Below are 56345 nucleotides of genomic sequence, written 5' to 3'. Positions count from 1 at the left end.
CGCGCTCGACCAGCGGCCCGACGAACACCCGGTTCATGCCATCGACGGAACGGATGTAGGCGTTGTAGCCCTGGCTGCGCAAGGTCTTCTGCAGGTTGTCGGCGCCAGCGCGGTTGGACAGGCTGGCCAGCTGGATCGACCAGCTCACCGGCAGGCCGTTGGCGTCGATCCTGGAGGGCGTGGCCGGCTTGGGGGCAGTGGCCGTTGCCGCAGGTGCCGGACGGTTCTCGGTCTTCGGCGCCGGGGCTGGCGACTTGGCGACCGGCGCTTGCGCGGACGGGGCCGGCGCGATCGGCTGGCTTGGCGTCGTCATTGGCCCGGTAGACTCGTCGATGACCACCGGCGGTTGCTCCGGCGCCTCCGGCAACGGCTGGGGCTCCGGCACCGCAACCGGCTCGACCTGCACCTGGGGCAGGCTTGGCATGGCCGGCGCCTCGGGCGCCTCGACGCGCACCTGGCGCATCTCATCCTCGCGGGTGAACAGCATCGGCAGGAAGATCACCGCCAGCGCCACCAGCACCAGCGCACCGACCATGCGCTGCTTCATCCCTTTATCCAGCACTGCCATCTACTCCACCCTCCGGGGCCTGCCGCTCGAGCCATTCCAGGGCCTGGCCGACACAGAAAAACGAACCGAACAGCAGGATCTGGTCATCCGCCGCCGCCTGCGCGCACTGCCCTTCCAGGGCAGCATCGACGCTGGCATAAGACTTCACCGAGGCACCCAGGTTCGTCAAGGCTGCCGCCAGCTCCGCAGCCGGCCGGCTGCGCGGGGTATCCAACGGCGCCACCGCCCAGTGGTCGACCAGCCCCTCAAGCGGCGCGACGACGCCTTCGAGATCCTTGTCGGCGAGCAGACCGAACACCGCCAGGCGCCGCCCGCCGACGGGCCGTGCGGCCAAGCGCTGGGCCAGGTACTGCGCGGCATGGGGGTTGTGCCCCACATCCAGCAGCAGCTCCAGGCGCTTGCCCTGCCAGTGCAGCACACGGCGATCCAGGCGACCGGTGACGCGGGTCGACAGCAAGGCCTGGCGAATCTGCCCGGCCTCCCAGGGCAGATCCATCAGCAGGTAGGCCTGCAGGGCCAAGGCTGCATTTTCCATCGGCAGGTCGAGCAGCGGCAGGTCGTGCAGCTCCACGACACGGCCATCGGCCTTGCTGCCGCGCCATTGCCAGTACTGGTCGGTGCTGGCCAGGTCGAAATCACGGCCGCGCAGGAAGAACGGGCAGGCCAGTTCGCGGGCCTTGTCCAGCAGCGGTTGCGGCGGCTCCAGGTCTCCGCACAGGGCCGGCTTGCCCTGGCGGAAGATCCCGGCCTTCTCGAAGGCCACGGATTCGCGGCTGTCGCCCAGGTAGTCGGCGTGATCGACCCCGATGCTGGTGACCAGCGCCAGGTCCGCATCCACCAGGTTCACGGCATCCAGCCGCCCGCCCAGGCCGACCTCGAGCACCACGGCATCCAACGCCGACTGCTGGAACAGCCAGAACGCCGCCAGGGTCCCCATCTCGAAGTACGTGAGGGAGATCTCGCCACGCGCGGCCTCGACCGCGGCGAACGCCTGGCACAGCTGCTCATCGCCGGCCTCGACGCCATCGATGCGCACCCGCTCGTTGTAGCGCAGCAGGTGCGGCGAGGCATAGACGCCGACCTTGAGACCCTGGGCCTGGAGCAACGCGGCGACGAAGGCGCAGGTCGAGCCCTTGCCGTTGGTGCCGGTGACCGTCACCACCCGGGGTGCCAGCCTGCCCAGCCCGAGCCGCGCAGCCACCTGTTGCGAACGCTCCAGGCCCATGTCGATGGCCGAGGGGTGCAACTGCTCGAGGTAGGCGAGCCAGTCGCCCAGAGTACGTGGGCTCATCACGCGACGGCAGCCGCCTCGAGGGCTTCTGCCGGCGTCGGCTGACCGGTCATCTGCGCCAGCAGGCGAGCCAGGCGCGGACGCAGTTCACCGCGCGAGATGATCAGGTCGATGGCACCGTGCTCGAGGAGGAACTCGCTGCGCTGGAAGCCTTCCGGCAGTTTCTCGCGCACGGTCTGCTCGATCACTCGCGGGCCGGCGAAGCCGATCAGCGCCTTGGGCTCGCCGACGATGACGTCGCCGAGCATCGCCAGGCTGGCGGACACACCACCATAGACCGGATCGGTGAGCACCGAGATGAACGGAATGCCTTCTTCGCGCAGGCGTGCCAGCACGGCCGAGGTCTTGGCCATCTGCATCAGCGAGATCAGCGCTTCCTGCATGCGCGCACCGCCAGAGGCGGAGAAGCAGACCATCGGGCAGCGATGCTCCAGGGCATAGTTGGCCGCACGCACGAAGCGCTCGCCGACGATGGCGCCCATGGAGCCCCCCATGAAGGAGAATTCGAAGGCGCTGACCACGATCGGCATGCCCATCAGGGTACCGCTCATCGACACCAGGGCGTCCTTCTCGCCGGTCTGCTTCTGGGCAGCGACCAGGCGGTCCTTGTACTTCTTGCCATCACGGAACTTCAGGCGGTCGACCGGCTCCAGGTCGGCGCCCAGCTCGGCACGGCCTTCGGCATCGAGGAAGATGTCGATGCGCGCGCGTGCGCCGATGCGCATGTGGTGGTTGCACTTGGGGCAGACATCCAGGGTCTTTTCCAGCTCCGGACGATACAGCACGGCCTCGCAGGCCGGGCACTTGTGCCACAGGCCTTCAGGCACCGAGCTCTTCTTCACCTCGGAACGCATGATCGAAGGGATCAGTTTGTCGACTAACCAGTTGCTCATGCTTTCTTTCTCCAGTATCGGCGGGCGGGGACCAGTCTGGCCGGCCATGCCCTGCCCTTGAGCTCATGTTCTTCAATGAAACGATGATGGACCGGCTCCGGGGCCCGCACGGGGCGGGGCCGGCCAGGCAGCCGGGCCATCGTCAATCTGTCATGCCGGCGCCCTGCAAAAGCCCGCCGCAAGGGCGGGCCTGGCAGCACCGGGCTGCGAAAGCTATGGACGATGGCGCGCGCCCCGCCGTCACATCCGTTGTCACGCCTGCTTCACCGCACGCAGGAAGGCCTCGATCTTCGCCGCATCCTTGATGCCCTTGGCCTGCTCGACACCACCGCTGACATCCACCGCGAACGGGCGCACCTGGGCGATGGCCTGGCCGACGTTGTCCGGCGACAACCCGCCGGCGAGGATGATCGGCTTGCTCAGGGAAGCAGGCACCAGCGACCAGTCGAACGCCTCGCCGGTGCCGCCGGGCACGCCGGGCACATAGGTATCCAGGAGGATGCCGCGGGCGCCGGCATACTGCCGGCAAGCGGCCTCGAGATCGCCACCGGGGCGCACCCGCAAGGCCTTGATCCAGGGGCGCTGGTAGCCTTCGCAGTCGGCCGGGGTTTCGTCGCCGTGGAACTGTAGCAGGTCCAGCGACACCGCTTCGAGAATCTCGTTGAGTTCGCAGCGGGTGGCATTGACGAACAGCCCGACCGTGGTCACGAAAGGCGGCAACGCGGCGATGATCGCCCGCGCCTGACGCACGTCCACCGCGCGTGGGCTCTTGGCGTAGAAGACCAGGCCGATGGCGTCGGCGCCGGCCTCGGCCGCGGCCAGGGCGTCCTCGACGCGGGTGATTCCGCAGATCTTGCTGCGAACGTTGCTCATGGAAAGCGAACCCTGAGTGATCGGTGAAAGGCCGGATGTTAGCAAATGACGTTTCGCCCGTCAGTCGGCCAGCGCTTCGAAGCCGGTGAGAAAGTGTGGGCCGATGTAACGTTGCGGCAGGACGAACGTCTCCGGGTACTCCACCTGCACCAGGTACAGGCCGTAGGGATGGGCGGTCACCCCGCCTTCGCGGCGGTTGCGCCCTTCCAGTACCTCGCAGGCCCAGGTGGCCGGGCGCTCGCCGGCGCCGATGGTCATCAGCACGCCGGCGATGTTGCGCACCATGTGGTGCAGGAAAGCGGTGGCGCGCACGTCCAGCACGATCATCCGGCCATGGCGGGTGACGCGCAGGTGATGGATGTGCTTGACCGGCGACTTGGCCTGGCATTGGCTGGCGCGGAACGCGCTGAAATCATGGGTGCCCAGCAGAAAGCTGGCGGCCTCGGCCATGGGCGCGATGTCCAGCGGGCGATGGTTCCAGGTCACCTCCTCGGCCAGGTGCGCGGGGCGAATCGGGTCGTTGTAGATGACATAGCGGTAGCGCCGCGCCGTGGCCTTGAAGCGGGCATGGAAGTCCGCGGGCATGGGCCGTGCCCAGGTGACGCTGATGTCGTGGGGTAGGTTGAAGTTGGTGCCCATGGTCCAGGCGCGCTCGTCGCGCACGGCCCGGGTATCGAAATGCACCACCTGGCCACAGGCATGCACACCTGCATCGGTGCGCCCGGCGCAGACCACAGAGACCGGCGAGTCGGCCACCTTCGACAGCGCCTGCTCCAGGGCCTGCTGGACGCTGGGCACGCCACTGGCCTGGCGCTGCCAGCCGCGGTAGCGCGAGCCTTTGTATTCCACGCCCAGGGCGATGCGGGAGTAGCCTTCGGCCGCCGATTCGGCCGTGTCGTTGTCGTTGATGTCCAAGGAAGCGAAACCTGTGGGTGAAACGGGAAGGCGGGCATTATAGCGGCAACGGCGGTGCCTGGGCGGACATTGCCGGCAAGCCCCACAGGGGCCGACGGTGTTCACACATCAGGTGTTCCGCAGAAGACCCTGTGGGAGATCACCGAGCCCTTCGGGCTGCGCTGTCGCGCAGGGAACAGAGGCCGAAAAGGCAACGCCCCCCTGTGGGAGCGGGCTTGCCCGCGATCGGCTGCGCAGCAGCCACAAGGCCGCTACACGCAACCAGCAGGCGTCACACCAAACGCGAGAGCATCTCCTCGGCTTCCTGACGCTGGTCGTCGCTACCGTCCTTGACCACTTCATCGAGGATGTCGCGGGCACCCTGGTGGTCGCCCATGTCGATGTAGGCGCGGGCCAGGTCGAGCTTGGTGGCGACCTCGTCGGTGCCGGAGAAGAAGTCGAAGTCCAGGTCGTCCAGCGGCTCGGGTTCGCGCGCCGCGTCCTCGGCGGTGAAGTGCGGCTCCAGCGAAGGCGACTCGAGGTTCTGCGACAGCTTGTCCAGCTCGGCGTTGACATCGTCCAGCTCCGAGGCGAAGTGCTTGGCCGCCTGGGAGTCGTCGTCCAGCGACAGGGACAGGTCGAAGTCCTCCGGCAGCTCCAGCTCGGAGATCGGGTCGAACTCGGGGATCTCGTCGAAGGCAGCCAGTTCCGCGGCCACATCCACCGGCTCATCCTCGGTGGGCGCCGCAGCGGCAGGCTCACCGACGTCGAGGTCGAAATCAGCCAGGTCGTCCTGGGTCTGCGGCTCGACCTGGGCCTGGGCCAGCAGCGCCTCGAAATCGGCATCGGCGTCGGCATCGGTCTCGCTGGCCACTGACTCAGGCTCGGGCTCGGCAGCCTCTTGTGCCTGTTGCTCATCGACCTGCGCCTCTGCCGTGTCCAGCATCGGTGGATCCAGCGGATCCTCCACCGGCAGGTCGTCACCCAGGCTCAGGTCGAAGGCGCTGTCCAGGTCGTCCTCTTCGGTCGCCGGCGCTTCATCGACCACCTCTGGCTCCGCCCCGGGCTCAGGGGATGGCGCTGCCTCAGCGACGGGCTCCGGCTCCTCGACAGTCGGCTTCAGGTCGCTGTCCTGCAGCAGTTCCTGGACATACTGCTCATCCATCTCGGCCGCCAGCGCCGCAGCGCCAAGGCCAGCGGCGGCAATGCCGAGCATCGCCGGGAAACGCTCCTTGAGCGAATCGACCACCGCCTTGTTCTGCTCGGAAGACGGCAGTTGGCGTTCCTGCTCGGCGAAGGCGGTCTGGTCGCCTTGGCGAGCGTAGACTTCCATCAGCTTCAGGCGCAGATCACTGCGCTGGGGCTCGGCGGCCACCGCTGGCTCCAGCAGATCGGCGGCATGATTCAAGCGGCCACGGGCCAGGCTCTGCTCGACCTCGGTCAGCAGTTGGCCAGTCAGGTCCTGCTCGGCCGGCGCAACCACTGGCGCAGCGGCCTGCACCGTCTGTGCGGCAGGCTTCTCGGCAGCCGCCGCGGCGGCTGCCGACGCCGCCACCACGGCCGGCGCCAGCTTCACGCTCGGCGCCGACACATCCAGCCCGTCGAAGCTGCCCGCAGGCAGGTCCAGGTCTGGGCTGCGCTCGCTTTCCTCAGCCAGCGCCCGAGCCATGCGCAGGTGCTTCTCGGCCTCCTGCTGGGCCTTGCGCTTGCGTGCCAGGAGCAGCAACAGCAACAACAGGACGAGGAACGCCGAACCGGCCAGCAGCCCCAGCAGCACCGGGTTGCCGAGCAGCTCGTCGAGCACGCCCTGCTGCTGCCCGGCCTCACGCTCGGCAGCCGCCTGCGGCGCAGGTTCGCCTTCTGGCTCGGCTGGGGGCAGTTGGGCCTCGGCGGGCGGCTGCGCGGGTGCAGGTTCGCCAGGCAACGCAGCCGGCGGCGGGGTCTGCCCGGCCCCACCTTGCGCCTCGAGGCGGGCCAGCTGGTCGTTCTTCAGCTCGATCAGGCGCTGCAGCTTGTCCAACTGGCTCTGCAGGTCGGCCATGCGGCTCTTGAGTTCTTCGTTGTCGCGGCGGCTGGTGTCCAGGCTCTCCTGGGCCACGGCCAGCTGGTCGCTGAGGGCCTTGGCATCCTGCGCACCGGCCTGGTTGCCTGGGCTGACCAGGCGCAGGTTATCGCCCTGGGCGATACGCGCCGGCGCCGCCTCGGCCGCGCCGCGCCGGGTCGCGTCCAGCTGGCGGGCGGGTGGGCCCAGGCGCCGGCCCTCGCGCCAGGCGGCATACTGCTCGGCCACCTCGCTGATCGCCTCGCCCTGGGGAATGCCCTGGATCTGCTGCTGGTCGGGCAGGCGCAGGACCTGCCCGACCTTGAGCTGGTTGATGTTGTTGCCGATGAAGGCGTCCGGGTTCAGGGCCTGGATCGCCAGCATGGTCTGCTGGACCGAGCCCCCTTGTGTATGACGCGCGGCGATCTGCCAGAGCGTGTCGCGGCGCTTGGTGGTGTAGCTGCCCGCCCCGCTCAGCGCAGGCGCGATGCTGTCTGCCCCCGCCTGTTCGCCCTGTGCCTGGGCCTGGTCCAGGAGCACGTTGTAGTCGCGCAGCAGACGGCCCTGGGGCCACATCACCTGGACCAGGAACTTGACCACCGGGGCTGGCAGCGGCTGGCTGGAGGTCACCCGTAGCACGCTCTTGCCATTGGGGTTGATCACCGGGGTGAAGGTCAGGTCCTCGAGATAGGACGGATAGGCCACCCCCGCCTTGGCGAATTCTTCAGGTGGCGCCAGGCTCGGTGCGACTTCGGCGGCGGTAAGGTCGCGCACGTCGAGCAGCTCGATCTCGGCATCCAACGGCTGGTTCTGCGCCGACTTGAGGGTCAGCTCACCCAACCCGAGGGCATTCGCCATGCCGGACGACAGCGCCGAGGCTGCCGCCATGGCCAGAACCAGTTTGCGAATTCGAAGCATGACCTCTTCCCTTGTAAGAATCGTCCCGAAACCTGCGAATGGCGCAGGACAAAGTGCTCGCCAGTATCTTTTACGCCATATGTTTTATCAACAATCGGGCCACCTGCACGGCGTTGAGCGCCGCTCCCTTGCGCAGGTTGTCGGTGGTCAGCCAGAGGTTGAGTTGCTGATCTTCGTCGATGCCATGGCGTACACGACCAACATAGACCACGTCCTGCCCCACTGCGTCGCCAACGGGCGTCGGATAATCGTCCGGCTCGACCAGCTCGACGCTCTCGGCCGCCTCCAGGGCCGCGTTGACCGCCGCCAGGTCGACCGCGCGGCGGCTCTGCAACGCCACACTGAAGCTATCGCCGAAAAACACCGGGACTTGAACGCAGCTCACGGAAATCTTCAGCGCCGGCATGCCCAGCAGCACGCGCAGCTCACCGACCAGACGGCGTTCCAGGGCCGTATGGCCCTGCTCATCGGCGCCGCCGACGCGGCCCAGCAGGTTGAACGCCATCTGCCGATCGAAGAAGCGCGGCTCCAGCGGGCGGGCATTGAGCAGCTCGGCGGTCTGCCGGGCCAGTTCACTGACCGCTTCCCGGCCCTGGGACGAAACCGCCAGGCAGGCCATCACCTGGACCCGTTCGATGTCGAGCAGGCCCTTGAGCGGCGCCAGGGCCACGGCCAGGGCCACGGCAGCGGCGCTGGGGCTGGCGAGCAGCACGGGCAGCGGCTGTTGCGCCAGCTGCTCGCCGTTGGCCTCGGGCACCAGCGCCAGGGCCTGGTCCAGGCCGCCGGACAGGTCGATGACCGAGCACCCCGCCTGCCGCGCCTTCTCGGCGAAACTGCGGCTGACGGCCGGACCTGCGGCGAAGAACGCCAGCCTGACCTGGGCGAAGTCGAAGCTGTCGACCTCGCGCACGCGCAGCTTCCTGCCGGCGAACATCACACTGCTGCCCGCCGACTCCATGCTGGCCAGCAGGTGCAGGGTGCCTACCGGGAAATCGAGTTCCTCGAGGATCTGCACGAGGGTTTCGCCGACGCTGCCGGTGGCGCCGACGATGGCGATATCTATGGGCTGGGTCATGGAAGGATCCTTCTGGTGGAACTTCAGGGTGCGGCACTTTACTCGGCTTGGGGGTTTAGATCGAGTGTCCGTACCTAAGCGGCCCCCAAATAGAAAACCCGCGCAAGGCGCGGGCTCTCCGTAAAGCGCAAGGCGCGATCAACGCTCCAGCAGAATCCGCAGCATACGCCGCAGCGGCTCGGCAGCGCCCCACAGCAACTGGTCGCCGACGGTGAAGGCCCCCAGGTACTGGGACCCCATGTTCAGCTTGCGCAAACGGCCTACCGGGATGTTCAGGGTACCGGTGACCTTGGTCGGGCTCAGCTCCTGCATGCTGATCTCGCGCTGGTTCGGCACCAGCTTCACCCAAGGGTTGTGCTGGCTGATCATGCCTTCGATGTCGGCCAGCGGCACGTCCTTGTTCAGCTTGATGGTCAGCGCCTGGCTGTGGCAGCGCATGGCACCGATGCGCACGCAGATGCCATCGACCGGGATCGGGCTCTTGAAACGGCCGAGGATCTTGTTGGTCTCGGCCTGGGCCTTCCACTCCTCGCGGCTCTGGCCGTTGGGCAGCTCCTTGTCGATCCACGGGATCAGGCTGCCGGCCAGCGGCACGCCGAAGTGCTCGGTGGGGAACGCCTCGCCACGCATGGTTTCGGCGACCTTGCGGTCGATGTCGAGGATGGCGCTGGCCGGGTTGGCCAGGTCATCGGCCACCGCCGCGTGGATGCCGCCCATCTGGCGGATCAGCTCGCGCATGTTCTGGGCGCCGGCACCGGAGGCCGCCTGGTAGGTCATGGCGCTCATCCACTCGACCAGGCCAGCCTCGAACAGGCCGCCCAAGCCCATCAGCATCAGGCTGACGGTGCAGTTACCGCCGATGTAGTTCTTGGTCCCGGCATCGAGCTGCTGGTCGATCACCTTACGGTTGACCGGGTCGAGGACGATCACCGCGTCATCCTGCATGCGCAGGGACGAAGCGGCGTCGATCCAGTAGCCTTGCCAGCCGGCTTCGCGCAGCTTGGGGAAGACCTCGTTGGTGTAGTCGCCGCCCTGGCAGGTCAGAATGACGTCGAGGGTCTTGAGCTCTTCGATGCTGTAGGCGTCCTTGAGCGGAGCAATGTCCTTGCCCACGTTCGGCCCTTGGCCACCGACATTGGAGGTGGTGAAGAACACCGGCTCGATGAGGTCGAAATCCTGCTCCTCCAGCATCCGCTGCATGAGCACGGAACCGACCATACCGCGCCAACCGATCAGACCTACACGTTTCATCGCAACTACACCTTTGCTAAAAGTGGGCCGCCATCGCAGGAAAGCGACGGCGGGCCAGAGAGATTACAGATTCCGCAGCGCTGCGACTACTGCGTCGCCCATTTCCTGCGTACCTACCTTGCTGCAGCCGGCCGACCAGATGTCACCGGTACGCAAGCCCTGATCCAGCACCAGGCTGACGGCCTTCTCGATGGCGTCGGCGGCGGCCTGCTGGTTGAAGCTGTAGCGCAGCATCATCGACACCGACAGGATGGTCGCCAGCGGGTTAGCGATGCCCTGCCCGGCGATGTCCGGGGCCGAGCCATGGCACGGCTCGTACATGCCCTTGTTGTCGGCATCCAGGGATGCAGATGGCAGCATGCCGATGGAACCGGTCAACATGGAAGCCTCATCCGACAGGATGTCACCGAACATGTTGTCGGTCACCATCACGTCGAACTGCTTGGGTGCGCGCACCAGTTGCATGGCGGCGTTATCGACGTACATGTGGCTGAGCTCGACGTCCGGGTAGTCCTTGGCCACGTCCTCGACCACTTCGCGCCACAGCTGGCTGGACGCCAGGACGTTGGCCTTGTCCACCGAGCACAGGCGCTTGCCGCGCACGCGGGCCATGTCGAAGCCGACGCGGGCGATGCGGCGGATCTCGCTTTCGCTGTACGGCAGGGTGTCGTAGGCCTGGCGCTCGCCACCGTCCAGCTCGCGCTGGCCACGTGGCGCACCGAAGTAGATGCCGCCGGTCAGCTCGCGGACGATGAGGATGTCCAGGCCGGCGACGACCTCGGGCTTGAGCGAGGACGCATCGGCCAGTTGCGGGTAGAGGATCGCTGGGCGCAGGTTGGCGAACAGGCCCAGTTGCGAACGGATCTTCAGCAGGCCGCGCTCGGGGCGGATGTCACGCTCGATCTTGTCCCACTTCGGCCCGCCGACCGCGCCGAGCAGCACCGCGTCGGCCTGGCGCGCGCGTTCCAGGGTCTCGTCGGCCAGTGGCACGCCGTGCTTGTCGATGGCCGCGCCGCCGATCACGTCGTGCTCCAGGGTGAAGCCGAGCTGGAACTTGTCGTTGGCCAGCTCCAGCACCTTGACCGCCTCGGCCATGATTTCCGGGCCGATGCCATCACCTGGGAGAATCAGAATCTGCTTGCTCATGCTTTCCTCTATCCATTCAGACGGCGCGCCTGCGGCACGCCGGAAAAAACCAATGTTCGGCCCACGATACCAGCACACCCGGGCGTTTGCGTGGTTGCCTCGAGCCCTTTGACGCGCAAGCCCGCTCCCACCGGTACCGCACTGCGGCTATCCCCGTGGGAGCGGGCTTGCCCGCCAAAGGCTCAGCGCGGCCGATCAGGCGTCACGGAACAGCCAGGGCTGGCTCGCCCGGTGCTGCTGTTCGAACGCGCGGATGGCATCGCTGTCCTGCAGGGTCAGGCCGATATCGTCGAGGCCGTTGAGCAGGCAATGCTTGCGGAAGGCGTCGATCTCGAACGGCAGCACCTTGCCGTCGGGGCGGGTCACGGCCTGGGCCTGCAGGTCGATGGTCAGCTGGTAGCCCGGGTTGGCCTCGACCTGCCTGAACAGCTCGTCGACTTCCTCGTCGGCGAGGATGATCGGCAGCAGGCCGTTCTTGAAGCTGTTGTTGAAGAAGATGTCGGCGAAGCTCGGCGCGATGATGCAGCGCAAGCCGTACTCGTCCAGGGCCCACGGTGCATGCTCGCGGCTCGAGCCACAGCCGAAGTTCTCGCGGGCCAGCAGCACGCTGGCACCCTGGTAGCGCTCATGGTTGAGCACGAACTCGGGGTTCAGCGGACGCTTGCTGTTGTCCTGGTAGGGCTGGCCCACGTCCAGGTAGCGCCACTCGTCGAACAGGTTGGGGCCGAAGCCGGTGCGCTTGATCGACTTGAGGAACTGCTTGGGGATGATCTGGTCGGTGTCGACGTTGGCGCGATCCAATGGCGCGACAAGACCGGTGTGCTGGGTGAAGGCTTTCATGCTGCGCTCCCTTGGATCAACTCGCGGACATCGATGAAGTGGCCGGTCACCGCGGCGGCGGCGGCCATGGCCGGGCTGACCAGGTGGGTACGGCCACCGGCGCCCTGACGGCCCTCGAAGTTGCGGTTGGAGGTCGAGGCGCAATGCTCGCCGCTCTCCAGGCGGTCCGGGTTCATCGCCAGGCACATGGAGCAGCCCGGTTCACGCCATTCGAAGCCCGCCTCGAGGAAAATCTTGTCCAGGCCTTCGCGCTCGGCCTGGGCCTTGACCAGGCCCGAGCCCGGCACCACCAGCGCCTGCTTGACGTTGGCGGCGACCTTGCGGCCCTTGGCGATCTCGGCCGCGGCACGCAGGTCCTCGATCCGCGAGTTGGTGCAGGAGCCGATGAACACGCGGTCGAGCTTGATGTCGGTGATCGCCTGGTTGGCGCTCAGGCCCATGTACTTGAGGGCGCGCTCGATGGAGCCACGCTTGATCAGGTCGGGCTCGGCGGCCGGGTCCGGCACACGCTGGTCGACAGCCAGGACCATCTCCGGCGAGGTGCCCCAGCTGACCTGCGGCTTGATCTGCGAGGCGTCCAGCTCGACCACGGTGTCGAACACCGCATCGGCATCGGAAACCAGGCCCTTCCAGGCCTCGACCGCCTGCTTCCACTGCTCGCCCTTGGGCGCGTACGGGCGGCCTTCGACATAGGCGACGGTGGTGTCGTCGACCGCCACCAGGCCCACGCGGGCACCGGCTTCGATGGACATGTTGCAGATGGTCATGCGGCCTTCCATGGACAGCTCGCGGATGGCGCTGCCGGCGAACTCCATGGCATGGCCGTTGCCACCGGCGGTACCGATCTTGCCGATCACGGCGAGGACGATGTCCTTGGCAGTGACACCCGCGGGCAACTGGCCCTCGACGCGCACCAGCATGTTCTTCATTTTCTTGGCCACCAGGCACTGGGTGGCGAGCACGTGCTCCACCTCGGAGGTGCCGATACCGTGGGCCAAGGCGCCGAAGGCACCGTGGGTCGAGGTGTGCGAGTCGCCGCAGACCACGGTCATGCCCGGCAAGGTAGCGCCCTGCTCCGGGCTGATGACATGGACGATGCCCTGGCGCTCGTCGTTCATCTTGAATTCGACGATGCCGTATTCGTCACAGTTCTCGTCGAGGGTCTGCACCTGCAGGCGCGACACCTGGTCGACGATGGCCTCGATGCCGCCCTTGCGCTCTGGCGTGGTCGGTACGTTGTGGTCCGGGGTGGCAATGTTGGCATCGATGCGCCATGGCTTGCGGTTGGCCAGGCGCAGGCCTTCGAAGGCCTGGGGTGAAGTCACTTCGTGGATGATGTGACGGTCGATGTAGATCAAGGACGAACCATCGTCGCGTCGCTTGACTTCATGCGCATCCCAGAGTTTGTCGTAGAGCGTTTTGCCAGCCATCAGACTGTTCCTCATCAGCGTCTTTCTATGCCAATAACCCCTTGGCTTGTACGGACGATGCTATGGCGTTAGATTGAATAACTCAAATTCATATTTTTTATGCTTTGAATAACCAACAGGAATCCGAAAAACCGTGGACCTGGCCAACCTCAGCGCCTTCATCGCCATCGCCGAAACCGGCAGTTTCTCGGGGGCCGGCGAGCGCCTGCACCTGACCCAGCCGGCCGTCAGCAAGCGTATCGCCGGGCTCGAGCAGCAGCTGGACGTGCGCCTGTTCGACCGCCTCGGCCGCGAGGTGACCCTGACCGAGGCCGGCCGCGCGCTGCTGCCACGCGCCTACCAGATCCTCAATGTACTGGACGATACCCGGCGCGCCCTGAGCAACCTGACCGGCGAAGTGAGCGGCCGCCTGACCCTGGCCACCAGCCATCACATCGGCCTGCACCGGTTGCCCCCGCTGCTGCGGGCGTTCACCCGCCAGCACCCGGCGGTGGCGCTGGATATCCAGTTCCTCGACTCGGAAGCGGCCTACGATGAGATCCTTCATGGCCGAGCGGAAATAGCGGTCATTACCCTCGCCCCCGAACCGCATCACCTGGTTCGCGCCGTTGCGGTGTGGGACGATGCGCTGGATTTCGTCGCCGCGCCGGAACACCCCCTGGCCAGCATCGACCCCGTCAGCCTCGCCGACGTGGCCCGCCACCCGGCGGTCTTCCCAGGCGGCAACACCTTCACCCACCATATCGTCCAGCGCCTGTTCGAAAGCCAGGGCCTGACACCGAACATCGCCATGAGCACCAACTACATGGAAACCATCAAGATGATGGTGTCCATCGGCCTGGCGTGGAGCGTACTGCCGCGTACTATGCTCGATGAGCAGGTTGCCCGCATCGCCTTGCCCGGCATTCAGCTGTCGCGCCAGCTAGGCTACATTCTGCATACGGAGCGAACGCTATCGAACGCGGCCAGGGCCTTCATGGCCCTGCTCGACAGCCACGCAGGGCCCGCCTGACCGGTCGTCAGCACGGCACTTCAACTCCAAGGACGCGCCATCCGCCAAAGGTCTGGTATCGATGCCCAAATCAGCAAACCGCTTTCCGCGCCTGCCGCGCATCTTCGCGGCCGATCCCCAGGAATCGGAACAGGCCTGGCAGAGCGCCCCACAGTTGCTGGCCGCCCTCAACGGCGCCCACCTGGGCGCCTGGCTGTGGGATATAGAAAGCGGCCGGATCAGCTGGTCGCGGGCCACCCAGGCACTGTTCGGCTTCGACCCGCAGCGGCCCCTGCCCAACGACATCGACTACCTCGACCTGCTGCCCGAGGAAGACCGTGCCCGCACACGCCAGGCATTCCAGGCCGTGGTCGACGGCGAGCCGGTGGAACAGGCCATGCGCCATCGCATCCGCTGGCCGGACGGCAGCCTGCACTGGCTGGAGATCAACGGCAGCCTGACCCACGATCGCCACGGCCGACCGCAGATGATCGGGGTGATCCGCGAGATCACCCGCCAGCGCGAGCGGGAGACCGCGCTGATCAATTCGGAGAAGCGCTTCGCCACGCTGTTCCACCTGAGCCCCAACGCCATCCTCCTGACCCGCCGCCACGACGGCATGATCTTCGAGGTCAACCGCCATTTCGAAGACATGTTCGGCTGGCCCGGCCCACAGGTGATCGGCAAGACCAGCCTGGAACTGGGGCTATGGGTCAATCCCGAGCAACGTCACCAGGTGCTGGAGTCGACCCGCGCCAACGGTGGCCCGCTGATCATGGAGGTGCAGTTCCGCGCCAGCAGCGGCAAGGTGCATGACGGCATCCTGTGCACCCAGGGCATCGAGATGGAGGGGGTGACCTACCTGATCAGCACCTTCGTCGACACCACCGAGCGCAAGCGCGCCGAACAGGCCCTCAAGGACAGCCAGGAGCGCCTGGACCTGGCCCTGGACTCGGCCCAGCTGGGCACCTGGGACTGGCACATTCCCAGCGGCATGCTCTATGGCTCGGCCCGCGCCGCCCAGTTGCACGGCCTGGATCCGGTGCCCTTCCACGAATCCTTCGAGGCCTTCTTCGAAGGCGTGCCGGAGCAGGAACGCAACGTCATGCGCCAGGCCTACCGCAGCCTGCGCGAAGGCCCGGCGGGCAACTACCAGATCACCTACCGGGTGCAACTGGAGAATGGCACCTCCCGCTACATCGAAAGCCGCGCGCGCCTGTACCGCGACGAGCAGGGCAATCCGCTGCGCATGGCCGGCACCCTGCTCGACATCACCGACCAGGTGGAGCGTGAGCAGCGCCTGAGCGCCTCGGAGGAGAAATTCGCCAGCCTGTTCCAGGTCAGCCCCGACCCGATCTGCGTGACCCGCCAGGACAGCGGCCAGTTCATCGAGATCAACCCGGCCTTCACCCAGACCTTCGGCTGGAGCGCCGAACAGGTGATCGGCCGCACCGCCGAGCAGATCGGCCTGTGGGCCGAATCGGCCAAGCGCGCCCAGCGCATCGAACGGGTGATCCGCGAACAGGCCCTGAGCAACGTGGCGGTGGTGGTCAACCATCGCAATGGCACGGCCTTGACCTGCGTGATCTCCAGCCGCCTGATCACGGTCGACAACCAGCCGTGCAGCGTCACCACCCTGCGCGACATCACCCAGCAACAGCGCGCCGAGGCGGCGCTCAAGGCCAGCGAGGAGAAGTTCGCCAAGGCCTTCCACTCCAGCCCCGACGCCATCACCCTGACCGAGCGCAAGAGCGGCCGCTACCTGGAGGTCAACGACGGCTTCTGCCGGCTGACCGGCTACAGCGCCGCCGAGGTGATCGGCCGCAGCGTCTACGAGATCGGCATCTGGGCCGACGACAAGCAACGCAGCGCCCTGCTCACCGAGCTCAAGGAGCATGGCCGGGTCCATCACCGGGAAATGCTCGGGCGCAACAAGCGTGGCGACATTCTCACCGTGGAGGTCTCGGTCGAGCCGATCAGCCTCAACGAGGCCGACTGCCTGCTGCTCACCGCACGCGATGTCAGCCAGTTGAGGAACGCCCAGGCGCAGATCCGCCACCTGGCCTATCACGACCCGCTGACCAACCTGCCCAACCGCGCCCTGCTGATGGACCGCCTGAGCCAGCAGATCGCCCTGCTCAAACGCCACAACCTGCGCGGCGCCCTGCTGTTCCTCGACCTGGATCACTTCAAGCACATCAACGACTCCCTCGGTCACCCCGTGGGCGACACGGTGCTCAAGATCATCACCGCACGCCTGGAGGCCAGCGTGCGCCTGGAAGACACCGTGGCGCGCCTGGGCGGCGACGAGTTCGTGGTGCTGCTCAGCGGCCTGGAGGGTAGCCGCGAGCAGGTGGAGAACAAGGTTCGCGAACTGGCCGACACCCTGCGCGAGCTGCTGGCCGAGCCCATGTCCCTGGACGGCCAGCGCCTGCAGGTGACGCCGAGCATCGGCGTGGCGCTGATCCCCGACCATGGCGCGACACCGGCCGACTTGCTCAAGCGCGCCGACATCGCCCTGTACCGGGCCAAGGACTCCGGGCGCAACACCACGCAACTGTTCCATACCACCATGCAGAAGGCCGCCAGCGAGCGCCTGCGCATGGAGAACGACCTGCGCCTGGCCCTGGCCCGGGGCGAGCTGGCCCTGCACTTCCAGCCCCAGGTGGATGCCCGCGACAATCGCATCGTCGGCGCCGAGGTGCTGCTGCGTTGGCATCATCCGCAGCTGGGCCAGCAGCCGCCGGCGCAGTTCATCCAGGTGCTGGAGGAAAGCGGGCTGATCCTCGAGGTGGGCAGTTGGATCCTCGACGAAGCCTGCGACGCCTGCGCGCACATGCTGCAGGACGGGCTGATCGACGCCGACGACTTCAGCCTGTGCGTCAACATCAGCCCACGGCAGTTCCGCCAGAACGACTTCGTCGAACGGGTGCTGCGCAGCCTCGACGACTACCGGCTGCCAAGGCGCATGCTCAAGCTGGAGATCACCGAAGGCATCGTCATCCAGAACCTCGAGGACACCATCAGCAAGATGCGCGAGCTCAAGCGCTACGGCGTGAGCTTCGCCATGGACGACTTCGGCACCGGGTATTCGTCGCTAACCTACCTCAAGCGCCTGCCGGTGGATGCCCTGAAGATCGACCAGACCTTCGTCCGCGACGCCCCGGTCGACCCCAACGATGCGGAGATCGTCCGTGCCATCGTGGCCATGGCGCGCAGCCTGGAACTGGCGGTGATTGCCGAGGGGGTCGAGCAGAGCGAGCAGTTGGCGTTCCTCGAACGCCAGGGTTGCCACCTATATCAGGGGTACTTGCATAGCCGGCCGCTGCCGTTGGCGGAGTTTCGTCAGATGCTGATGGAGGCGCCGGCGGATTATTAGCGCTTCTCAAGGACAAACGCTGGGGGCCGCTTTGCAGCCCCAATGGTCTCGAACACCCTGAAAAGGTTGTCAAAAACACAAAAAAGGGGCACTTCTAAGAAGTGCCCCTTTTTGCAGGTTGCCAAACTCAGTTCAGCGCCGGCGTCTCGCCGTTGATCGGGATACGCTTGGGCTTGGCCTCTTCCGGCACGATGCGCAGCAGGTCGATGCTGAGCAGGCCGTTGGCCAGACCGGCGGACTTGACCTCGATATGGTCAGCCAGGCGGAAGGACAGCTTGAACGCCCGCTGGGCAATGCCCTGGTGCAAGTAGGTAACGTCTGCGGCGCTGGTGTCGCGCTTGCCGCCGGTGACGGTCAGGACACCTTTCTCGACCTGCAGGTCGAGGTCCTGCTCCTGGAAACCGGCTGCGGCAACCACGATGCGATAGTGGTCATCGCCATGCTTTTCCACGTTGTAGGGAGGGTAGCTGCTACCCGCCTCGTTACGTGCCGCAGACTCGAACAGATCGTTGAAACGGTCGAAGCCAACGGAATGGCGGAACAGTGGAGCGAGAGAGAATGCAGTGGTCATGGTCATAAACTCCTGAGATTCAGCAAGTAAGTCACTACGCGACCCGACTTCGGCATCGCGTACTCAAGAGATAAGGTCCGGCAAAAGGTTTTCAAGAGGCGGGCAAAAAATTTTTTGCAGGTCACAGAGCAGGGGCAAACCCGCTGCCACAGGTCCGGGTCGACCACAGCTGATGTGGTTTACAGAGCCACCCTGTGGGAGCGGGCTTGCCCGCGAACGGCCCGTTCAGGCAACGCATTCCTCGAAGCTCACGCCGGCTGCCTGCTCAACACCCAGCAACCCGCTGATCCGCTGGCAGTCATCCTCCCGCCGCAACTGCGCGAACAACGCCACGGCCTCGGGGTAACTGCGGGTCAGCATGGCCAGCCACTGCTTCATCCGCCCCGGCGCATAGCGGGGCGACAACTTGGCCTGGGCCTGGCGCCAGAACTCACGCAGCAACGGCAGCAGGGCCTGCCAATCCATGGGCTGGTATTCCCGGCCATCGCGGGCCGCCGCGATCTGCAGGGCCAGGTCTGGCCGCGACACCAGCCCACGACCGAGCATGATGTCCTCGGCGCCGCTGACCTCGCGGCAGCGCCGCCAGTCATCGACCGTCCAGATCTCGCCGTTGGCGAACACCGGCACCTGCACCACCTCCTGCACCCGCGCCACCCACTCCCAATGGGCCGGCGGCTTGTAGCCCTCGACCTTGGTACGGGCATGCACCACCAGGTGCGCGGCGCCACCCTCGGCCAGGGCCGTGGCGCACTCCAGGGCAGCGTCCGGGCTGTCGAAACCCAGGCGCATCTTGGCGGTCACCGGAATCTGCGCCGGCACCGCCCGCCGCACCTCGCTGACGATCGCATGCAGCAACTGCGGCTCCTTGAGCAGCACCGCCCCGCCCCGGGACTTGTTCACCGTCTTGGCCGGGCAGCCGAAGTTCAGGTCGATCACCGGTGCGCCCAACTCACAGGCCAACACCGCGTTGTCGGCCAGGCAGGCCGGATCGGAGCCCAGCAGTTGCACACGCATCGGCACCCCAGCCGCGGTCCGCGCACCGTGGCGCAGCTCTGGGGCCAGCTTGTCGAACGACGACGCCGGCAGCAGGCGGTCGCAGACGCGGATGAACTCGGTGACGCACCAATCGATGCCACCCACCCGGGTCAGGACGTCGCGCAGGATGTTGTCGACCAGCCCCTCCATGGGGGCCAGGGCAATTTGCATGTCAGGCTCTCGGCGGAAAAAGGCGCCAGTCTAGCAAAAACGTCGCCGCTTCAGGCGCCGATCAGCGCCGGACCATACCCTTCGAGAAACTCCGCCGGCATGCGCCTGGGCTTGCCGCTGGACAGCTCGATACAGGCGAAGGTGGTCTGCGCCCGCAACAGGGTGGCGCCATCGCTCGGGCGCTTGAGCTGGAAACGCCGAGTCATGCGCAGGCGCTGGTCCCAGTCGATGATCCAGGTGGCCAACTGCAGCTCGTCGTCCTCATAGGCCGCGGCCAGGTAGTCGATCTCGTGGCGCACCACAGCCATGGCCCGGTCCAGGCGCCGGTACTCGGCCAGGTCCAGGCCCAGGCGTTGGGAGTGGCGCCAGGCGCAGCGCTCCAGCCAGGTCACGTAGACGGCGTTGTTGGCGTGGCCAAGGCCGTCGATGTCCTCGGTGGCGACGCGAAGGTCGATGATGAATGGCGATGCCAGGTCCCAGCTCATGCCCGCTCCCCTTGGTCAGTGATCGGGCAGAGTGTACCGGATGCTCAGGCGCTTTGCCGCGCCGGTCGTGGCGCACGCGCCAGCAGTTCGAGCACCGCGTCGCCCAGGCGTGGGTCGGCCAGTACGCGCTGGTGGCCGCCCTCCTCCAGCACCATCAGGCGGCTGTCGAACCAGGCCTTGTGGATGAGCTGGGCCTCGCTGGCCGGTACCAACCGGTCATCGCTGGCGTGCACCACCAACCCGGGCAGCTCGAGTTGGTAGCCGCTGACGTCCAGGCGCGCGACCTGCACGCCGACATCCTGCTCGACCTGGCGGATGAACGCTGCCCGGGCCCGCGCCGGCAACCCCAGGCGCCGGGCGAAGCCGCGCAGCACCCCAAGCAGCTGCGCGGGTGCGGCGATGCTCACCGCCGCCTCCGTGCGCAAGCCCCACTGCAAGGCCAGCAGCACGCTGGCACCGCCCATGGAATGGCCGATCACTGCGCGCAGCGGTGGCAATTCAGCGGCCGCCTCCAGCAAGGCGCGGGCGAACAGCACCACATGGGCCTGCTGGCCGGGCGAACGGCCATGGGCCGGCCCCTCCAGGGACACCACGGTATGGCCGGCCCGCACCAGGGTATCGATCAGCGCGGCGAACTGGGTCGGCCGCCCTTCCCAACCGTGCATCAGCAGCACCGTCGGCCCCTTGCCCCAGCGCAGCGCCGACAAGCCGAAGCGCAAGGTGATGCGCTCGGCCGTGGCCAGCAGCGGCAGCTCCCACTGCCTGGGCGGCAGGTTGCGCGGGGTCATGAAGGCCCGGCGCATCCGGCCAGCGACGGTTTCAGGGGCCAGGTGGCCCAGGGTGCCGTTGACGCCTCGAATCCAGCTCAGGGTTGTCATCACCTTGCTCCAGGGGTCAGGTTGTTCAGAGCACCGCCGACTTGGCGGCACGCAGGATCCGATCGGACAGCTCGCCATCGCCCAAGGCACGGGCCAGGGTCAGGCCGCCGATCATCAGGGCAAGGTCGGCGAAGGCCTTGTCGATATCTTCGGGACGATCGACCATCTGCGCGGTCATCAACTCGATGTGTTCGGCCAGCACCTCGCGAAACGCCTCCGGCAGGCGCTGCATCTCGCCCAGGGCATTGGGCAGCGGGCAGGCATGTTCCTGGGCATCACGGTGCTTGCGCGACAGGTAGAAGGCCGCCGCCAGGGCCCGTCGCCCCGCGCCATCAAGGCTGGGGTCGACCTGGGCGAGCAAGGCCCGACGCTCGCCGAGCAGATGACGGAACGCCTCCAGCATCAGTTCGTCCTTGCTGTCGAAGTGCGCGTAGAAACCGCCCACCGTCAGCCCAGCGGCGCCCATCACCTGGCTGACGCTCGGTTCGGCCGGGCCATGCTGGATCAAGGCGTTGCAGGCGGCCTCGAGAATGCGCTCACGGGTCTTGCTCTTCCTGTCGTTCATCGCTCACCTCGAAAATATTATGATCGAAATATTATCAGCGTAATATTCTCTGGCAAGCGAAATCCGCGACCATCGATCGAGCAGAAAATAAGGGCGTGGAAAAAACAAAAGGCCCATTCAATATGCGAATGGGCCTTTCAACTCCCGCAAAACGCGGGTAAAAATGGCGTCCCCTAGGGGACTCGAACCCCTGTTACCGCCGTGAAAGGGCGGTGTCCTAGGCCACTAGACGAAGGGGACGTTGACCTTCGTGCAGATCCACATTCACGGACCCTGGCGGAATTGGTGGAGCTAAGCGGGATCGAACCGCTGACCTCCTGCATGCCATGCAGGCGCTCTCCCAGCTGAGCTATAGCCCCGAGGTGAAAACAAAAGGCCCATCCAATATGCGAATGAGCCTTTCAACTCCCGCAAGACGCGGGTAAAAGTGGCGTCCCCTAGGGGACTCGAACCCCTGTTACCGCCGTGAAAGGGCGGTGTCCTAGGCCACTAGACGAAGGGGACAACAACCTTCGTACCGATCCGCTTGCGCGAACCCGGCAAAATTGGTGGAGCTAAGCGGGATCGAACCGCTGACCTCCTGCATGCCATGCAGGCGCTCTCCCAGCTGAGCTATAGCCCCGGATTTCTAGCCTCTCGGCCCAGCGACATCCTGAAACGTCGCTTGTGTAAAACTGGCGTCCCCTAGGGGACTCGAACCCCTGTTACCGCCGTGAAAGGGCGGTGTCCTAGGCCACTAGACGAAGGGGACGAACCTTCTACCTTCAAGACCGGATTGCTGGAATCCGATCTTGCCTCCCGATCAACGAATGTGATCGTGAAGCGGAATTTGGTGGAGCTAAGCGGGATCGAACCGCTGACCTCCTGCATGCCATGCAGGCGCTCTCCCAGCTGAGCTATAGCCCCACAATGTCGCGCTGAACGGAATCGCTGGCTGGTTGCCTGGCGTTTCGTAGTCGCTCATCGCTGTGGACGGGGCGCATATTAAGATCGGATTGCAGGGCTGTCAAACAAATTTTTGAAAAAAACCAAAAGTTTTTTTCGAGATAACAATCACTTACCGCCCTGCCGAGAAAAACCACCCGAAATGCGGCGGGGTATTCACCCGCGCCTTCGCGGACAGGCCCACTCCCACAAGGCTGGCGCCGCCCTGGCAGCGGCGCCGTATGGGTGGGGCGATGGGCTGCGAAGCAGCCCTACAGGCCATGCTCGAAGCGATCAGGCGATGTTCGCCAGCAGCTTCTCCCACTCCTTGTTTTCCTTCTTCGACACGCCACCGAGCAGGTCCAGGGCCTGGCGCAGGCGATAGCGGGTCAGGTCCGGGCCGAGGATTTCCATGGCGTCGAGCACCGAGACCGAACTGGCCTGGCCAGTGATGGCGGCGAACATCAGCGGCATGGCATCGCGCAGCTTCAGCTCCAGGGCCTCGACCACGGCCTGGATACAGCCGGTGATGCGCTCCTTCTCCCACTGGCGCAGGCTTTCCAGCTTCCACAGGATCAGTTGCATGACCTGGCGCACCTGGTCGGGCGACAGCTTCTTGTGTTCGAACAGCTTGGCGTCGAGCTTCAACGCGCCCTCGAAGAAGAACCCGCCCAGCGGCGCGATCTGGCTGAAGGTCTCGACCCGGCTCTGCACGTGCGGGGCGATCTTCATCAGGTAGTCGCTGTTGAAGGCCCATTTCTGCACCCGCGTAGCGAACTCCTCCAGCGGCAGGTCACGCAGCCACTGGCCGTTGAGCCAGGACAGCTTCTCGATGTCGAAGATCGGGCCGCCCAGCGAGACGCGCGACAGGTCGAAATGCTCGACCATCTCGGCCAGGGAGAACTTCTCGCGCTCGTCCGGCATGGACCAGCCCATGCGGCCCAGGTAGTTGAGCATGGCCTCGGGGAGGAAGCCCATGCGCTCGTAGAAGGTCACCGAGGTCGGGTTCTTGCGCTTGGACAGCTTGCTCTTGTCAGGATTGCGCAGCAGCGGCATGTAGCACAGCTTCGGCTGCTCCCAACCGAAGTATTCGTATAGCTTGATCAGCTTGGGCGCCGACGGCAGCCACTCCTCGCCCCGCAGGACGTGGGTGATGCCCATCAGGTGGTCGTCGACCACGTTGGCCAGGAAGTAGGTCGGCAGGCCGTCGTTCTTCATCAGCACCTGCATGTCCATGCGGTCCCATGGAATCTCGACGTCACCACGGAGCATGTCCGGCACCACGCAGACGCCCTCGCTGGGCACCTTCATGCGGATCACGTGGGGCTCGCCGGCATCCAGGCGGCGCTGCACTTCTTCGGCGCTCAGCTTCAGGGCGCGGCCGTCGTAGCGCGGGGTTTCACCGCGGGCCATCTGCTCGGCACGCATCTGCTCCAACTCCTCGGCGGTGCAGAAGCAATAGAAGGCGTGGCCGGCATCCACCAGTTGCTTGGCGTACTTGGCGTAGATTTCACCCCGCTCGCTCTGCCGGTACGGACCATGGGGGCCGCCGACGTCCGGGCCTTCGTTCCACTCGATGCCGAGCCAGCGCAGGGCGTCGAAGATCTGCTGCTCCGACTCGCGGGTCGAGCGCAGTTGGTCGGTATCTTCGATACGCAGGATGAACTCACCGCCGTGCTGCTTGGCGAAGCAGTAGTTGAACAGGGCGATGTAGGCGGTGCCGACATGGGGATCGCCGGTGGGCGATGGCGCGATACGCGTGCGAACGGTGGTCATGGACAGTCTCGGACGAAAGATGAAACAAAGGCCGGATGTTAGCAGGGAGCGGGTATCGGGCTCCAGCAGTGAACATCCGGCAGGGGAAGAGCTGAGCGCATTGGGGCCGCGTCAAAACACCTCGAGGCCGCAACCGCCCTCCCCGGTCAACTGGCGATCAACCGCTCGCGCAATTGGGCGATCTCGTCGCGCAGTTGCGCCGCGGCCTCGAACTCCAGGTCGCGGGCGAGCTGGAACATCTTCTCTTCCAGTTGCTTGATGCGCCGGGTGATCTCGGCCGGGGTCTGCAGTTCGGCCTCGTAGCGGGCGCTTTCTTGCGCCGCCTTGGCCATGCCCTTGCGCTTCTTGCTGCGGCCACCCGGGACGCTGGCGCCCTCCATGATGTCGGTGATGTCCTTGACCACACCCTTGGGCACGATGCCATGGGCCTCGTTGAAGGCGATCTGCTTGGCCCGGCGCCGCTCGGTCTCGTCGATGGCCCGACGCATGGAGCCGGTGACCTGGTCGGCGTAGAGGATCGCCTTGCCATTGAGGTTGCGCGCAGCTCGGCCGATGGTCTGGATCAGCGAGCGCTCGGAGCGCAGGAAGCCCTCCTTGTCGGCATCGAGGATGGCCACCAGGGACACCTCTGGCATGTCCAGGCCTTCACGCAACAGGTTGATGCCCACCAGCACGTCGAAGGTACCCAGGCGCAGGTCGCGGATGATCTCGACCCGCTCGACGGTGTCGATGTCCGAGTGCAGGTAGCGCACCCGCACCTCGTGGTCGGCCAGGTAGTCGGTAAGGTCCTCGGCCATGCGCTTGGTCAGGGTCGTGGCCAGCACCCGCTCGCCGACCGCCACGCGCTTGCCGATCTCCGAGAGCAGGTCGTCGACCTGGGTCAGCGCCGGGCGCACTTCCACCTGCGGGTCGACCAGGCCAGTGGGGCGTACCACCTGCTCGATCACCCGCCCCGCATGCTCGTCCTCGTAGGGGCCCGGGGTCGCCGAGACGAAGATGGTCTGCGGGCTGACCGCCTCCCACTCGTCGAAGCGCATGGGCCGGTTGTCCAGCGCCGAGGGCAGGCGGAAGCCATACTCCACCAGCGTCTCCTTGCGCGAGCGGTCGCCCTTGTACATGGCGCCGACCTGGGGAACGCTGACGTGGGACTCGTCGATCACCAGCAGCGCGTCGGGCGGCAGGTAGTCGTACAGGGTCGGTGGCGGCGCGCCGGCCGGGCGTCCGGAGAGGTAGCGCGAGTAGTTCTCGATGCCGTTGCAGTAGCCGAGCTCGAGGATCATCTCCAGGTCGAAGCGGGTGCGCTGCTCCAGACGCTGGGCCTCCACCAGCTTGTTGGCCTTGTGCAGGTACGCCAGGCGATCCTTGAGCTCCTCCTTGATCCCCTCCACCGCCTCGAGCAGGGTCTCGCGCGGGGTGACGTAGTGGCTCTTGGGGTAGAAGGTGAAACGTGGCAGCTTGCGGATCACCTCGCCGGTGAGCGGGTCGAAGGCGGCGATGTTCTCCACCTCGTCGTCGAACAACTCGATGCGAATGGCCTCCAGGTCCGATTCGGCCGGGAAGATATCGACCACGTCGCCGCGCACGCGGAAAGTGGCGCGGGCGAAGTCCATCTCGTTGCGGGTGTACTGCAGGTCTGCCAGGCGGCGCAGCAAGGCGCGCTGGTCGAGCTTGTCGCCACGGTCGACGTGCAGGACCATCTTCAGGTAGGTCTCGGGGCTGCCCAGGCCGTAGATGCAGGACACCGTGGTGACGATGATGGCGTCGCGCCGCTCCAGCAGCGCCTTGGTCGCCGACAGGCGCATCTGCTCGATGTGGTCGTTGATCGAGGCGTCCTTCTCGATGAAGGTGTCCGACGACGGCACGTAGGCTTCCGGCTGGTAGTAGTCGTAGTAGGAAACGAAATACTCCACCGCGTTGTTGGGGAAGAACGCCTTGAACTCGCCGTAGAGCTGGGCGGCCAGGGTCTTGTTGGGCGCCAGCACCAGGGTCGGGCGCTGGACCTGCTGGATGACGTTGGCGATGCTGAAGGTCTTGCCCGAGCCGGTCACCCCGAGCAGGGTCTGGTGCGAAAGCCCGGCCTCGATGCCCTCGACCATCTGGCGGATGGCCTCGGGCTGGTCGCCGGCCGGCTGGAAACGGGTGACGAGCTGGAACTCGGACATGACGGACCTCGATGGTGTCGCGGCAACTGTAAATTTAGCCAGTAGTCTATACCCAAATGAGCGTGCCAGGCGCCCCTTTCAAGGCAAGCGGACGGGCATTTTCTCCAATGGACCTGGCAATACGACCAATGGTTGAAAAATATTCGCGCAAAACCCCGGAAAAGCCGCGCCAGGCTGTCGCCGTGACCGGCCGGTATCACTATACTGACTCCCCGTTTGCGCACCGCTTCAGTGCACTCGGCCGGAGCGTGCGCGTCCTATCACACTCCATTCAGAGCCAAGGTAACAATGAGCCTGTTTTCCGCTGTCGAGCTGGCACCCCGCGACCCCATCCTGGGCCTCAACGAAGCATTCAACGCCGATACCCGTACCGACAAGGTCAACCTGGGCGTGGGCGTGTACTGCAATGAGGAAGGCCGTATCCCGCTGCTGCGCGCGGTCATCGAGGCCGAGACCCAGCGTGCCGCCCAGCACGCCTCCCGCGGCTACCTGCCGATCGACGGCATCGCCACCTACGACCAGGCCGTGCAGAAGCTGCTGTTCGGCGCCGAGTCGCCGCTGCTGGCCGAAGGCCGCGTGGTGACCGTGCAGGCGGTCGGTGGCACCGGCGCCCTGAAGATCGGCGCCGACTTCCTCAAGCGCCTGTCGCCCAACGCCGTGGTGGCGATCAGCGACCCGAGCTGGGAGAACCACCGTGCCCTGTTCGAGAGTGCCGGCTTCCCGGTGCAGAACTACCGTTACTACGACGCACCGAGCAACGACGTGAACCGCGCCGGCATGCTCGAAGACCTGAACGCCCTGCCCGCCGGCTCGATCATCGTTCTGCACGCCTGCTGCCATAACCCGACCGGCGTCGACCTGGGTCTGGACGACTGGAAGAACGTCCTGGACGTGGTCAAGGCCAAGGGCCATGTGCCGTTCCTCGACATGGCCTACCAGGGCTTTGGCGATGGCATCGCCGAAGACGCCTTCGCCGTGCGCCTGTTCGCCGAGTCGGGCCTGGATTTCTTCGTCTCCAGCTCGTTCTCCAAGTCGTTCTCGCTGTATGGCGAGCGTGTCGGCGCCCTGTCGATCGTCACCGGCTCCCGCGACGAGAGCACCCGCGTGCTGTCGCAGGTCAAGCGCGTCATCCGCACCACCTACTCCAACCCGCCGACCCACGGCGCCAGCATCGTCTGCGCCGTGCTCAACAACGCCGAGCTGCGCCAGATGTGGGAAGCCGAGCTGGGCGAGATGCGTGGCCGCATCCACGGCATGCGCAAGCAGATGGTCGAGCTGCTGGCCGAATACGGCGCCTCGCGTGACTTCAGCTTCGTCGGCCGCCAGCGCGGCATGTTCTCCTACTCGGGCCTGAGCGCCGCGCAGGTCGCCCGCCTGAAGGACGAGTTCGGCATCTATGCCCTGGACACCGGCCGCATCTGCGTCGCCGCGCTGAACCAGGGCAACATCCACGTGGTCACCAAGGCCATCGTCGAGGTGCTGTAACGCGCCGATTGCCAAGGAGGAGCTTGACTTCTCCTTGGCAATCAGTAAGATACGCCCAGATTCCGCGATAGCTCAGTCGGTAGAGCAAATGACTGTTAATCATTGGGTCCCTGGTTCGAGTCCAGGTCGCGGAGCCAGACATTGAAAACCTCCAGATGCGCAAGCACTGGAGGTTTTTTCATTCCAGCGGTTCGGTGACCGCCCTGCCCTCGTCCATCAGGCTCCAGACCAGCAAACTGGCCGGCTCGGCCTCGCTGGCATTGCGCGACACGCTGTGCACGGTGCCTGGCGCCTCGTACCAGTATTCGCCGGCCTTGTAGGTCTTCTCCTGGCCATCGCCGAGCTTCGACACCACCGCCCCTTCCAGCACGTAGGCCATCACGGCGCCCGGATGCCGATGGGCGGGCGATGCCTGCCCGGGTGCATAGCTGACGGTGAGCATCACCGCTTGCTGGCCGGGGGCATTGCTGGGGCGCTGCTGCTGCAGGACCTTGACCTGGCCGCGCTCCTCGCCGTGGGCCCAGGCGGATGCCTGGGCGGCGAGTAGACCTGCGGCAGTGAGCAAGGCCAGGGATAGAGGGATGGGTCTCATGGGGCATCTCCTGATGGGTGGCTGCCAGCAGGTTAGGCCCTACGCCGTGGGAGAAAAACAGCCAATCTGAAGGAAAAGCAGGGGGCCGCTTCGCGCAATGCCGGTCAGTTAAGCGACACTGGGGCTGCGTTGCAGCCCATCGCCGGCAAGCCGGCTCCCACAGGGTTAGCGCCGAACTTCAGGATTGCGCCATACCTGTGCAGGCTGTGTGAAAACCTCCAATGCTTTTTCAGGATCGCGCTTCTACGCGAAATCTGGAAAAGCTTGGCTGCTCAACTCACCCAGAATACGCGTAGAAGCGCGATTTTTAGGTTGTTTTTTGAACAGCCCGATTGCTCGGAGGATTTTCACACAGCCTGTGTGGGAGCCGGCTTGCCGGCGATGGGGCGCGAAGCGGCCCCAAAAAACCTAGGGCCGCCCGATCGGATAGAACTCGCCATGGCTCCAGACCCCGAGCCACTCCTCCCCCGCGATCTCGCGCGGCACCGCCAGCTCGACCAGTTGGTAGAACACATTGCGATGGATCAGCGCCTCGAGGTTGCTGCGCATGAGAATGTAGGGCGAAGGCTCCTGGGTGCCGGGGTCGATCTCGACCCGCAGCGGATGGTCGGGACCCGCCTCGGCCTGGTCGTCGACATTGCTGGTCAAGCGCAGCACCTGTTGCTCGCCACTGCCCTCCACCTCCAGCAACACCGCGACGAAGGGCGCGTCATCGACGCGGATCCCCACCTTCTCCACCGGCGTGACCAGGAAATAGTCGTCGCCGTCGCGGCGGATGATGGTGGAGAACAAGCGCACCATCGGCTTGCGCCCGATCGGCGTCCCCAGGTAGTACCAGGTGCCATCGCGGGCGATGCGCATGTCGATGTCGCCGCAAAAATCCGGGTTCCACAGGTGCACCGGCGGCAGGCCCTTCTCCTTGGGGATCTGCGCCAGAAGATCATTGGCCTTGCCGGTAGCTGTCATCACCCTCTCCTCAACGACTCATGCCCAACAAGCTACGAGCGTAATCGCGCATGGGCGGCCCAAGCAAATCTTCCGGCGCCTTGTCGTGGAACGTCAACAAACCGCCACGGCTCTTGATGCGTGCCGTGTCGATCAAGTAGCGGGTACTGGTTTCGATCAGCATCATCTGTACCACGCCGGTGTCCACACCCAGGCGATCGACCGCCTGCTCGTCGTACCATTCATCGCCATTGCCGATCCGGTCGTCGGTCCGTGCGAAACGCGTGTACAACACATAGTGAGCCCCCACCGAGCGGGCCTCGGCAATCGCCTCCTCCAGCCCCAGTGGCCCCTGGGCACGACGTACCAAGGGGAAATACTCGACGAAACTCTTGAATGCTTGCTCGGCCACCACGTTCGGCCGGGGCGCAGGCCCCTTGCCCGGCGGCACGAAGGCCCCCTGGCCGATGAAGATGAACGAATCGGGTTGCAGGCGCACCGACAGGCTGCGGCGCGTATCGCTGTGATCCAGCAATCCGGCATCGCTCATGTGGTAGCGAACACCTTCGCCCATATCGCTGACATTCATGCAGCCGCCCAGCGCCATCAGCGCCAGCAGCAAGACCAGGCTACGCATCTTTCCTCCAGAACCGGTGACGAAAAACCGGCGAACAGCCGCCAGATGCAGCTTTTGCGCCAGAGTCAGCCGCCGATCACCTTCATGATCGTCGCGCCCCCGGAAAACGCCAGGTCCTGCTTGTCCGCCAGGGCTTTGACCAGCAGCCGCTGCAAGGCGGGAAGCGCCTGGTGGCGAGGTTTGTCGAGCAAATCACCGATGAAATGACGGTTGCCCGACGACAGGCAGCCATGCAGCCAGCCGGTGGACGACAAGCGCAGGCGCGAACAGCTCCGGCAGAACGGCATGCTTTCGTTGGCGATCACACCAAAATGGCCCTTGCCGGGAATCCGGTAGCGCAGCGCCGTCGCGTCCGGTGCCGCGCTGGCCGGCTGGTAGTCGTGGGCCTGGCCGATCATCTCCAGCAAGTGCTGCAGGCCCACGAACTGCTGCAGGAAGGCATTGGTATCACGCGCCAGGTGGCCCATGCGCATGAGCTCGATGAAGCGTAGCTCGTAGCCCCGCGCCAGGCAGTAGTCGAGCATCGGCAAGACCTGGTCGAGGTTCTGCCCACGCATCGGCACCATGTTCACCTTGATGCGCATACCGGCGGCACTGGCCTGCTCCATGCCGGCCAGCACGCAGGCCAAGTCGCCGCCACGGGCGATGCGGCGAAAGGCCTGGGCATCGAGGGTATCGAGGGAAACGTTGAGACGGCGGATGCCAGCGGCGCGCAGCAGCGGCAGCTTGCGCGACAGCAACTGGCCATTGGTGGTCAGGCCGATATCCACCAGGCCCAGCCCTGCCACGGTCTGCAGAAACGCCTCGAGGCGGGGGCTGACCAGTGGCTCGCCACCGGTGATGCGCAGCCGCTCGATGCCCGCCGCTTCGATCAGGTACGCCACGCCGCGGGCCAGGGCATCGGCCGGCAGCTCATCCTGCGCCGCCACCAGGCGCTTGCCGTCGGGCACGCAATAGCTGCAGGCATAGTTGCAAGCAGCCGTCAGGCTGACACGCAGGTTGCGAAAGCGCCTGCCTTGACGATCGACGATCATGGATGACTCCGGCATGGAAGAATCGGGCCTGCAAAACCTGACTCAAAAATCAGGTTTTTGCAAGCCTGCATGTCGGACAGTACCGGGAAAAACCCGGTGGCGTGCTTCAGTTCGCGGGTTCCGGGTCGCGCTTGCGCTTGTTGCCCATGCGTACCCCGATGTCCATGAGGAACTGGAAAAAGCCCTCCTGGTCTTCCAGCACGTTGCTCCAGAATGGCGAGTGGTACAGTGCCACGGCACCGTGCACCAGGGCCCAGGCCGCGCAGTAGTGGAAGTACGGTGGCACGTCCTCGAGCTTGCCCTCGCTGATGCGCCCCTTGATCAGCAGGGTCAGGCGATCGAAGTTGGAGGCGCGGATACGGTGCAGCTCCTCGACCATCTCCGGCACCTGGTTGCCCTTGACCACTTTCTCTTCCAGGCGGTCGAACAGCCGGTAGCGCTGCGGGTCACGCATGCGAAACTCGAAGTAGGCGCGCGACAGGGCTTCCTTGTCGCGGTCGACGTCGTCCGAGTGCAACAGGGCGTTCAGGTCGCGCTCGTAGTCGAGCATCAGGCGCAGGTAGATCTCCGCCTTGGACTTGAAGTGCTTGTAGATCGTACCTTTGCCGATACCCACGGCGTCGGCGATCATCTCGACGGTGACGCTGTCTTCACCCTGTTCGAGGAACAGCTTGAGCGCGGTGTCGAGGATCTCTTGTTCGCGGCGGCGAAACTCACGGACCTTACGAGGTTCTTTCTGCATAGGAAGGACTGGATGACAATCGAAGCGGTTTATTATGCCTAACTTGCAGCAAATTGCACGGATCATCCAAGCATGTCTATGTTTCACGATGAGTTCGACCTGGCGCCGGGCCTGCGCTACCTGAATCACGCCGCCGTCGCCCCCTGGCCACGGCGGGCCGGCGAGGCGGTGGCCCGTTTCGCCCGCGACAGCGTGCAGCTGGGCGCCAGCCAGTACCCACGCTGGCTGGATACCGAGCGGCGCCTGCGCGAACGCCTGGCCCGCCTGGTCAATGCGCCGTCGCGCGCGGACATCGCCCTGGTCAAGAGCACGTCCGAGGCGCTCTCCCTGGTGGCCTTCGGCCTCGACTGGCAGGTGGGCGACCAGGTGGTGATCAGCGACGAGGAGTTCCCCTCCAACCGAGTGGTCTGGGAAGCCTTGGCCGACCGCGGCGTACAGGTGATCCCGGTGAGCCTCGCCGGCACCGACCCGGAGGCCGCCCTGCTTGCCGCCTGCGGCGAGCGGGCCCGGCTGCTGGCGGTCAGCGCCGTGCAGTTCGCCAGCGGCCTGCGCCTGGACCTGGCCCGGCTCGGCCAGGCCTGTCGGGCAAGGGGTGTGCTGTTCTGCGTCGATGCCATCCAGCAGGTCGGCGCCCTGCCCTTCGACGTGCAGCGCTACCAGTGCGACTTCGCCATGGCCGATGGCCACAAGTGGATGCTCGGCCCCGAGGGCCTGGGGATGTTCTACTGCCGCGCCGAACCGCGCCCGCGCCTGAAGCTCAACGCCTATGGCTGGCACATGCTCGAGCACCTGGGCGATTTCGAGCGCCGTCAGTGGCAACCGGCGCGCAGCGCCCGGCGGTTCGAGTGCGGCAGCCCGAACATGCTGGGCGCCTGTGCGCTGGAGGCGAGCCTGTCGCTGCTGGAAGACGTCGGCATGGACGTGGTGGCGCGCCACCTGGAGCAACGCATCGAGCAATTGCACCAAGGGTTGGCGGCGATTCCTGGCGTGCGCCTGCACAGCCCGGCAAACCCGGCGCGACGGGCCGGTATCGTGACCTTCAGCCTGGATGGGCACGACAGTGAGGATATCTACCGGGCACTCACCGCCGAGCGGACGATCTGTGCGCTGCGCGGGTCGGGTGTGCGTTTTTCGCCGCATTTCCATACAGAAGAGCGCTCGATCGACGAAGCGATCCAGCAAGTCCGCGCGCTGGCCATGCGTTGATGGCCGGATGCATCCCAGGCGTATTCCAAATCTGTTTAAAAAACGACCAGTTGTCGCTGGCACTGTGCCAAAGCTGACCAATACTTGGAGTGTTGGCGTGGCGCATCCCCCCAAGTGGCACGCCAATAAAGGTGCCCAGGGACCGCGGTACCTTTGTTTTACTCCTAATGGTCTTAACCCGGATTCCCCCCCCAGAACCCGGGTTTTTTTTGCCTGCGATCAGGCCACTGCGTCGGGTTACACCGTTGGGGCGCGAAGCGGCCCGAGTAATGGCTATACCGCTCACACAGAGCGGCCTGCAAACTCAGCCGGCAACCCGCGCCAGCGGAAACAGCCGCTTGAAGTTGGCGGTGGTCTGCTGCGCCAACTGCTCATAGCTGACGCCGCGCAGCGAGGCCACGTACTCGGCCACTTCGCGCACGTACTGCGGCAGGTTCGGCTTGCCACGGTACGGGATGGGCGCCAGGTAGGGCGAATCGGTTTCCACCAGCAGGCGGTCGGCCGGCACCTGGCGGGCGACATCGCGCAGGGCATCGGCGTTGCGGAAGGTGACGATGCCCGACAGCGAGATGTAGTAGCCCAGGTCCAGCGCCGCGCGGGCCATGTCCCAGTCCTCGGTGAAGCAGTGCAGCACCCCGGCCTGGGGCAGGCTGGCCTCGCGCAGCAGCGCCAAGGTGTCGGCCCGCGCTGCGCGAGTATGGACGATCACCGGCTTGCCGGTCTGCCGCGACGCCTCCAGGTGCAGGCGGAAGGAGGCCTGCTGCAACTCGGCGGCCTCCGGCTCGTAGTGATAGTCCAGCCCGGTCTCGCCGATCGCCACCACGTGAGGATGGGCGAGCTCGCCCAGCAGCCACGCCAGCGCCGGTGTCTCGCCCGGCGCCAGGTCCAGCGGATGCACGCCCACCGAGCAGTCGACATCGGCATAGCGCTCGCTCAGCGCCTTGACCGCATCGGCGTTATCGGCGCTCACGCCGATGCACAGGAAATGCCCGACGCCCCGCTCACGGGCGGCCTGCAGGGCGGCATCGAGGGAGCCCTGGTGGGCACTCAGGTCAAGACGGTCGAGGTGGCAATGGGAATCTACGAGCATGGGATGACGACACACGTGAAGGAAACGAAAGGAAAGATCAACGGGAGCCCGGCAACTGCAGCCAATGGGCCAGCAAGGCTTCCAGCAACAGCACGCGATTGAGGTTGGCCTTGGCCAGCACCTTCTGGCGCTGCTCGAGGATCCACGCCTGGACCTCCAGCACCCGGCCCTGCCGGCTCTTCTGCGCCAGGTATTGCAGGACCTTGCGCATATCGGCCAAGCCTAGCCCCTGTTCATCCTGGGTCAATTGATAACGCAGGATCAGGTGCGACCAGTCGCAGAACCAGTCGAACAGCAGCAACAACGGGACGCTGCTCCAGGCTTCGGCCAACTGGCTGGGCGATTGCTGCTGCTTGAGCAACTTCTTGACGCCCTCGGTGACCAGCGCCCGCTGCTCGCGTATGCCCTGGGCCTGCAAGCTCACGGCCATCAGCGGCGAGCCTGCGGCCAAGGTCAGCAACTCGTCACGCTCGGCCTCGTCGCTCTCGGGCAAGGCATCCGCCAGCCAGGCCTTGCTCTGGGCCAGGCTGGGCTGCGGGCAGGCAACCTGCTGGCAGCGGCTCTTGATAGTCGGCAACAAGCGGCTAGGCTGGTGGCTGACCAGCAGCAGCACGGTATCGCCGGAGGGCTCCTCCAGGCTCTTGAGCAGGGCGTTGGAGGCATTGACGTTCATGGCCTCGACCGGCTCGATCAGGACCACCTTGCGCCCGCCCAACTGGGCCGTCTGCACCACGAAGGACACCAGCTCACGGACCTGGTCGATCTTGATCGGCTTGTCGGTGTCTTCCGGCTCCAGCACGAAGTTGTCCGGATGGCTGCCCGCCTTGAGCAACAGGCAGGACTTGCACTGCCCGCAGGCATCCACCCCCTGGGGTTGCTGGCACAGCAGCCGGGCCATCAGGCGCTCGGCCAGGGCACGCTTGCCGATCCCCTGGGGCCCGTGCAGCAGGTAGGCATGGGCGTGCCGGGCACGGCCGGCCAACTGTTGCCAGAGCGCCTGCTGCCAGGGATAGGCGTCAGCCACGGCAGCGCTCCAGGATCCCCGGCAGCAGGCCATCGACGGCGCGCTGCACGGCCTCCAACGGCTGCGCGGCGTCCAGCAGGCTGTAGCGCTGGGGTTCACGGCGGGCACGCGCGAGGTAGGCCTGGCGCACCGCCTCGAAGAAGGCCTGGCCTTCCTGCTCGAACCGGTCCAGGCGCCCCCGCGCGGCGGCACGGGCCAGGCCGACTTCGACCGGCAGGTCGAAGACCAGGGTCAGGTCGGGGCGCAGTGCGCCCTGGACGAAGTGCTCCAGGGTGGCGATACGCGCCTGCGGCAGGCCGCGGCCACCGCCCTGGTAGGCGTAGGTGGCATCGGTGAAACGATCGCACAGCACCACGGCACCACGGGCCAGCGCCGGGCGAATGACCTCGGCCAGGTGCTGGGCGCGGGCAGCGAAGACCAGCAGCAGCTCGGTGTCGGCAGCCATGCATTCGTCGCTCGGCGCCAGCAGCAGCTCGCGGATTCGCTCGGCCAGCGGCGTGCCGCCGGGCTCACGGGTCAGCACCACGTCCACGCCCTGCTCGCGCAGGCGCTCGGCCAGGTACTCGCGATTGGTGCTCTTGCCCGCGCCTTCGGGGCCTTCCAGGGTAATAAACAAACCGCTCACGGGCAGTCCTTACTGTTGTTCGTCAGGTGCCGGCGACTCGGCCGGCGCGGATTCGGTGGCAGGCTCGTCGCCCGCGTCCGCCGGGCCGGTGGCCGGGGGCTCGCCGGTCTCGGCCGGCGGCTCGGAGGGCGCGACCTGCCCGCCCTCCTCCGGCTGCGCCTGGGGCGCCGGGCTGGAACGGTAGTCCGCACGACGCTTGAGCTGGTATTCACGTACCGCCGTATTGTGGTCGTCCAGGTCGTCGGAGAACACATGGCTGCCGTCACCACGGGCGACGAAGTACAGGCTGCTGCCATCGGCCGGGTTCAGCGCGGCATGGATGGCCTCGCGACCGACCATGGCGATCGGCGTCGGCGGCAGGCCGGTCATGGTGTAGGTGTTGTAGGGCGTCGGCTCGCGCAGGTCGGCACGGGTGATCCTGCCGTTGTAGCGCTCGCCCATGCCGTAGATCACCGTCGGGTCGGTCTGCAGCATCATGCCAAGGCGCAGGCGGCGCACGAACACGCCGGCGATCTGCCCACGCTCCTGGGGAATACCGGTTTCCTTCTCCACCAGCGAGGCCATGATCAGCGCCTGGTACGGATCGCGATACGGCAAGCCGCTGGCCCGTGCGGCCCACTCCTTGGCCAGCACCTCTTCCAGGCGCATGTAGGCTTGCTGCAACAGCTCGACGTCGCTCATGCCCCGCACGAAACGGTAGGTGTCGGGGAAGAAGCGGCCCTCGGGAAACACGCCGGTGTGGCCGAGCCGATCCATCACTTCCGAGTCGGACAAGCCGCCGAGGGTATGCTTGATCTTTTCATGCTTGGCGACGGCCGCGCGCACCTGGCGGAAGGTCCAGCCCTCGACCAGGGTCAGGTTGTACTGCACCACGTCGCCCCGGCGCCAGGCCTCGAACAGGTCGTGCACGGTCATGCCCGGCGTGAGGCGGTACTCGCCGGTGTGCAATGGGGTACCGGCCATGTTGAAGCGCCAGTACAGGCGCAGCCAGAGGGCATCCTCGAGCAGGCCTTCGCCCTGCATGCGATAGAACATGCGATTGGGGGTGGTGCCACTGGGCACGTCGAGCAGGCGCTCCTGCGTCACGTGCAGGGGCTGCTCCAGGACGGTGTAGACCTTCCAGGCCCCCCAGCCCAAGGCCAGACCGGCGAGGATCAGGCCCATTTCCAGCAGCAGCAGGAATTTGCGTCTCACGAATTCAGATATCCAGTAACGTACGGGCAACGGCCTGCAGTTTACGGGTGAGCGGGCCTGGCGACCAGCCGAGCTTCAGCGCGGCGAACTCGCGCACCGGCCACACGCCATAGACGCTGTTGCACAGAAACACTTCGTCGGCTCGCGCAAGCTCCGCCAGCTCGAGGTCGCGCACCTGCACCGGGATGCCGAGCGCCGTCGCCTGCTCCAGCAACGCCGCGCGCATGACGCCCGCCACGCCGCAGCGGCTCAGGTCGGCCGTCAGCAACACGCCGTCGTGCACCAGGAACAGGTTGCTGTACACCCCTTCGATCAGCCGCCCGCGCATGTCGCGCATCAACCCTTCGGCATGCTCGCCATCCTGCCATTCGCCACGGGCCAGCACCTGTTCCAGGCGGTTCAGGTGTTTGAGCCCAGCCAGCAACGGTTGTTCCGCCAGACGAGTCTGGCAGGCGAACAGGCGCACGCCGTGTTCGGCATGCTCACGGGGATAGGCCGGCAGAGGGCTGCCCTGGAGGATACGCCGGGGCATGGCGCCCACGGCAGGTGCGTAGCCACGCAGGCTATCGCCACGGGTGAGGATCAGCTTGGCCACGCCGTCGCCGAGCAGGCTGGCATAGCGCACGACTTCGTCACGCACCAGCGCCAGGTCGAGCTCGATCGCCAGGCGCTGGCAACCCAGCGCCAGGCGATCGAGATGCTGGGTGAGCAGGCTCGGCCTGCCGCCACGCACGGCGATGGTCTCGAACAGGCCATCGCCATAGGCCAGGCCGCGGTTCTGCAGGTTGACCGCAGTCGCCTCCTGGCCGTCGATCCAGCTGTGCATCAGCCAACGAACCGGCGGAATACCAGCGAACCGTTGGTCCCACCGAAGCCGAAGGAGTTGGACAGCACCACGTCGATCGGCATGCTGCGTGCCTCGTGCGGTACGAAGTCCAGGTCACAGCCTTCGTCCGGCTCGTCCAGGTTGATGGTCGGTGGCGCCATCTGGCTGTTGATCGCCAGCACGCTGAAGATCGCCTCCACCGCGCCGGCTGCGCCCAGCAGGTGGCCGGTCATCGACTTGGTGGAGCTGACCGCCAGCTTGTAGGCATGTTCGCCGAACACCTGCTTGATCGCCGCCACTTCGGCCAAATCGCCCGCAGGCGTCGAGGTGCCGTGGGCATTGATGTAGCTGACCGCTTCCGGCGCAAGGCCAGCATCGCGCAAGGCGTTGGCCATGCAACGGGCAGCGCCGGCACCGTCCTCGGGCGGCGAGGTCATGTGGAAGGCATCGCCGCTCATGCCGAAACCGACCAGCTCGGCATAGATGGTCGCGCCACGGGCCTTGGCATGCTCGAGTTCCTCGAGCACCAGGGCACCGGCGCCATCGGACAGCACGAAGCCATCACGGCCCTTGTCCCACGGACGGCTGGCGCGGGCCGGCTCGTCATTGCGGGTCGACAGCGCACGGGAAGCGCCGAAGCCCCCCATGCCCAGGCCACAGGCGGCCATCTCGGCGCCACCGGCGATCATCACATCGGCCTCGCCATGGGCGATATTGCGCGCGGCCATGCCGATGCAGTGGGTGCCAGTGGTGCAAGCGGTGGAAATGGCGTAGTTGGGCCCCTGCAGACCCAGGTGGATCGACAGGAAGCCGGAGATCATGTTGATGATCGAACCCGGTACGAAGAACGGCGAGATCCGCCGCGGGCCCTGCTCGTGCAAGGTCCGGCTGGTGTCCTCGATGTTGGTCAGGCCGCCGATGCCCGAGCCCATGGCGACGCCGATGCGCTCACGGTTGGCGTCGGAGATTTCCAGGCCGGCGTTGCGCACCGCCTGGAAACCGGCCGCCAGGCCGTACTGGATGAACAGGTCGAGCTTGCGGGCTTCCTTGGCCGACAGGTATTGCTCGACATCGAAGCCCTTCACCGAGCCGCCAAAACGGGTGGAGTAGGCAGACAGGTCCGTATGCTCGATCGGACCGATGCCACTGCGGCCAGCCAGAATGCCTTGCCAAGTGCTCGGTACATCGGTACCCAGTGGCGACAACATACCCATACCGGTGACCACGACGCGTCTACGCGACACAGTACTCTCCTCTTCTAATAACTAGAGTCTCTTGCCATTGCATTCACGTTGAGGGAATGAAATGGCAACAGGCCCTCGGCGCTCGCAAAGAAAAAACCGCACGCCGGCAAAGGCAGTGCGGTTTTTCCCGACAAGAAGCGTCGACTACTGCGTCTTAGGCCTGGTGGCTTTTGACGTAGTCGATAGCAGCTTGAACGGTAGTGATCTTCTCGGCTTCTTCGTCAGGGATTTCGGTCTCGAATTCCTCTTCCAGAGCCATCACCAGCTCAACGGTGTCAAGCGAATCGGCACCCAGGTCATCGACGAAGGACTTCTCGGCAGTCACTTCCTCTTCCTTGACGCCCAGTTGCTCGGCGACGATTTTCTTGACGCGTTCTTCGATGGTGCTCATACCTAGTTTTCACTCCTAATGGACATATGTCAGGCAGCTGGCCGGTGACCAAGTTTATAGGAAGACGCCTGCTTTTCAAGCGGAACGCGCCTTCCACCAAGTCACCCGACCCTCTGCCCGGAATCTGGTTGCAGCTTTATAACGGATTTTAGGCTCCGTGTATGACTCTTTTTTGAAGCAATCCGTCACATTGAGTTGCAGTTTTACATGTACATCCCGCCGTTCACCGGCACGGTGGCGCCGGTGACGTAGGCTGCACCGTCGGATGCCAGGAAGGAAACCACCTTGGCGATCTCCTCGGCCTGGCCCAGGCGGCCCAGCGGAATCTGGCTCAACAGGCCCTCGCGGTGCGCTTCTGGCAGCTCGCGGGTCATGTCGGTGTCGATGAAGCCCGGGGCCACCGAGTTGACGGTGATGCCACGCGAGCCGACTTCACGCGCCAGGGCGCGGCTGAAGCCTTCCAGGCCGGCCTTGGCGGCGGCGTAGTTGACCTGGCCGACGTTGCCCATGGCACCGACCACGGAGCCGATGCTGATGATACGGCCCCAACGCGCCTTGGTCATGCCACGCAGCACGCCCTTGGACAGACGGTAGAGGCTGTTGAGGTTGGTGTCGACCACGTCGAACCACTCGTCATCCTTCATGCGCAGCATCAGGTTGTCGCGGGTGATACCGGCGTTGTTGACCAGGATGGCCGGCGCGCCGAACTGTTCCTGGATCGCATTGAGGACCGCGGTGACCGACTCGTCGCTGGTCACGTTCAGCGCCATACCGGTACCGGCGATGCCGTGCTCCTTGAGGGTGGCAGCGATGCGCTCGGCACCCGAGGCCGAGGTGGCGGTGCCGATCACGGTCGCGCCCTGGCGGCCCAGTTCGAGGGCGATGGCCTGGCCGATGCCACGGCTCGCGCCAGTGACCAATGCAACTTTACCTTGCAGGCTCATGCAAGCTTCTCCTAGTTCAGGCCAGCGCCGCACGGGTGGCGGCGACAGCGTCAGGGGTATTGAGGTTGTAGGTGGTCACGCCGTCGGCGCAACGCTTGTTCAGGCCAGCCAGGACCTTGCCCGGGCCGCACTCGACCAGGTTGAGCGCACCGTTGGCGGCCAGGGTCTGCACGCATTCCACCCAACGCACCGGCTGGTACAGCTGCGCCAGCAGGTCTTGCTTGAGGGCGTCGAGGCTGGCGGCGACCGCGGCGGTGACGTTCTGCACCACCGGGATCTGCGGAGCCTTCCACTCGATGGCGTTGACCGCCTCGGCGAAGCGCTCGGCGGCCGGCTTCATCAAGGCACAGTGCGACGGCACGCTGACCGCCAGCGGCAGCGCGCGCTTGGCGCCCTTGGCCTTGCACAGCTCGATGGCACGGTCCACCGCAGCTTTGTTGCCGGCGATGACCACCTGGCCAGGGGAGTTGAAATTGACCGCGCTGACCACTTCGTCCTCGGCCGCTTCGGCACAGATGGCCACCACGTCGGCGTCGTCCAGGCCCAGGATCGCCGCCATGGCGCCATGGCCTGCCGGTACGGCTTCCTGCATCAGCTGACCACGGCGCTCGACCAGGCGAACGGCGTCCTTCAGGCTCAGGCTGCCAGCGGCAACCAGCGCACTGTATTCACCCAGGCTGTGGCCGGAGACGAATGCCGGGCGTGCGCCGCCCTCCTCCAGCCACAGGCGCCACAGGGCGATGGAGGCGGTGAGGATCGCCGGCTGGGTCTTGTCGGTTTGGTTGAGTTGTTCTTCCGGACCTTGCTGGACCAGCTTCCACAGGTCGTAGCCCAGGGCCTCGGAGGCTTCCTTGAAGGTCTCGACGATTACCGGCTTCTCTGCGCCGAGTTCGGCGAGCATGCCCAGCGACTGGGAACCTTGACCGGGAAAGACGAATGCGAGGGATGCAGACATTGAACAAGCCCTTATGATCTTGTCGTCGGATAGGGTGCGTCGAGCCCGGGGCTGGACGCGGAAACTGAACACTTGGATGGGAAAAGGGACCAAGCGGTCACATTTAACCACTTCACGGCGGGAATTAAAGCAAGAGATCTTCCAGGCGACCATGCAGCCGTTGCGGCAGGTTCTCCTGGATCTCGATCAGCGCCCGCTGGATGGCGCTCTGGAAACCCTGCACCCCCGCCGAGCCATGGCTCTTGATGACGATACCCTGCAGGCCGAGAAAACTCGCGCCATTGTGTCGCGCCGGCGCCAGGTCGGCCTGCAAGCGCTTGAGCAGCGGCATGGCCAGCGCACCGGCGGCACGGGCGAGCAGCCCGCTCCTGAACAGCGCCTCGATACGCACACCGATCATGGTCGCCAGGCCTTCGCTGGACTTGAGCAGGATATTGCCGACGAACCCATCGCAGACCACCACGTCCGCCTCGCCGCGATACAGGCCGTCGCCCTCGACGAAGCCTATATAGTTGAGGCCACGGGCATTCTGCAGGAGGCTGGCGGCCAGCTTGACCTGCTGGTTGCCCTTGATGTCCTCGGTACCGACATTGAGCAGCGCCACGCGCGGACGATGGATACCCAGGGCCTGCGCGGCCACCGAGCCCATCACGGCGAACTGGTAGAGGTTCTCGGCACTGCAATCGACGTTGGCACCCAGGTCGAGCAGTTGGCAGTAGCCTGCCTGGGTCGGGATCGCGGCCACCATGGCCGGCCGGTCGATGCCCGGCAGGGTCTTGAGCACGAAGCGCGACAGGGCCATCAGTGCACCGGTATTGCCGGCGCTCACGCAGGCCTGCGCCTTGCCGTCACGCACCAACTCCAGGGCGACGCGCATCGACGAGTCAGGCTTGCCGCGCAACGCCTGGGACGGCCGCTCGTCCATACCCACCACCTCGCTCGCCCCAACGATTTGCAGGCGCGCACGATCCGCAGCCGGTAGGCCGCTGACGAGCTCTTCGAGAAAGGAAGGTTGACCGACGAGGGTCAGGTGCAGCGAGGGGGTAGCCGAAAGGCAGGCAATGCTTGCCTGGACAATGCTGCGGGGACCGAAGTCCCCGCCCATTGCGTCGATCGCGATGATCTGAGCGGACAAGGATTACTCGTCGGCGCCCTTGTCGATCACTTTGCGACCACGGTATACGCCTTCTGGCGAAACGTGGTGGCGCAGGTGTACTTCACCGGTGCTCTTCTCTACCGACAGCGCGTTTTCCGACAGGGCGTCGTGGGAACGGCGCATGTCGCGGGCAGAGCGGGATTTTTTGTTCTGCTGAACAGCCATAATTGATTAACTCCTAAACGTTTGGGTCACGCTTTAACTGCGCCAAGACACTGAACGGGTTGGACCGCGATACCTCGTCCTTGCTCGGTTCGGGCTCGTCGGCGCCCGCCGGCTGCTGGCATTCTTCCGGATGATGAGCAGGCACGATGGGCAAGGCGAGCAAGAGCTCCTCCTCGATCAGTGCCTGCAGATCCAAAGGATCTTCGCCCAGTTCCAGCACGTCATAGCCTTTCGGCAACGACTGGGTATTCGCACCCTCCTTCACCACAGCGTAGGTACACTCGCTGTGAATCGGCAGGGTGACCAGCTCAAGACAACGCTGGCAAACCATCTTGACTTCGACATCGAGTTCGCTGTGGAACACCACAACGCCTTGCTCGTCTCGCTCAAAATCGAACTTCGCCTGCACCGTACCGACATCGTCGGACAGCGGGTCGCAGAGTCTTTCCAAATCAGCGAGTTGCAGCGAACCCTGGAGGGTTACGCCACGATCGGCCAATTTGCGCGGGTCAACGTGAGGTGGAATCGGGTCATTCAACATAGGCGCAGCATTCTAGGGATGCCCCCCGCCCCTGTCAAAGGAAATTCGGCGGCATCTGCCATGTTAGAATCGGCTCATCTGACCAGGAGTCTACCATGCTTCCCCTGTTACTGGCTTCCAGCTCCCCTTACCGGCGCGAACTGCTCGAGCGCCTGCGCCTGCCTTTTACCTGGGCAACCCCCGACATAGACGAGCGCCGCCTGGATGACGAGCCCGCCGTGGAACTGGTGCGCCGGCTGGCCAGGCAAAAAGCCGAGGCGCTGGCGGGCAGTCACCCCGGGCACCTGATCATCGGCTCCGACCAGGTGGCGGTGCTCGGCGAGCAGATCCTCGGCAAGCCTCATACCTTCGAGCGCGCCTGCGAGCAATTGTTGGAATGCAGCGGGCAGCAGGTGAGCTTTTTGACCGGACTGGCACTGCTGAACAGCGCCACCGGGGAATGCCAGGTCGACTGCGTGCCGTTTACCGTGACACTGCGTGAACTGGACCGGGAGCGGGTGGAGCGCTATGTGACGGCGGAGCAGCCGCTGGACTGCGCTGGCAGTTTCAAGGCGGAGGGTCTGGGGGTGAGCTTGTTCCGGAGCACCCATGGGTGTGATGCGACCAGCCTGATTGGCCTGCCACTGATCAGGTTGGTGGATATGCTGACCAAGGAAGGCGTGGTGATTCCCTAGCCTGGCTCAGGATCTCTGGCGCCTGTGAGATCGAGCACAGCGCGGGCAGCACTCGATCTCACAGGCACCGCAAGGCCAGCGACGCGCCCTCAGCGCAACGAAGGCCCCTGGAACCCCATCCACATGGCCAGGCGTTCAGCCACGCTGGCGCCCAGGCGCTTGGAGAAGCGGTCGAACGGCGACTCCTGGACGGTGAAGTCCACCAGCTCCTTCTCGCCCACCACTTCACGCGCCACATAACCGACACTGCCCAGGCCATCCACCAACCCCAGCGCCTTGGCCTGCTCGCCCGACCAGATCAGCCCACTGAACAGCTCTGGGTGCTCCTTGTCCTTGAGCCGCTCGCCCCGCCCCTGCTTGACCATGGCGATGAACTGGCGATGGGTGGTGTCGAGCACCCCTTGCCAGAACTCGGTCTCTTCCGACTTCTGCGGCGAGAAGGGGTCGAGGAAGGCCTTGTGCTCGCCAGCGGTATAGGTACGCCGCTCCACACCGAGCTTTTCCATGGCACCGACGAAACCGTACCCGGCCGCGGTGACGCCGATGGAGCCGACCAGGCTGGCCTTGTCGGCATAGATGTCGTCCGCCGCACTGGCGATGTAGTAGGCGCCCGAAGCCCCCAGGTCGGCGATCACCGCGTAGAGCTTGATCGCCGGATACTCGGCCCGCAGGCGCCGGATCTCGTCATAGACATAGCCCGCCTGCACCGGGCTGCCACCCGGGCTGTTGACACGCATGACCACGGCCTTGGTCTTGGGATCCTTGAACGCTGCGCGCAGGCTCTTGATGATGTTGTCCGCGCTGGCAGGCTCCTGGTCGGCGATCATCCCGCGCACCTCGACCAGCGCCGTATGGCTGGCACTGCGCGAAGTAGCCTTGTCCATGTCCATCAGCGGCGTGAACAGCACCAGCACACCGAACAGGTAGACGAAGGTCAGCAGTTTGAAGAAGATGCCCCAGCGCCGCGCCCGACGCTGTTCCTGGACGCCCGCCAGCAGGGTCTTCTCCAGCAGTTTCCAGCTCTTGCGCTCCTCGCCGTCATCGGGCTCGGGCGCTTTCCACTCGTCAGCCATGCTCACCTACCTTGGAAGTGGCGCTGCGCGTAGCGGCCAGCCACTCGCGCAACTGTGAAAAATGATCGATGCACACCTGCGGCCCGAACTCGCTCAGGGCCTGCAGCGACATCGCGCCATAGCCCACCGCGACCGAGTGCATGCCAGCATTGCTGGCCATCTGCAGGTCGAATGCCGAATCTCCGACCATCAGCGCCTGCCGCGGTTCGACCCGACAGTGGGCGAGGATCTCCTCCAACATCAGTGGATGGGGCTTGCCACGGGTCTCGTCGGCGGCGCGAGTGATGTCGAAGTAGCCTTCCCAGCCGTTGGCCTTGAGCACACGATCCAGGCCGCGGCGCGCCTTGCCGGTGGCCACCGCCAGGCGATAGCCCTCGGCACGGAAGGCCTCCAGCGACTCGACCACGCCGTCGAACAGCGGCGACGGCTGCTGGTCCAGGGCCATGTAGATGTCAGCGTAGTGCTGGCGAAACACCTCGACCTGGACAGCATCGAGGTGCGGATAGAGGGTGGCGATGGCCTCGCCCAGAGCCAGGCCGATGATGCCCTTGATCGCCCGCTCGTCGCTCGGCGCCTCCCCGGCGCGCTCGGCCGCGGCGTTCATGGCCAGGACGATGCGCCCAATGGAGTCGGCCAGGGTTCCGTCCCAGTCGAAAATCAACAGCTCGTAGCTCTTTTTCATGAAAAGTCAGGTCGCACTCAGGCGCTCCACGGTCCTGGCCCACATGTCGTCCACCGGGGCCTCGAGCTTGAGCTCGCCGCCGTCAGGCAGCGGCACGGTCAGCGCATAAGCATGCAGGAACAAGCGCTTGCCGCCCAGATCGCGCAGTTCCCGGGTGAAATCCTCGTCGCCGTACTTGCTGTCACCGGCGATGCTGTGCCCGGCATGCAGGGTATGCACGCGGATCTGGTGGGTACGCCCGGTCACCGGACGCGCCTCGACCAGGGTGGCGAAATCACCGAAGCGGCGCAGCACCCGGAACAGGGTCAACGCCTCCTTGCCCTCGTCGTTGACCTCGACCATGCGCTCGCCCGAGCGCAGGTTGCTCTTCTGCAACGGCGCGCTGACCTGTTTCTTCGACGTGGGCCAATGGCCGCGCACCAGGGCCATGTAGCGCTTGTCGACGCCGTCGCCACGCAAGGCCGCGTGCAGGTGGCGCAGCATGCTGCGTTTCTTGGCGATCATCAGCAGGCCGGAGGTGTCGCGATCCAGGCGATGGACCAGCTCCAGCTCCTTGGCGTCCGGGCGCAGCTGGCGCAGCGCCTCGATCACCCCGAAGCTCAGGCCGCTGCCGCCGTGCACGGCGATGCCGGCAGGCTTGTTGAGCACGATCAGCGCCTTGTCCTCGTAGACGATGGCCGCCTCCAGGCGCTGCAGCAGCCCCTGGGCCACCGGCACCGGCTCGTCGCGCTCGGGCAAGCGGACGGGCGGTACCCGCACGATATCGCCGGCCTGGAGCTTGTACTCGGGCTTGATCCGGCCCTTGTTCACCCGCACTTCGCCCTTGCGCAGGATGCGGTACACCAGGGTCTTGGGCACGCCCTTGAGGGCCGTGATGAGGAAATTGTCGATGCGCTGGCCGGCAAGCTCCGGCGCGACTTCGATCAGCTGAACGCCGGAAGTCGGGGGGGTATTGGTCGTCATGGATGGATCATAACAATTTTTTATGGAATTGAAGCACTTAATCATTACTGCTATAGTCGCGAACGCCGCCAAAAGCGGCAGGCCAGCGGCACATGGCTCCACGCCGGCCCCTGACCAACGCAATTCTCGAGGACGCGAGGCCGTCCGACGGGGTTTTCGCCAGTTTACCGAAATGCCTGGAATCGCCACCAGCGCCGAGTAGAGAAGACCGAAAAAAAACGACGAGTGCGGTGTTTCACCTCCTTCCCTGTTCTTTTTCGCCGCGCCTCTGCCCGCCACCGTCGCTTCCGCGCAACCTGGCGAATGCTTCGGAAACATCTGCCTTGGACATGAATGCGCCAGCTCCCGACGTGGAGCTCGCGAAAAATGCAACCCGTTGCGGATTCAGCGCGCGGCAGCACCCGAATTATCAGGGATACGTGCAGGGTGGAGATGCACAGACCTCGGACCGTGTAGCACGGCATCCGGCCACCGGCCTTCTGACAACGGCCTGGCGAGCGGACCCGCTGTTTTCCAGATGCCCACGGGCGTCCACGGCCCCCTGGCTGATTCCTCCTCCTGAACTGAGTGCACATGCAGCAAATCAGGACGCGTCGTCGCGACCACGGCAGGCTGGGCAACCGGCTGGTGCCGAACGTCGCTGGACACGGGGGTGGCCCGCCACCCTTTGCGCACCTTGGCACCGACCATGAGAAGTCGTGTGTGCCGAACGCCGTTTCCGGCAGCCCGGAAACCGACGGTACAACATGAAAAGAATGCTGATTAACGCGACTCAACCCGAAGAGTTGCGTGTAGCCCTGGTGGACGGCCAACGTCTCTACGACCTGGACATCGAGTCCGGCGCGCGTGAGCAGAAAAAGGCCAACATCTACAAAGGCAAGATCACCCGGATCGAACCCAGCCTCGAAGCGGCTTTCGTCGACTTCGGTTCCGAACGCCACGGCTTCCTGCCGCTGAAGGAAATCTCCCGCGAGTACTTCAAGAAGGCCCCCGAAGGCCGCGTCAACATCAAGGAAGTGCTGAGCGAGGGCCAGGAAGTCATCGTCCAGGTCGAGAAGGAAGAGCGCGGCAACAAAGGCGCCGCCCTGACCACCTTCATCAGCCTGGCTGGCCGCTACCTGGTGCTGATGCCCAACAACCCCCGCGCCGGCGGTATCTCCCGCCGCATCGAAGGCGAGGAGCGCAACGAACTGCGCGAGGCCCTCAACGGCCTGACCGTCCCCGCCGACATGGGCCTGATCGTGCGCACCGCCGGCCTTGGCCGCAGCAGCGAAGAAATGCAGTGGGACCTCGACTACCTCCTGCAGCTGTGGACCGCCATCAAGGAAGCCTCCCAGGACCGCGCCGCGCCTTTCCTGATCTACCAGGAAAGCAACGTCATCATCCGCGCCATCCGCGACTACCTGCGCCAGGACATCGGCGAGGTGCTGATCGACAGCATCGACGCCCAGGAAGAAGCCCTGACCTTCATCCGCCAGGTGATGCCGCAGTACGCCAGCAAGGTCAAGCTGTACGAGGACAGCGTCCCGCTGTTCAACCGTTTCCAGATCGAAAGCCAGATCGAGACCGCCTTCCAGCGCGTGGTCGACCTGCCATCGGGCGGCTCGATCGTCATCGACCCGACCGAGGCCCTGGTGTCCATCGACATCAACTCGGCGCGCGCCACCAAGGGTAGCGACATCGAGGAAACCGCCCTGCAGACCAACCTGGAAGCGGCCGAGGAAATCGCCCGCCAGCTGCGCCTGCGCGACATCGGCGGCCTGATCGTCATCGACTTCATCGACATGACCCCGGCGAAGAACCAGCGCGCCGTGGAAGAGCGCGTGCGCGAATGCCTCGAGGCCGACCGTGCCCGCGTGCAGGTCGGCCGCATCTCGCGCTTCGGCCTGCTGGAGATGTCCCGCCAGCGCCTGCGCCCATCGCTCGGCGAAAGCAGCGGCATCGTCTGCCCGCGCTGCTCGGGCACCGGCATCATCCGTGACGTCGAGTCGCTGTCCCTGGCGATCCTGCGTCTGATCGAGGAAGAGGCCCTGAAGGACCGCACCGCCGAGGTTCGCGCCCAGGTGCCGATCCCGGTCGCCGCCTTCCTGCTGAACGAAAAGCGCAACTCGATCACCAAGATCGAACTGCGCACCCGTGCGCGCATCATCATCCTGCCGAACGATCACCTGGAAACCCCGCACTTCGAAGTCCAGCGCCTGCGCGACGACAACCCGGACGTGCTGAACAGCCAGTCCAGCTACGAGATCGCCGCCGCCGAAACGGAAGAAGCGCCCCAGCCGACCGCGACCCGCACCCTGGTTCGCCAGGAAGCTGCGGTCAAGACCGCGCCGGCCCGCGCCAATGCACCGCTGCCGAGCACGCCCGAGCAACAGCCCGCCGCGCCGGTCGCAGCCGCGCCCAGCGTTCCCGAGCCGAGCCTGTTCAAGGGCCTGGTGAAATCCCTGGTCAGCCTGTTCGCCGGCAAGGAAGAGCCTGCCGCCGCACCGGCCGCCACCCCCGCCAAGCCCACCACCGAGCGCACGCAGCGCAACGAGGAGCGCCGCAACGGCCGCCAGCAGAGCCGCAACCGCGGTGGTCGCCGCGAGGAAGACCGCAAGCCACGCGAAGAGCGCAGCGAGCGCGCCCCGCGCGAGGAGCGCCAGGCGCGTGAAGAGCGTGCCCCGCGTGAAGAACGTGCACCACGCGAGGAGCGCCAGCCGCGCCAGCCACGCGAAGACCGTCGCGGCAACCGCGAGGAACGCGTTCGCGAACTGCGCGAGCCGCTGGATGCAGCCCCTGCCGCCCGCGAGGAGCGCCAGCCCCGTGAAGAGCGCGCCCCACGTGAGGAACGCGCACCGCGCGAAGAGCGCGTAACCCGCGAGGAGCGTGCGCCACGTGAAGAACGCGCACCACGCGAGGAGCGTGCGCCCCGTGAAGAGCGCGCCCCACGCGAGGAACGCGCACCGCGCGAAGAACGTGCTCCACGCGAAGAACGTGCTCCACGTGAGGAACGTGCACCGCGTGAAGAGCGTGCGCCACGCGAAGAACGTGTCGAGCGCGAAGAGCGCCAGCCACGTCCGCCACGTGAAGAACGTCAGCCACGCGCTGCCGAGCAGGCTGCCGAAGCGGCCGAGGAGCAACTGCCGAACGAGGAACTGCTGCAGGACGAACAACAGGAAGGCACCGATGGCGAACGCCCACGCCGCCGCTCCCGTGGCCAGCGTCGTCGCAGCAACCGCCGCGAACGCCAGCGCAACGCCAATGGCGAGCTGATCGAAGGTGGCGAGGAAGAAGCCAGCGGCGAGCAGCAGCCACAGCCACACAAGGCCACCGAGCTGGGTGCCGAACTGGCTGCCGGCCTGGCCGTGACCGCTGCCGTCGCCAGCAGCAACATCAGCGCCGAAGCCGAGGCCCAGGCCAACCAGCAGGCAGAGCTCGCCACTGCCGTTACCCGCGAGGCCGAAACCGTCAGCCAGCCAGCCGAACAGGCTGCCCAGGCCGAGGAAACCGCCGCCGCCCCAGTGGTCGAGCAGCCGGTCAGCGAACCTGTCGCCGTGGTCGAGCCAAGCGCCGAGCCAGTGGTCGAAGTCGTGCCGCAGCCCGTTACCGAAGCTGAAGCTGTCGAGCAGGCGCCTGCGGTCGAAGGCGGTGAAGCCGAGCCAGCAGTGGTCGCCGAGCAGGCGCCGGTCGAGACGCCAGTCGTCGAGCAACCAGCCGCTGTCGTCGAGGCCACGCCGGAAGTGACCGAGGCCTCCCCGGCCGCCGCCGAGCCAACCCCAGCCGAAGCCCCAGCCCCGGCCGAGCCCGCCACCGTGATGCTGCCCAACGGCCGCGCCCCGAACGACCCGCGTGAAGTGCGTCGTCGCAAGCGCGAGGCCGAAGCTGCAGCAGCGGCCGCCGCCGCTGCCGCCGCTGCCCAGGCGGCGGCCCAGCAGGAGGCCCAGCCCGAAGCTATCGAGCAGCAAGCGCCTGCGGCCGAGCAACCGGAAGTGGCCGAGCAACAGCCCCTGGAAACCACCGAGGAGCACAAGCCTCACCACGGTTGATGCCATCGGCTGAATGAAAAAGCCCCGCCAGTGCGAACTGGCGGGGCTTTTTCATCGGGGAAACCAAAGACCGAAAGCACAACAAGGACCCCGTGGGAGCCGGCTTGCCGGCGATCGGCTGCGCAGCAGCCGCCTCGGTCAATACAGGTTCGGCTCCATCTCCAACTCGACACCGAACCGTTCCAGGATATCGGCCTGGATCCTGCGCGCCAGGTCATGCAACTGCGCCCCGCTCGCCTGGCCATAGTTGACCAGCACCAGCGACTGCAAGCGATGCACCCCCGCATCCCCTTCCCGGTACCCCTTCCACCCCGCCTGCTCGATCAACCAACCCGCCGCCAGCTTCACCTGGCCGTCGGCCTGTGGATAGGCCACCAGGTTCGGATAGCGCGAGCGGATCCGTTCGGCCAGCGCCGCCGGCACCACCGGGTTCTTGAAGAAGCTCCCGGCATTGCCCAGCTCGGCAGGGTCCGGCAGCTTCTCCCGGCGAATGCTGCAGATGGCTTCGCTGATGGCCTGTGCGGTCGGCTGCTCGACACCCTGCTCAGCCAGGCGCTGACGCACCGGCCCGTAGTCCAGGTGTGCCTGCAATGTACGCGTCAGGGCGAAGCGTACCCGCAGGATCAACCAACGCCCCGGGTTGCGCTTGAACAAACTATCCCGGTAGGCAAAGGCGCACGCCTCCAGGCCGAAGTCCCGCAACTCGCCGGTTTCCCGGTCCAGCGCGGTCAGCCCGGCGAACACATCCTTGATCTCGACCCCATAGGCGCCGACATTCTGCATCGGCGCGGCGCCCACGGTGCCCGGGATCAGGCTGAGGTTCTCCAAACCGCAGAAACCCTGCGCCAGGCTCCACTGCACGAAGGGGTGCCAGGGTTCGCCGGCCTCGGCCTCCACCACCACCCGCTCGCCATCGTCGTGCAACACTCGCCGGCCATGGCTGGCCATGTGCAGCACCAGCGCGTCGACGTCACGCGTGAGCAGCAGGTTGCTGCCACCGCCGAGCACCAGCACCGGCACCTGCCGCTCGCCTGCCTCGGCCAGGGCCTGGCGTATCGCCTCGTCGCTGCACGCCTGGGTGAAGTAACGCGCCGTTACATCGATGCCGAAGGTGTTGTAGGGCTTGAGCGACACCCGCTCCTGCCAGCACGCCGTCATAGCCGCCCCTTGATTTCCACGACCAGCTCTCGGCAGGCGGCCTCGATCAGGTCCAGCACCTGCTCGAAGCCTTCGGCGCCACCGTAGTAAGGGTCCGGCACCTCATCCAGGGCGGCGCCGTAGCGCCGTAGGAACAGGTCGAGCTCGCCGCTCGCGGTGTGCGGGCGCATGGCCTGCAGATGACCGAGATTGTGCTTGTCCATGGCCAGGATCAGGTCGTACTCACCGAAGTGGGCCACCTGGACCTGCTGGGCACGCTGGCGCGACAGGTCGTAGCCACGCGCTAGGGCGGCGCGGCAGGTACGGCCGTCGGGCGCCTTGCCGACATGCCAGTCACCGGTGCCGGCCGAGGCCACATGGACCTGCGCGGCGAGCCCCGCCGCTTCGAGCTGGTGACGCAGCACGCCTTCGGCGGTCGGCGAGCGGCAGATGTTGCCCAGGCAGACGAACAAAACGCGCATCAGGCCTCCAGCAAGCGCCGCACGCGCTCCAGGTCTTCGGGGGTATCGACACCCACGGCCGGGGCCTCGAGCGCATCGGCGACATGGATACGCACGCCGTGCCACAGGGCACGCAACTGCTCCAGCGACTCGGCCTGCTCCAGCCAGCAGGGGCCCCAGGCGACGAAGTCCTGGAGAAAGCCCACACGGTAGGCGTACATGCCGATATGCCGGCGGTAAGGCACCGCCTCAGGCAGGCTGTCGCGATCCTTGGCGAAGGCATCCCGCGCCCACGGCAGCGGCGCGCGACTGAAGGTCAGGGCCAGGCCGTTCTTGTCGCTGACGACCTTGACCGCATTGGGGTTGAACACGGCTTGCGGCGCGTGGATCGGCTCGGCCAGGGTGGCGATGCCCGCTTCCGGGTGCGAGGCCAGGTTCACCGCCACCTGGTCGATGATCGACGGCGGGATCAGCGGCTCGTCGCCCTGGACGTTGACCACGATAGCGTCGGCAGGCAGCTCCAGGCGCGCGGCGACTTCGGCCAGGCGATCGGTACCCGACTCATGATCGGCGCGGGTCAGCAGCACTTCGGCGCCGAAAGCCTCGCAGGCCTGGACGATGCTCGTATCGTCGGTGGCGATGACCACACGGCTGGCGCCGCTCTTGCGCGCCTGCTCCCACACGTGCTGGACCATCGGCTTGCCGGCGATCGGCAGCAGCGGCTTGCCCGGCAGGCGCGTGGAACGCAGGCGGGCGGGAATCACCACGGTGAAGTTCAGGCTCATTTGTCCAGGCGCTCTTCGTCGGTCAGGGTGCGCGCTTCGCTTTCCAGCATCACCGGGATGCCGTCGCGGATCGGGTAGGCCAGGCCCGCGCCCTTGCTGATCAGCTCGGTCTTGTCGGCGCTGAGCTTGAGCGGGCCCTTGGTGATCGGGCAGGCCAGGATGTCGAGCAGTTTGGTGTCCATGGAAGCTTCCTTGAGGCCAATGGCCGGAAATTGACGATGATTCAGGGCTGCCGGTGCGTGGGCAGCAGGCGCGCGAGCTGGCTGTCGAACCAGGCGACGAAGGCTGGCGATGGCACGGCGTCGACCGCCAGGTACCACCAGTCGTCGCTGGCGAACCCACGGCATTTCACCGCATCCTTTTCGGTCATCACCAGCGGCAGCGGCGGGCTGAAGGCCAGGCTTTCGGCGCTGAACTGCGCATGGTCGGCGAAAGGGTGCGGCACCGGCTGCCAGTTTAGCCCCTGCAGGGTGTCGAAGAAACGCCGCGGGTTGCCGATGCCGGCCACGGCATGCACGGCCTGGCCGGCGGCGAAATGATCGAGGGCGCAGCGCTCGCCGCTGCGCAGGTTGACCAGGGCGCTGGGCTGCAAGCGGAAGGCGAAGCCGTTGTCGCGGTCGGCTTCGGCGCCGTTGTACAGCACGGCGTCGGCCTCCAGCAGGCGCTCGGCCGGCTCACGCAGCGGGCCGGCCGGCAGGCAGCGGCCATTGCCCAGGCCGCGGGCGGCATCGATCAGCACCAGTTCCAGGTCACGGGCCAGGCGATAGTGCTGCATGCCATCGTCGCAGAGGATCAGGTCCAGCGGCTCGCTGGCCAGCAGCGCCTGCACGGCGTGGGAGCGGTCGGGGTCGATCATCAGCGGCACGCCGGTGCGCTGGACGATGAGCAGCGGCTCGTCGCCAGCCTGTTCGGCGCCTTGGCCGGCCTCGACGCGCCAAGGCAAGCGGGGTGGCTTGGCGCCATAGCCACGGCTGACCACCCCCACCCTGAGCCCTTGCCGGCGGCAGTGCTCGACCAGCCAGAGGATCATCGGCGTCTTGCCAGTGCCGCCGACGGTGATGTTGCCCACCACGATCACCGGCACCGGTGCGCGGTAGCTGGCGCTGCCACCCTCGAGAAAACGTGCGCGCTTGCGCATCACCACACGCCGGTACAGGGCCTCGAGCGGCCGCAGCAAGGCCAGGGCCGGGTGCCCGGTGTACCAGGCGGCGAGCAAGCGGTCGGCGAAGGCCATCAGGGGGTCCCCTGGGCCGCCTCGACGGTGGTCATGCGCAAGTGGCTGAAGCCGAGTTTGCCGGCAGCATCCATCGCGGTGACCACGGCCTGGTGCGGGGTACGGCCGTCGGCGCTGATCGCCAGGGGCAATTCGGTGTCGCCGCCAGACTCCCGTTGCAGCGCCTCGACCAGGGTGGTCAGGTCGCTCTTGGGCAGCAGGTGGTTGTTGACCGAGTACACGCCATCGGCGCTGATGGTGACCTCCAGGCGCTTGCCCTCCTCCGGCGGCGCCTGCTCGGCACTGGCGGCTTCGGGCAGCTCGACGCGCAGTTGGGTCTCGCGGGTGAAGGTGGTGGTGACCACGAAGAACAGCAACAGCACGAACACCACGTCGATCAACGACGCCAGGTTGATGTCGACGTTCTCCCGCTGCCGATTGCGCCGGAATTTCACGCCTTGCCTCCGGCCACTTCGACTTCGCGATCGCCCTGCAGCACCTCGACCAGCTTGATCGCCTCCTGCTCCATGCCCACCACCAGCTCATCGATGCGCCGCTGCAGGAAGCGGTGGAAGAACACTGCCGGGATACCGACCATCAGGCCAGCGGCGGTGGTGACCAGGGCCTTGGAGATACCACCGGCGAGCACCGCGGGATTGGCGGTCATCTGCGTGCCCATGAAGGCGCTGAAGATGTCGATCATGCCCAGCACCGTGCCCAGCAGGCCCAGCAGCGGCGCCATGGCGGCGATGGTGCCGAGGGTGCTGATGTAGCGCTCCAGCTCGTGGATGACCCGCGAGGCGGCCTCCTCGATGCATTCCTTCATGATCTCGCGGCCATGCCGGGAGTTGGCCAGGCCCGCGGCGAGGATCTCGCCCAGCGGCGAATCGGCACGCAGGGCCTTGAGCTTGTCACTGGTCAGTTGCTTGTCCTTGATCCACATCCACACCTGGCCCAGCAGGTGCGGCGGGGTCACGCGACTGGCGCGCAGGGTCCACAGGCGTTCGGCGACGATAGCCATGGCGGCGATGGAGCTCAGAATGATCGGCAGCATCATCCAACCGCCGGACTTGACCAATTCCCACACGTTGAACATCCCCTTGGAAAAAGGTCGCCACTCTACCATAGGCGCGAGGGGGGCTCATCTGCCGGAGGTCGCTTCGGGCTGCAAGCCCGAAAGGTTCTCGCCAGAAGCGCCGCTGCGCCCGCAGCCCTTCGACCTCGCCGTGGCGCCCCAGTACCAGCCGCAGAGCCCCGTCCACCGCCGTATCGTGAATCGCCAGCCCATGCCGCCGGTACCGCTCGATGACCTGCGGGTGCGGATGCCCGAAGCCATTGCTCCGCCCCCGCGAGATCAGCACACCACGCGGCGCAGTGGCACGGATGAAAGCCTCGGTGGAAGAGCTGCGACTGCCATGGTGCGGTGACTGCAACCAGTCGATACGCGGCCCACCGGTGGCATCCAGCCAGGCCCGTTCGGCACCCGCCTCGATATCCCCGGCCAACAGCAGGCGCTCGCCCTGGGCTTCGACCAGCAAGGTGCAGGAGCGATCGTTGCTCCCCTGCCCTTCGGGCCAGCGCCAGAGCGAGAAACGCACGCCGTCCCATTCCCAGCGCTGGTCGTTGCTGCACGCTTGTGCCTGCAACGCCTGTGGCAACGCCATCGCCTCGCCAGCGAGCACGCGGCCAACCGGCAAGCCGCGATGAATGGCCTGCGCGCCACCGGCATGGTCGGCATGGGCGTGGCTGATCAGCAGCAGGTCAAGGTGACTCACCCCCAGCTTGCGCAGGGTCGGTAACACCACGTGCTCGCCCAGGTCGGTGTCGCCCCAGGCGGGGCCGGCATCGTAGAGCAGGCTGTGGTTGCGGGTGCGCAGCAGCACCGCCAGGCCTTGGCCGACATCCAACTGCCAGACCTCCACCTGGCCCTGCGGTACTTGTTCCCTAGGCGCCCACAGGGCCAGCAGCATGACCAGCCCCAGGCCACGCAGAGGCACGCCCCGAGGCAACAACACCAGCACCGCCCCGGCGAGTACCAACAGCCAGGCCCAAAGCGGCAGGGATGGAGGCGTCCAGGCCGGGCGCCAGCCCGCCACCACGGCCAGCAGGCGAAACAGCAGATCGACCAAGCCACCGGCCAGCCACAGCAGCGCCTCGCCCAGCCCTGCCAGCGGCAGCAGCGCCGTCCCCAGCAGGGCCAGGGGTAGCACGGCCAGGCTTATCCAGGGTACCGCCAGCAGATTGACCAGCGGGGCGGTGAGGCTGACCGGCAACCCCAAGGCCAACAAGGCCGGCAACAGGCCCACGGCGATCACCCACTGGGCGCGGCTCCAGGCCTGCCAGGGCCGCCAGCCACCGAGACGGCCGCCAAAACAG

At 66.0% G+C, this 56345-nt stretch carries 51 protein-coding genes, 7 tRNA genes and 1 pseudogene (2 of these 59 cut by a window edge); 7 read left to right on the top strand and 52 right to left on the bottom strand.

Features of this window, described 5'->3' with window-relative positions; all coding sequences use genetic code 11:
- The 11 genes from NJF35_RS06890 to leuC all read right to left on the bottom strand — a co-directional run.
- Positions 1–568, bottom strand: the 5' portion of a protein-coding gene (locus NJF35_RS06890; protein WP_225787020.1) for an SPOR domain-containing protein. Its footprint begins 86 nt before the window's first position; the window shows 568 of its 654 coding nt (coding positions 1–568); its start codon is at positions 566–568; its stop codon lies beyond the left edge, outside the window.
- Entirely contained in the window at positions 552–1859 is a 1308-nt protein-coding gene (gene folC / locus NJF35_RS06885) for a bifunctional tetrahydrofolate synthase/dihydrofolate synthase (protein ID WP_253080969.1), read from the bottom strand. The genes NJF35_RS06890 and folC overlap by 17 nt, the downstream gene beginning before the upstream one ends.
- Positions 1859–2752: an acetyl-CoA carboxylase, carboxyltransferase subunit beta gene (gene accD, locus NJF35_RS06880; RefSeq protein WP_225787022.1), complete on the bottom strand. Its 894-nt coding sequence runs from the start codon at positions 2750–2752 to the stop codon at positions 1859–1861. The genes folC and accD overlap by 1 nt, the downstream gene beginning before the upstream one ends.
- Positions 2753–3004: 252 nt before the next feature.
- On the bottom strand, positions 3005–3625 hold the full coding sequence (locus NJF35_RS06875; protein WP_253090871.1) for a phosphoribosylanthranilate isomerase: 621 nt from the start codon (positions 3623–3625) through the stop codon (positions 3005–3007).
- Positions 3626–3685: 60 nt separating this feature from the next.
- Positions 3686–4540, bottom strand: coding sequence for a tRNA pseudouridine(38-40) synthase TruA (truA, locus tag NJF35_RS06870; RefSeq protein ID WP_253090870.1), 855 nt, complete (start codon positions 4538–4540; stop codon positions 3686–3688).
- A 271-nt stretch (positions 4541–4811) separates the two neighbouring features.
- Positions 4812–7478, bottom strand: a complete 2667-nt coding sequence (locus NJF35_RS06865) for a FimV/HubP family polar landmark protein (protein ID WP_225787025.1) — start codon at positions 7476–7478, stop codon at positions 4812–4814.
- Positions 7479–7548: 70 nt separating this feature from the next.
- Positions 7549–8553: an aspartate-semialdehyde dehydrogenase gene (locus NJF35_RS06860; RefSeq protein ID WP_225787026.1), complete on the bottom strand. Its 1005-nt coding sequence runs from the start codon at positions 8551–8553 to the stop codon at positions 7549–7551.
- Between the two features lie 138 nt (positions 8554–8691).
- Positions 8692–9804: an aspartate-semialdehyde dehydrogenase gene (gene asd, locus NJF35_RS06855; protein WP_225787027.1), complete on the bottom strand. Its 1113-nt coding sequence runs from the start codon at positions 9802–9804 to the stop codon at positions 8692–8694.
- Positions 9805–9867: 63 nt separating this feature from the next.
- The gene (gene leuB / locus NJF35_RS06850) at positions 9868–10950 is read right to left on the bottom strand and encodes a 3-isopropylmalate dehydrogenase (protein ID WP_225787028.1); all 1083 of its coding nucleotides are present in this window, start codon (positions 10948–10950) and stop codon (positions 9868–9870) included.
- Positions 10951–11145: 195 nt separating this feature from the next.
- Positions 11146–11790 carry a 3-isopropylmalate dehydratase small subunit gene (gene leuD, locus NJF35_RS06845; RefSeq protein WP_253090869.1) on the bottom strand — a complete coding sequence of 215 codons (645 nt, stop codon included), beginning with the start codon at positions 11788–11790 and terminating at the stop codon, positions 11146–11148.
- A complete protein-coding gene (gene leuC / locus NJF35_RS06840; protein ID WP_225787030.1) occupies positions 11787–13220 on the bottom strand; it encodes a 3-isopropylmalate dehydratase large subunit in 1434 nt (477 codons plus the stop codon). The genes leuD and leuC overlap by 4 nt, the downstream gene beginning before the upstream one ends.
- Before the next feature lie 133 nt (positions 13221–13353).
- Between leuC and NJF35_RS06835 the strand changes: the two genes are divergently transcribed.
- Together NJF35_RS06835 and NJF35_RS06830 are read left to right on the top strand one after the other, a co-directional pair.
- A complete protein-coding gene (locus NJF35_RS06835; RefSeq protein ID WP_225787031.1) occupies positions 13354–14232 on the top strand; it encodes a LysR family transcriptional regulator in 879 nt (292 codons plus the stop codon).
- A 61-nt stretch (positions 14233–14293) separates the two neighbouring features.
- Positions 14294–17590, top strand: coding sequence for a PAS domain S-box protein (locus NJF35_RS06830; protein ID WP_225787032.1), 3297 nt, complete (start codon positions 14294–14296; stop codon positions 17588–17590).
- Positions 17591–17717: 127 nt separating this feature from the next.
- Here the strand turns inward: NJF35_RS06830 and NJF35_RS06825 are convergent, their stop codons facing one another.
- The 13 genes from NJF35_RS06825 to uvrB all read right to left on the bottom strand — a co-directional run bounded on the left by NJF35_RS06825 (position 17718) and on the right by uvrB (position 26157).
- Complete coding sequence (locus NJF35_RS06825; protein WP_225787033.1) at positions 17718–18161, bottom strand: Hsp20 family protein; 444 nt, start codon at positions 18159–18161, stop codon at positions 17718–17720.
- Between the two features lie 225 nt (positions 18162–18386).
- Entirely contained in the window at positions 18387–19367 is a 981-nt protein-coding gene (locus NJF35_RS06820) for a tRNA dihydrouridine synthase (RefSeq protein WP_225787034.1), read from the bottom strand.
- 50 nt (positions 19368–19417) lie between these two features.
- Positions 19418–19852: an acyl-CoA thioesterase gene (locus NJF35_RS06815; RefSeq protein WP_225787035.1), complete on the bottom strand. Its 435-nt coding sequence runs from the start codon at positions 19850–19852 to the stop codon at positions 19418–19420.
- A 44-nt stretch (positions 19853–19896) separates the two neighbouring features.
- A complete protein-coding gene (locus NJF35_RS06810) occupies positions 19897–20730 on the bottom strand; it encodes an alpha/beta fold hydrolase (protein ID WP_225787036.1) in 834 nt (277 codons plus the stop codon).
- Between the two features lie 25 nt (positions 20731–20755).
- On the bottom strand, positions 20756–21295 hold the full coding sequence (locus NJF35_RS06805; protein WP_225787037.1) for a TetR/AcrR family transcriptional regulator: 540 nt from the start codon (positions 21293–21295) through the stop codon (positions 20756–20758).
- Positions 21296–21459: 164 nt separating this feature from the next.
- A tRNA-Glu gene (locus tag NJF35_RS06800) sits at positions 21460–21535 on the bottom strand.
- Between the two features lie 43 nt (positions 21536–21578).
- Positions 21579–21654 (bottom strand) — tRNA-Ala (locus tag NJF35_RS06795).
- A 69-nt stretch (positions 21655–21723) separates the two neighbouring features.
- Positions 21724–21799, bottom strand: a tRNA-Glu gene (locus NJF35_RS06790).
- A 42-nt stretch (positions 21800–21841) separates the two neighbouring features.
- A tRNA-Ala gene (locus NJF35_RS06785) sits at positions 21842–21917 on the bottom strand.
- Between the two features lie 53 nt (positions 21918–21970).
- Positions 21971–22046 (bottom strand) — tRNA-Glu (locus tag NJF35_RS06780).
- A 79-nt stretch (positions 22047–22125) separates the two neighbouring features.
- Positions 22126–22201: transfer RNA gene (locus NJF35_RS06775), tRNA-Ala, on the bottom strand.
- Positions 22202–22513: 312 nt separating this feature from the next.
- Positions 22514–23995: a glutamate--tRNA ligase gene (gene gltX, locus NJF35_RS06770; RefSeq protein ID WP_225787038.1), complete on the bottom strand. Its 1482-nt coding sequence runs from the start codon at positions 23993–23995 to the stop codon at positions 22514–22516.
- Between the two features lie 146 nt (positions 23996–24141).
- Entirely contained in the window at positions 24142–26157 is a 2016-nt protein-coding gene (gene uvrB, locus NJF35_RS06765) for an excinuclease ABC subunit UvrB (protein ID WP_225787039.1), read from the bottom strand.
- A 288-nt stretch (positions 26158–26445) separates the two neighbouring features.
- Here uvrB and NJF35_RS06760 point away from each other — a divergent pair, with 288 nt between their 5' ends.
- Both NJF35_RS06760 and NJF35_RS06755 read left to right on the top strand, forming a co-directional pair.
- A complete protein-coding gene (locus NJF35_RS06760) occupies positions 26446–27642 on the top strand; it encodes an amino acid aminotransferase (RefSeq protein ID WP_225787040.1) in 1197 nt (398 codons plus the stop codon).
- A 61-nt stretch (positions 27643–27703) separates the two neighbouring features.
- A tRNA-Asn gene (locus NJF35_RS06755) sits at positions 27704–27779 on the top strand.
- A 41-nt stretch (positions 27780–27820) separates the two neighbouring features.
- Here NJF35_RS06755 and NJF35_RS06750 read toward each other — a convergent pair.
- The 5 genes from NJF35_RS06750 to NJF35_RS06730 all read right to left on the bottom strand — a co-directional run bounded on the left by NJF35_RS06750 (position 27821) and on the right by NJF35_RS06730 (position 31592).
- On the bottom strand, positions 27821–28234 hold the full coding sequence (locus NJF35_RS06750; RefSeq protein ID WP_253090868.1) for a cupin domain-containing protein: 414 nt from the start codon (positions 28232–28234) through the stop codon (positions 27821–27823).
- A gap of 408 nt (positions 28235–28642) precedes the next feature.
- Positions 28643–29200, bottom strand: a complete 558-nt coding sequence (locus NJF35_RS06745) for a DUF1285 domain-containing protein (RefSeq protein WP_225787042.1) — start codon at positions 29198–29200, stop codon at positions 28643–28645.
- Between the two features lie 10 nt (positions 29201–29210).
- Entirely contained in the window at positions 29211–29816 is a 606-nt protein-coding gene (locus tag NJF35_RS06740) for a DUF4823 domain-containing protein (RefSeq protein ID WP_225787043.1), read from the bottom strand.
- A 65-nt stretch (positions 29817–29881) separates the two neighbouring features.
- Complete coding sequence (locus NJF35_RS06735; RefSeq protein WP_225787044.1) at positions 29882–30850, bottom strand: GTP 3',8-cyclase MoaA; 969 nt, start codon at positions 30848–30850, stop codon at positions 29882–29884.
- Between the two features lie 106 nt (positions 30851–30956).
- Positions 30957–31592: a TetR/AcrR family transcriptional regulator gene (locus NJF35_RS06730; RefSeq protein ID WP_225787045.1), complete on the bottom strand. Its 636-nt coding sequence runs from the start codon at positions 31590–31592 to the stop codon at positions 30957–30959.
- Between the two features lie 72 nt (positions 31593–31664).
- On the opposite strand from NJF35_RS06730, the gene NJF35_RS06725 reads away from it, so the two are divergent.
- A complete protein-coding gene (locus tag NJF35_RS06725) occupies positions 31665–32798 on the top strand; it encodes an aminotransferase class V-fold PLP-dependent enzyme (RefSeq protein ID WP_253090867.1) in 1134 nt (377 codons plus the stop codon).
- Positions 32799–33102: 304 nt separating this feature from the next.
- On the opposite strand, the gene NJF35_RS06720 is transcribed toward NJF35_RS06725, so the two are convergent.
- From NJF35_RS06720 to NJF35_RS06665, 12 genes are all read right to left on the bottom strand, one after another.
- Complete coding sequence (locus NJF35_RS06720) at positions 33103–33888, bottom strand: TatD family hydrolase (RefSeq protein ID WP_225787047.1); 786 nt, start codon at positions 33886–33888, stop codon at positions 33103–33105.
- Between the two features lie 37 nt (positions 33889–33925).
- The gene (locus tag NJF35_RS06715; RefSeq protein WP_253080437.1) at positions 33926–34912 is read right to left on the bottom strand and encodes a DNA polymerase III subunit delta'; all 987 of its coding nucleotides are present in this window, start codon (positions 34910–34912) and stop codon (positions 33926–33928) included.
- Positions 34905–35537, bottom strand: coding sequence for a dTMP kinase (tmk, locus tag NJF35_RS06710; RefSeq protein ID WP_253090866.1), 633 nt, complete (start codon positions 35535–35537; stop codon positions 34905–34907). Before tmk ends, NJF35_RS06715 begins: the two co-directional genes overlap by 8 nt.
- A 9-nt stretch (positions 35538–35546) precedes the next feature.
- Positions 35547–36731 (bottom strand): endolytic transglycosylase MltG, encoded by a 1185-nt coding sequence (gene mltG / locus NJF35_RS06705; RefSeq protein WP_253090865.1) that lies wholly within the window; start codon positions 36729–36731, stop codon positions 35547–35549.
- Positions 36732–36735: 4 nt separating this feature from the next.
- Entirely contained in the window at positions 36736–37557 is an 822-nt protein-coding gene (pabC, locus tag NJF35_RS06700) for an aminodeoxychorismate lyase (RefSeq protein WP_225787051.1), read from the bottom strand.
- Positions 37557–38801, bottom strand: a complete 1245-nt coding sequence (gene fabF, locus NJF35_RS06695; RefSeq protein WP_225787052.1) for a beta-ketoacyl-ACP synthase II — start codon at positions 38799–38801, stop codon at positions 37557–37559. The genes pabC and fabF overlap by 1 nt, the downstream gene beginning before the upstream one ends.
- A gap of 154 nt (positions 38802–38955) precedes the next feature.
- Positions 38956–39192, bottom strand: coding sequence for an acyl carrier protein (gene acpP, locus NJF35_RS06690; protein WP_043214413.1), 237 nt, complete (start codon positions 39190–39192; stop codon positions 38956–38958).
- A gap of 203 nt (positions 39193–39395) precedes the next feature.
- Positions 39396–40136, bottom strand: coding sequence for a 3-oxoacyl-ACP reductase FabG (fabG, locus tag NJF35_RS06685; protein WP_225787053.1), 741 nt, complete (start codon positions 40134–40136; stop codon positions 39396–39398).
- Positions 40137–40152: 16 nt separating this feature from the next.
- The gene (gene fabD / locus NJF35_RS06680) at positions 40153–41091 is read right to left on the bottom strand and encodes an ACP S-malonyltransferase (RefSeq protein WP_253080438.1); all 939 of its coding nucleotides are present in this window, start codon (positions 41089–41091) and stop codon (positions 40153–40155) included.
- A 124-nt stretch (positions 41092–41215) separates the two neighbouring features.
- Positions 41216–42226 carry a phosphate acyltransferase PlsX gene (plsX, locus tag NJF35_RS06675; RefSeq protein ID WP_262923643.1) on the bottom strand — a complete coding sequence of 337 codons (1011 nt, stop codon included), beginning with the start codon at positions 42224–42226 and terminating at the stop codon, positions 41216–41218.
- A gap of 3 nt (positions 42227–42229) precedes the next feature.
- A complete protein-coding gene (gene rpmF, locus NJF35_RS06670) occupies positions 42230–42412 on the bottom strand; it encodes a 50S ribosomal protein L32 (protein WP_008096416.1) in 183 nt (60 codons plus the stop codon).
- Positions 42413–42425: 13 nt separating this feature from the next.
- Positions 42426–42953 (bottom strand): YceD family protein, encoded by a 528-nt coding sequence (locus NJF35_RS06665; protein ID WP_225787055.1) that lies wholly within the window; start codon positions 42951–42953, stop codon positions 42426–42428.
- A gap of 95 nt (positions 42954–43048) precedes the next feature.
- Between NJF35_RS06665 and NJF35_RS06660 the strand changes: the two genes are divergently transcribed.
- Positions 43049–43627, top strand: coding sequence for a Maf family protein (locus NJF35_RS06660; RefSeq protein ID WP_225787056.1), 579 nt, complete (start codon positions 43049–43051; stop codon positions 43625–43627).
- 89 nt (positions 43628–43716) lie between these two features.
- On the opposite strand, the gene NJF35_RS06655 is transcribed toward NJF35_RS06660, so the two are convergent.
- From NJF35_RS06655 to rluC, 3 genes are read right to left on the bottom strand one after another with little or no spacing between them, the layout of a single operon-like run.
- On the bottom strand, positions 43717–44700 hold the full coding sequence (locus tag NJF35_RS06655; protein ID WP_253090864.1) for a S49 family peptidase: 984 nt from the start codon (positions 44698–44700) through the stop codon (positions 43717–43719).
- Positions 44693–45382 (bottom strand): HAD family hydrolase, encoded by a 690-nt coding sequence (locus NJF35_RS06650; RefSeq protein ID WP_225787058.1) that lies wholly within the window; start codon positions 45380–45382, stop codon positions 44693–44695. Before NJF35_RS06650 ends, NJF35_RS06655 begins: the two co-directional genes overlap by 8 nt.
- 6 nt (positions 45383–45388) lie before the next feature.
- Positions 45389–46345, bottom strand: a complete 957-nt coding sequence (gene rluC / locus NJF35_RS06645) for a 23S rRNA pseudouridine(955/2504/2580) synthase RluC (protein WP_225787059.1) — start codon at positions 46343–46345, stop codon at positions 45389–45391.
- Between the two features lie 746 nt (positions 46346–47091).
- On the opposite strand from rluC, the gene rne reads away from it, so the two are divergent.
- Positions 47092–50373 carry a ribonuclease E gene (rne, locus tag NJF35_RS06640; RefSeq protein WP_225787060.1) on the top strand — a complete coding sequence of 1094 codons (3282 nt, stop codon included), beginning with the start codon at positions 47092–47094 and terminating at the stop codon, positions 50371–50373.
- 138 nt (positions 50374–50511) lie between these two features.
- Here the strand turns inward: rne and murB are convergent, their stop codons facing one another.
- The 8 genes and pseudogenes from murB to NJF35_RS06600 form a co-directional block, all read right to left on the bottom strand.
- Positions 50512–51531, bottom strand: coding sequence for a UDP-N-acetylmuramate dehydrogenase (murB, locus tag NJF35_RS06635; protein WP_225787061.1), 1020 nt, complete (start codon positions 51529–51531; stop codon positions 50512–50514).
- Complete coding sequence (locus tag NJF35_RS06630; protein ID WP_225787062.1) at positions 51528–51992, bottom strand: low molecular weight protein-tyrosine-phosphatase; 465 nt, start codon at positions 51990–51992, stop codon at positions 51528–51530. The genes murB and NJF35_RS06630 overlap by 4 nt, the downstream gene beginning before the upstream one ends.
- Positions 51992–52756, bottom strand: a complete 765-nt coding sequence (gene kdsB, locus NJF35_RS06625) for a 3-deoxy-manno-octulosonate cytidylyltransferase (RefSeq protein ID WP_225787063.1) — start codon at positions 52754–52756, stop codon at positions 51992–51994. Before kdsB ends, NJF35_RS06630 begins: the two co-directional genes overlap by 1 nt.
- Positions 52753–52938, bottom strand: coding sequence for a Trm112 family protein (locus NJF35_RS06620; RefSeq protein WP_011532874.1), 186 nt, complete (start codon positions 52936–52938; stop codon positions 52753–52755). Before NJF35_RS06620 ends, kdsB begins: the two co-directional genes overlap by 4 nt.
- 41 nt (positions 52939–52979) lie before the next feature.
- Positions 52980–53990: a tetraacyldisaccharide 4'-kinase gene (lpxK, locus tag NJF35_RS06615; RefSeq protein WP_253080441.1), complete on the bottom strand. Its 1011-nt coding sequence runs from the start codon at positions 53988–53990 to the stop codon at positions 52980–52982.
- Positions 53990–54424 (bottom strand): ExbD/TolR family protein, encoded by a 435-nt coding sequence (locus NJF35_RS06610; protein WP_225787065.1) that lies wholly within the window; start codon positions 54422–54424, stop codon positions 53990–53992. The genes lpxK and NJF35_RS06610 overlap by 1 nt, the downstream gene beginning before the upstream one ends.
- Complete coding sequence (locus tag NJF35_RS06605) at positions 54421–55056, bottom strand: MotA/TolQ/ExbB proton channel family protein (protein ID WP_410045865.1); 636 nt, start codon at positions 55054–55056, stop codon at positions 54421–54423. The genes NJF35_RS06610 and NJF35_RS06605 overlap by 4 nt, the downstream gene beginning before the upstream one ends.
- 94 nt (positions 55057–55150) lie before the next feature.
- Positions 55151–56345: pseudogene (locus NJF35_RS06600) on the bottom strand (DNA internalization-related competence protein ComEC/Rec2) (its annotated part continues 1016 nt past the right edge of the window); the annotation flags it as partial.

The sequence above is a fragment of the Pseudomonas guariconensis genome (genome assembly GCF_024127895.1).
In the GTDB taxonomy this organism is placed as follows: domain Bacteria; phylum Pseudomonadota; class Gammaproteobacteria; order Pseudomonadales; family Pseudomonadaceae; genus Aquipseudomonas; species Aquipseudomonas guariconensis_B.
The sequence above is the reverse complement of the archived record's forward strand: the minus strand, read 5'-3'. Positions and strand labels throughout refer to the sequence as shown.

Bases quoted from the DNA above. Each gene is read 5' to 3' on its own strand.
- NJF35_RS06860 (WP_225787026.1), bottom strand. From the start codon at position 8,553: ATGACCCAGCCCATAGATATCGCCATCGTCGGCGCCACCGGCAGCGTC.
- NJF35_RS06760 (WP_225787040.1), top strand. From the start codon at position 26,446: ATGAGCCTGTTTTCCGCTGTCGAGCTGGCACCCCGCGACCCCATCCTG.
- fabD (WP_253080438.1), bottom strand. From the start codon at position 41,091: ATGTCTGCATCCCTCGCATTCGTCTTTCCCGGTCAAGGTTCCCAGTCG.
- NJF35_RS06720 (WP_225787047.1), bottom strand. From the start codon at position 33,888: ATGCTCGTAGATTCCCATTGCCACCTCGACCGTCTTGACCTGAGTGCC.
- NJF35_RS06735 (WP_225787044.1), bottom strand. From the start codon at position 30,850: ATGATCGTCGATCGTCAAGGCAGGCGCTTTCGCAACCTGCGTGTCAGC.
- acpP (WP_043214413.1), bottom strand. From the start codon at position 39,192: ATGAGCACCATCGAAGAACGCGTCAAGAAAATCGTCGCCGAGCAACTG.
- NJF35_RS06830 (WP_225787032.1), top strand. From the start codon at position 14,294: ATGCCCAAATCAGCAAACCGCTTTCCGCGCCTGCCGCGCATCTTCGCG.
- NJF35_RS06820 (WP_225787034.1), bottom strand. From the start codon at position 19,367: ATGCAAATTGCCCTGGCCCCCATGGAGGGGCTGGTCGACAACATCCTG.
- kdsB (WP_225787063.1), bottom strand. From the start codon at position 52,756: ATGAGCCTGAACTTCACCGTGGTGATTCCCGCCCGCCTGCGTTCCACG.
- rne (WP_225787060.1), top strand. From the start codon at position 47,092: ATGAAAAGAATGCTGATTAACGCGACTCAACCCGAAGAGTTGCGTGTA.
- pabC (WP_225787051.1), bottom strand. From the start codon at position 37,557: ATGCACAGCTGGATCGACGGCCAGGAGGCGACTGCGGTCAACCTGCAG.
- NJF35_RS06630 (WP_225787062.1), bottom strand. From the start codon at position 51,992: ATGCGCGTTTTGTTCGTCTGCCTGGGCAACATCTGCCGCTCGCCGACC.
- NJF35_RS06815 (WP_225787035.1), bottom strand. From the start codon at position 19,852: ATGAGCTGGGACCTGGCATCGCCATTCATCATCGACCTTCGCGTCGCC.
- fabG (WP_225787053.1), bottom strand. From the start codon at position 40,136: ATGAGCCTGCAAGGTAAAGTTGCATTGGTCACTGGCGCGAGCCGTGGC.
- accD (WP_225787022.1), bottom strand. From the start codon at position 2,752: ATGAGCAACTGGTTAGTCGACAAACTGATCCCTTCGATCATGCGTTCC.
- NJF35_RS06725 (WP_253090867.1), top strand. From the start codon at position 31,665: ATGTCTATGTTTCACGATGAGTTCGACCTGGCGCCGGGCCTGCGCTAC.
- NJF35_RS06620 (WP_011532874.1), bottom strand. From the start codon at position 52,938: ATGGACACCAAACTGCTCGACATCCTGGCCTGCCCGATCACCAAGGGC.
- murB (WP_225787061.1), bottom strand. From the start codon at position 51,531: ATGACGGCGTGCTGGCAGGAGCGGGTGTCGCTCAAGCCCTACAACACC.
- NJF35_RS06865 (WP_225787025.1), bottom strand. From the start codon at position 7,478: ATGCTTCGAATTCGCAAACTGGTTCTGGCCATGGCGGCAGCCTCGGCG.
- lpxK (WP_253080441.1), bottom strand. From the start codon at position 53,990: ATGGCCTTCGCCGACCGCTTGCTCGCCGCCTGGTACACCGGGCACCCG.
- asd (WP_225787027.1), bottom strand. From the start codon at position 9,804: ATGAAACGTGTAGGTCTGATCGGTTGGCGCGGTATGGTCGGTTCCGTG.
- NJF35_RS06660 (WP_225787056.1), top strand. From the start codon at position 43,049: ATGCTTCCCCTGTTACTGGCTTCCAGCTCCCCTTACCGGCGCGAACTG.
- NJF35_RS06665 (WP_225787055.1), bottom strand. From the start codon at position 42,953: ATGTTGAATGACCCGATTCCACCTCACGTTGACCCGCGCAAATTGGCC.
- leuD (WP_253090869.1), bottom strand. From the start codon at position 11,790: ATGAAAGCCTTCACCCAGCACACCGGTCTTGTCGCGCCATTGGATCGC.
- NJF35_RS06810 (WP_225787036.1), bottom strand. From the start codon at position 20,730: ATGACAACCCTGAGCTGGATTCGAGGCGTCAACGGCACCCTGGGCCAC.
- NJF35_RS06655 (WP_253090864.1), bottom strand. From the start codon at position 44,700: ATGGCTGACGAGTGGAAAGCGCCCGAGCCCGATGACGGCGAGGAGCGC.
- NJF35_RS06825 (WP_225787033.1), bottom strand. From the start codon at position 18,161: ATGACCACTGCATTCTCTCTCGCTCCACTGTTCCGCCATTCCGTTGGC.
- NJF35_RS06650 (WP_225787058.1), bottom strand. From the start codon at position 45,382: ATGAAAAAGAGCTACGAGCTGTTGATTTTCGACTGGGACGGAACCCTG.
- uvrB (WP_225787039.1), bottom strand. From the start codon at position 26,157: ATGTCCGAGTTCCAGCTCGTCACCCGTTTCCAGCCGGCCGGCGACCAG.
- NJF35_RS06805 (WP_225787037.1), bottom strand. From the start codon at position 21,295: ATGAACGACAGGAAGAGCAAGACCCGTGAGCGCATTCTCGAGGCCGCC.
- NJF35_RS06875 (WP_253090871.1), bottom strand. From the start codon at position 3,625: ATGAGCAACGTTCGCAGCAAGATCTGCGGAATCACCCGCGTCGAGGAC.
- folC (WP_253080969.1), bottom strand. From the start codon at position 1,859: ATGAGCCCACGTACTCTGGGCGACTGGCTCGCCTACCTCGAGCAGTTG.
- NJF35_RS06750 (WP_253090868.1), bottom strand. From the start codon at position 28,234: ATGAGACCCATCCCTCTATCCCTGGCCTTGCTCACTGCCGCAGGTCTA.
- leuC (WP_225787030.1), bottom strand. From the start codon at position 13,220: ATGGCTGGCAAAACGCTCTACGACAAACTCTGGGATGCGCATGAAGTC.
- NJF35_RS06745 (WP_225787042.1), bottom strand. From the start codon at position 29,200: ATGACAGCTACCGGCAAGGCCAATGATCTTCTGGCGCAGATCCCCAAG.
- rpmF (WP_008096416.1), bottom strand. From the start codon at position 42,412: ATGGCTGTTCAGCAGAACAAAAAATCCCGCTCTGCCCGCGACATGCGC.
- gltX (WP_225787038.1), bottom strand. From the start codon at position 23,995: ATGACCACCGTTCGCACGCGTATCGCGCCATCGCCCACCGGCGATCCC.
- NJF35_RS06730 (WP_225787045.1), bottom strand. From the start codon at position 31,592: ATGCAGAAAGAACCTCGTAAGGTCCGTGAGTTTCGCCGCCGCGAACAA.
- NJF35_RS06740 (WP_225787043.1), bottom strand. From the start codon at position 29,816: ATGCGTAGCCTGGTCTTGCTGCTGGCGCTGATGGCGCTGGGCGGCTGC.
- rluC (WP_225787059.1), bottom strand. From the start codon at position 46,345: ATGACGACCAATACCCCCCCGACTTCCGGCGTTCAGCTGATCGAAGTC.
- leuB (WP_225787028.1), bottom strand. From the start codon at position 10,950: ATGAGCAAGCAGATTCTGATTCTCCCAGGTGATGGCATCGGCCCGGAA.